General features: G+C 61.5%; 51 protein-coding genes and 3 tRNA genes (1 of these 54 only partly in view). 28 read left to right on the top strand and 26 right to left on the bottom strand.

Annotated elements, in window-relative coordinates:
• Positions 1-185: 185 nt before the first annotated feature.
• A complete protein-coding gene (locus tag V7S54_RS27640) occupies positions 186-1,520 on the bottom strand; it encodes a D-Ala-D-Ala carboxypeptidase family metallohydrolase (RefSeq protein WP_065373741.1) in 1,335 nt (444 codons plus the stop codon).
• A gap of 394 nt (positions 1,521-1,914) precedes the next feature.
• Positions 1,915-2,355 carry a VOC family protein gene (locus V7S54_RS27645; protein WP_065373740.1) on the bottom strand — a complete coding sequence of 147 codons (441 nt, stop codon included), beginning with the start codon at positions 2,353-2,355 and terminating at the stop codon, positions 1,915-1,917.
• Between the two features lie 196 nt (positions 2,356-2,551).
• On the opposite strand from V7S54_RS27645, the gene V7S54_RS27650 reads away from it, so the two are divergent.
• The 3 genes from V7S54_RS27650 (at position 2,552) to V7S54_RS27660 (ending at position 4,443) form a co-directional block, all read left to right on the top strand.
• The gene (locus V7S54_RS27650) at positions 2,552-3,130 is read left to right on the top strand and encodes a cold-shock protein (protein WP_043623636.1); all 579 of its coding nucleotides are present in this window, start codon (positions 2,552-2,554) and stop codon (positions 3,128-3,130) included.
• On the top strand, positions 3,130-3,609 hold the full coding sequence (locus V7S54_RS27655; RefSeq protein WP_065373739.1) for a DUF192 domain-containing protein: 480 nt from the start codon (positions 3,130-3,132) through the stop codon (positions 3,607-3,609). The genes V7S54_RS27650 and V7S54_RS27655 overlap by 1 nt, the downstream gene beginning before the upstream one ends.
• A 186-nt stretch (positions 3,610-3,795) precedes the next feature.
• A complete protein-coding gene (locus V7S54_RS27660) occupies positions 3,796-4,443 on the top strand; it encodes an outer membrane protein (RefSeq protein WP_065373738.1) in 648 nt (215 codons plus the stop codon).
• A 159-nt stretch (positions 4,444-4,602) separates the two neighbouring features.
• Here the strand turns inward: V7S54_RS27660 and V7S54_RS27665 are convergent, their stop codons facing one another.
• Both V7S54_RS27665 and V7S54_RS27670 read right to left on the bottom strand, forming a co-directional pair.
• Positions 4,603-5,244, bottom strand: a complete 642-nt coding sequence (locus tag V7S54_RS27665) for a DUF1062 domain-containing protein (RefSeq protein ID WP_065373737.1) — start codon at positions 5,242-5,244, stop codon at positions 4,603-4,605.
• Positions 5,245-5,711: 467 nt separating this feature from the next.
• Positions 5,712-6,896, bottom strand: coding sequence for a GGDEF domain-containing protein (locus V7S54_RS27670; RefSeq protein ID WP_065373736.1), 1,185 nt, complete (start codon positions 6,894-6,896; stop codon positions 5,712-5,714).
• 235 nt (positions 6,897-7,131) lie between these two features.
• Here V7S54_RS27670 and V7S54_RS27675 point away from each other — a divergent pair.
• From V7S54_RS27675 to V7S54_RS27685, 3 genes are all read left to right on the top strand, one after another.
• A tRNA-Pro gene (locus V7S54_RS27675) sits at positions 7,132-7,208 on the top strand.
• A 252-nt stretch (positions 7,209-7,460) separates the two neighbouring features.
• Positions 7,461-7,766 carry an ETC complex I subunit gene (locus tag V7S54_RS27680; protein ID WP_034791376.1) on the top strand — a complete coding sequence of 102 codons (306 nt, stop codon included), beginning with the start codon at positions 7,461-7,463 and terminating at the stop codon, positions 7,764-7,766.
• 36 nt (positions 7,767-7,802) lie between these two features.
• Positions 7,803-7,879, top strand: a tRNA-Arg gene (locus V7S54_RS27685).
• Between the two features lie 64 nt (positions 7,880-7,943).
• Here V7S54_RS27685 and V7S54_RS27690 read toward each other — a convergent pair.
• Positions 7,944-8,756 (bottom strand): alpha/beta hydrolase, encoded by an 813-nt coding sequence (locus V7S54_RS27690; RefSeq protein ID WP_065373735.1) that lies wholly within the window; start codon positions 8,754-8,756, stop codon positions 7,944-7,946.
• A gap of 228 nt (positions 8,757-8,984) precedes the next feature.
• A complete protein-coding gene (locus tag V7S54_RS27695) occupies positions 8,985-9,200 on the bottom strand; it encodes a hypothetical protein (protein ID WP_141679349.1) in 216 nt (71 codons plus the stop codon).
• Between the two features lie 28 nt (positions 9,201-9,228).
• Between V7S54_RS27695 and V7S54_RS27700 the strand changes: the two genes are divergently transcribed.
• A complete protein-coding gene (locus V7S54_RS27700) occupies positions 9,229-10,209 on the top strand; it encodes a GlxA family transcriptional regulator (RefSeq protein ID WP_065373733.1) in 981 nt (326 codons plus the stop codon).
• Between the two features lie 160 nt (positions 10,210-10,369).
• Here V7S54_RS27700 and V7S54_RS27705 read toward each other — a convergent pair whose 3' ends face one another.
• From V7S54_RS27705 to V7S54_RS27715, 3 genes are all read right to left on the bottom strand, one after another.
• Positions 10,370-10,633 (bottom strand): hypothetical protein, encoded by a 264-nt coding sequence (locus tag V7S54_RS27705; protein ID WP_065373732.1) that lies wholly within the window; start codon positions 10,631-10,633, stop codon positions 10,370-10,372.
• Positions 10,634-10,941: 308 nt separating this feature from the next.
• Positions 10,942-11,196: a YMGG-like glycine zipper-containing protein gene (locus V7S54_RS27710; RefSeq protein ID WP_065373731.1), complete on the bottom strand. Its 255-nt coding sequence runs from the start codon at positions 11,194-11,196 to the stop codon at positions 10,942-10,944.
• 204 nt (positions 11,197-11,400) lie between these two features.
• Positions 11,401-11,643 carry a hypothetical protein gene (locus tag V7S54_RS27715; RefSeq protein ID WP_065373730.1) on the bottom strand — a complete coding sequence of 81 codons (243 nt, stop codon included), beginning with the start codon at positions 11,641-11,643 and terminating at the stop codon, positions 11,401-11,403.
• A 198-nt stretch (positions 11,644-11,841) separates the two neighbouring features.
• Between V7S54_RS27715 and V7S54_RS27720 the strand changes: the two genes are divergently transcribed.
• Entirely contained in the window at positions 11,842-12,171 is a 330-nt protein-coding gene (locus V7S54_RS27720) for a hypothetical protein (protein WP_058328168.1), read from the top strand.
• A 179-nt stretch (positions 12,172-12,350) separates the two neighbouring features.
• Here V7S54_RS27720 and V7S54_RS27725 read toward each other — a convergent pair whose 3' ends face one another.
• Both V7S54_RS27725 and V7S54_RS27730 read right to left on the bottom strand, forming a co-directional pair.
• Positions 12,351-12,854, bottom strand: coding sequence for a hypothetical protein (locus tag V7S54_RS27725; RefSeq protein WP_065373729.1), 504 nt, complete (start codon positions 12,852-12,854; stop codon positions 12,351-12,353).
• Between the two features lie 420 nt (positions 12,855-13,274).
• A tRNA-Lys gene (locus tag V7S54_RS27730) sits at positions 13,275-13,350 on the bottom strand.
• A 191-nt stretch (positions 13,351-13,541) separates the two neighbouring features.
• Between V7S54_RS27730 and V7S54_RS27735 the strand changes: the two genes are divergently transcribed.
• Together V7S54_RS27735 and V7S54_RS27740 are read left to right on the top strand one after the other, a co-directional pair.
• The gene (locus tag V7S54_RS27735) at positions 13,542-14,288 is read left to right on the top strand and encodes a cytochrome c biogenesis CcdA family protein (RefSeq protein ID WP_058322497.1); all 747 of its coding nucleotides are present in this window, start codon (positions 13,542-13,544) and stop codon (positions 14,286-14,288) included.
• 225 nt (positions 14,289-14,513) lie between these two features.
• Positions 14,514-15,476: an AEC family transporter gene (locus tag V7S54_RS27740; protein WP_065373728.1), complete on the top strand. Its 963-nt coding sequence runs from the start codon at positions 14,514-14,516 to the stop codon at positions 15,474-15,476.
• Here V7S54_RS27740 and V7S54_RS27745 read toward each other — a convergent pair.
• Positions 15,444-16,655, bottom strand: coding sequence for a UbiH/UbiF family hydroxylase (locus V7S54_RS27745; RefSeq protein ID WP_065373727.1), 1,212 nt, complete (start codon positions 16,653-16,655; stop codon positions 15,444-15,446). The genes V7S54_RS27740 and V7S54_RS27745 overlap by 33 nt on opposite strands.
• 275 nt (positions 16,656-16,930) lie before the next feature.
• Here V7S54_RS27745 and pcsA point away from each other — a divergent pair, with 275 nt between their 5' ends.
• The 8 genes from pcsA (at position 16,931) to V7S54_RS27785 (ending at position 25,854) form a co-directional block, all read left to right on the top strand.
• Entirely contained in the window at positions 16,931-17,656 is a 726-nt protein-coding gene (pcsA, locus tag V7S54_RS27750; protein ID WP_065373726.1) for a phosphatidylcholine synthase, read from the top strand.
• A 9-nt stretch (positions 17,657-17,665) separates the two neighbouring features.
• Positions 17,666-18,643, top strand: coding sequence for a quinone oxidoreductase family protein (locus tag V7S54_RS27755; protein ID WP_065373725.1), 978 nt, complete (start codon positions 17,666-17,668; stop codon positions 18,641-18,643).
• Between the two features lie 48 nt (positions 18,644-18,691).
• Positions 18,692-20,266: an ABC transporter ATP-binding protein gene (locus V7S54_RS27760; RefSeq protein WP_065373724.1), complete on the top strand. Its 1,575-nt coding sequence runs from the start codon at positions 18,692-18,694 to the stop codon at positions 20,264-20,266.
• Positions 20,256-21,350 carry an ABC transporter permease gene (locus tag V7S54_RS27765; RefSeq protein ID WP_065373723.1) on the top strand — a complete coding sequence of 365 codons (1,095 nt, stop codon included), beginning with the start codon at positions 20,256-20,258 and terminating at the stop codon, positions 21,348-21,350. Before V7S54_RS27760 ends, V7S54_RS27765 begins: the two co-directional genes overlap by 11 nt.
• Positions 21,350-22,270 carry an ABC transporter permease gene (locus V7S54_RS27770; RefSeq protein WP_058328174.1) on the top strand — a complete coding sequence of 307 codons (921 nt, stop codon included), beginning with the start codon at positions 21,350-21,352 and terminating at the stop codon, positions 22,268-22,270. The genes V7S54_RS27765 and V7S54_RS27770 overlap by 1 nt, the downstream gene beginning before the upstream one ends.
• A 48-nt stretch (positions 22,271-22,318) precedes the next feature.
• Positions 22,319-23,389 carry a BMP family ABC transporter substrate-binding protein gene (locus V7S54_RS27775; RefSeq protein ID WP_065373722.1) on the top strand — a complete coding sequence of 357 codons (1,071 nt, stop codon included), beginning with the start codon at positions 22,319-22,321 and terminating at the stop codon, positions 23,387-23,389.
• A gap of 264 nt (positions 23,390-23,653) precedes the next feature.
• On the top strand, positions 23,654-24,397 hold the full coding sequence (locus tag V7S54_RS27780) for a FadR/GntR family transcriptional regulator (RefSeq protein WP_057255908.1): 744 nt from the start codon (positions 23,654-23,656) through the stop codon (positions 24,395-24,397).
• Positions 24,398-24,561: 164 nt separating this feature from the next.
• Positions 24,562-25,854, top strand: a complete 1,293-nt coding sequence (locus V7S54_RS27785; protein ID WP_065373721.1) for a hemolysin family protein — start codon at positions 24,562-24,564, stop codon at positions 25,852-25,854.
• A gap of 317 nt (positions 25,855-26,171) precedes the next feature.
• On the opposite strand, the gene V7S54_RS27790 is transcribed toward V7S54_RS27785, so the two are convergent.
• Genes V7S54_RS27790 through V7S54_RS27810 form a run of 5 tightly spaced genes read right to left on the bottom strand, consistent with a single transcriptional unit; the run spans position 26,172 to position 31,632 of the window.
• Entirely contained in the window at positions 26,172-27,383 is a 1,212-nt protein-coding gene (locus tag V7S54_RS27790; protein ID WP_065373720.1) for a molybdopterin molybdotransferase MoeA, read from the bottom strand.
• A 4-nt stretch (positions 27,384-27,387) separates the two neighbouring features.
• Positions 27,388-27,876, bottom strand: a complete 489-nt coding sequence (gene moaC / locus V7S54_RS27795; protein ID WP_065373719.1) for a cyclic pyranopterin monophosphate synthase MoaC — start codon at positions 27,874-27,876, stop codon at positions 27,388-27,390.
• Positions 27,876-28,691, bottom strand: coding sequence for an indole-3-glycerol phosphate synthase TrpC (gene trpC, locus V7S54_RS27800; RefSeq protein ID WP_065373718.1), 816 nt, complete (start codon positions 28,689-28,691; stop codon positions 27,876-27,878). The genes moaC and trpC overlap by 1 nt, the downstream gene beginning before the upstream one ends.
• A 16-nt stretch (positions 28,692-28,707) precedes the next feature.
• The gene (gene trpD, locus V7S54_RS27805; RefSeq protein ID WP_065373717.1) at positions 28,708-29,721 is read right to left on the bottom strand and encodes an anthranilate phosphoribosyltransferase; all 1,014 of its coding nucleotides are present in this window, start codon (positions 29,719-29,721) and stop codon (positions 28,708-28,710) included.
• 18 nt (positions 29,722-29,739) lie between these two features.
• Positions 29,740-31,632, bottom strand: coding sequence for a peptidylprolyl isomerase (locus tag V7S54_RS27810; protein ID WP_065373716.1), 1,893 nt, complete (start codon positions 31,630-31,632; stop codon positions 29,740-29,742).
• Positions 31,633-31,982: 350 nt separating this feature from the next.
• On the opposite strand from V7S54_RS27810, the gene V7S54_RS27815 reads away from it, so the two are divergent.
• A complete protein-coding gene (locus V7S54_RS27815; protein ID WP_065373715.1) occupies positions 31,983-33,629 on the top strand; it encodes a Na/Pi cotransporter family protein in 1,647 nt (548 codons plus the stop codon).
• 10 nt (positions 33,630-33,639) lie between these two features.
• On the opposite strand, the gene V7S54_RS27820 is transcribed toward V7S54_RS27815, so the two are convergent.
• Positions 33,640-35,406 carry a hypothetical protein gene (locus tag V7S54_RS27820; RefSeq protein WP_065373714.1) on the bottom strand — a complete coding sequence of 589 codons (1,767 nt, stop codon included), beginning with the start codon at positions 35,404-35,406 and terminating at the stop codon, positions 33,640-33,642.
• A gap of 243 nt (positions 35,407-35,649) precedes the next feature.
• On the opposite strand from V7S54_RS27820, the gene glmU reads away from it, so the two are divergent.
• From glmU to V7S54_RS27840, 4 genes are all read left to right on the top strand, one after another.
• Positions 35,650-37,020, top strand: coding sequence for a bifunctional UDP-N-acetylglucosamine diphosphorylase/glucosamine-1-phosphate N-acetyltransferase GlmU (gene glmU / locus V7S54_RS27825; RefSeq protein WP_336409421.1), 1,371 nt, complete (start codon positions 35,650-35,652; stop codon positions 37,018-37,020).
• Between the two features lie 249 nt (positions 37,021-37,269).
• Positions 37,270-39,096, top strand: coding sequence for a glutamine--fructose-6-phosphate transaminase (isomerizing) (gene glmS, locus V7S54_RS27830; RefSeq protein WP_065373712.1), 1,827 nt, complete (start codon positions 37,270-37,272; stop codon positions 39,094-39,096).
• The gene (locus tag V7S54_RS27835) at positions 39,096-39,593 is read left to right on the top strand and encodes a GNAT family N-acetyltransferase (protein WP_065373765.1); all 498 of its coding nucleotides are present in this window, start codon (positions 39,096-39,098) and stop codon (positions 39,591-39,593) included. Before glmS ends, V7S54_RS27835 begins: the two co-directional genes overlap by 1 nt.
• Before the next feature lie 18 nt (positions 39,594-39,611).
• On the top strand, positions 39,612-40,301 hold the full coding sequence (locus V7S54_RS27840; protein WP_065373711.1) for a DUF502 domain-containing protein: 690 nt from the start codon (positions 39,612-39,614) through the stop codon (positions 40,299-40,301).
• A 47-nt stretch (positions 40,302-40,348) separates the two neighbouring features.
• Here the strand turns inward: V7S54_RS27840 and recG are convergent, their stop codons facing one another.
• On the bottom strand, positions 40,349-42,454 hold the full coding sequence (recG, locus tag V7S54_RS27845) for an ATP-dependent DNA helicase RecG (RefSeq protein ID WP_065373710.1): 2,106 nt from the start codon (positions 42,452-42,454) through the stop codon (positions 40,349-40,351).
• A gap of 329 nt (positions 42,455-42,783) precedes the next feature.
• Here recG and V7S54_RS27850 point away from each other — a divergent pair, with 329 nt between their 5' ends.
• Together V7S54_RS27850 and mfd are read left to right on the top strand one after the other, a co-directional pair.
• Complete coding sequence (locus V7S54_RS27850; RefSeq protein WP_065373709.1) at positions 42,784-43,089, top strand: FAD assembly factor SdhE; 306 nt, start codon at positions 42,784-42,786, stop codon at positions 43,087-43,089.
• 7 nt (positions 43,090-43,096) lie between these two features.
• Positions 43,097-46,600 carry a transcription-repair coupling factor gene (gene mfd, locus V7S54_RS27855; protein ID WP_336409425.1) on the top strand — a complete coding sequence of 1,168 codons (3,504 nt, stop codon included), beginning with the start codon at positions 43,097-43,099 and terminating at the stop codon, positions 46,598-46,600.
• A gap of 51 nt (positions 46,601-46,651) precedes the next feature.
• Here the strand turns inward: mfd and V7S54_RS27860 are convergent, their stop codons facing one another.
• Together V7S54_RS27860 and V7S54_RS27865 are read right to left on the bottom strand one after the other, a co-directional pair.
• Entirely contained in the window at positions 46,652-47,314 is a 663-nt protein-coding gene (locus V7S54_RS27860) for a DsbA family oxidoreductase (RefSeq protein WP_065373708.1), read from the bottom strand.
• An 88-nt stretch (positions 47,315-47,402) separates the two neighbouring features.
• Positions 47,403-49,184: an extracellular solute-binding protein gene (locus tag V7S54_RS27865; RefSeq protein WP_065373763.1), complete on the bottom strand. Its 1,782-nt coding sequence runs from the start codon at positions 49,182-49,184 to the stop codon at positions 47,403-47,405.
• A 307-nt stretch (positions 49,185-49,491) separates the two neighbouring features.
• On the opposite strand from V7S54_RS27865, the gene V7S54_RS27870 reads away from it, so the two are divergent.
• Positions 49,492-50,121 carry an invasion associated locus B family protein gene (locus V7S54_RS27870; RefSeq protein ID WP_058322469.1) on the top strand — a complete coding sequence of 210 codons (630 nt, stop codon included), beginning with the start codon at positions 49,492-49,494 and terminating at the stop codon, positions 50,119-50,121.
• Positions 50,122-50,198: 77 nt separating this feature from the next.
• On the opposite strand, the gene hspQ is transcribed toward V7S54_RS27870, so the two are convergent.
• The 3 genes from hspQ to V7S54_RS27885 all read right to left on the bottom strand — a co-directional run bounded on the left by hspQ (position 50,199) and on the right by V7S54_RS27885 (position 52,634).
• Positions 50,199-50,528, bottom strand: coding sequence for a heat shock protein HspQ (gene hspQ, locus V7S54_RS27875; RefSeq protein WP_057255944.1), 330 nt, complete (start codon positions 50,526-50,528; stop codon positions 50,199-50,201).
• 294 nt (positions 50,529-50,822) lie between these two features.
• Positions 50,823-52,232, bottom strand: a complete 1,410-nt coding sequence (gene glnA / locus V7S54_RS27880) for a type I glutamate--ammonia ligase (RefSeq protein WP_057255946.1) — start codon at positions 52,230-52,232, stop codon at positions 50,823-50,825.
• Between the two features lie 63 nt (positions 52,233-52,295).
• Positions 52,296-52,634, bottom strand: a complete 339-nt coding sequence (locus V7S54_RS27885) for a P-II family nitrogen regulator (RefSeq protein WP_003528058.1) — start codon at positions 52,632-52,634, stop codon at positions 52,296-52,298.
• Positions 52,635-52,978: 344 nt separating this feature from the next.
• On the opposite strand from V7S54_RS27885, the gene V7S54_RS27890 reads away from it, so the two are divergent.
• Positions 52,979-54,454 (top strand): bifunctional ADP-dependent NAD(P)H-hydrate dehydratase/NAD(P)H-hydrate epimerase, encoded by a 1,476-nt coding sequence (locus tag V7S54_RS27890; RefSeq protein WP_065373707.1) that lies wholly within the window; start codon positions 52,979-52,981, stop codon positions 54,452-54,454.
• A 75-nt stretch (positions 54,455-54,529) separates the two neighbouring features.
• On the opposite strand, the gene gpt is transcribed toward V7S54_RS27890, so the two are convergent.
• A complete protein-coding gene (gene gpt, locus V7S54_RS27895; RefSeq protein WP_057255950.1) occupies positions 54,530-55,027 on the bottom strand; it encodes a xanthine phosphoribosyltransferase in 498 nt (165 codons plus the stop codon).
• A gap of 174 nt (positions 55,028-55,201) precedes the next feature.
• On the bottom strand, positions 55,202-55,957 hold the full coding sequence (locus tag V7S54_RS27900) for a competence/damage-inducible protein A (RefSeq protein ID WP_065373706.1): 756 nt from the start codon (positions 55,955-55,957) through the stop codon (positions 55,202-55,204).
• Positions 55,958-56,123: 166 nt separating this feature from the next.
• Here V7S54_RS27900 and wrbA point away from each other — a divergent pair, with 166 nt between their 5' ends.
• A protein-coding gene (wrbA, locus tag V7S54_RS27905; RefSeq protein WP_065373705.1) for an NAD(P)H:quinone oxidoreductase type IV crosses the window boundary here: on the top strand, positions 56,124-56,383 show its beginning. 340 nt of this gene lie beyond the right edge of the window; 260 of the gene's 600 nt are visible here — the first part of the coding sequence; it begins with the start codon at positions 56,124-56,126; its stop codon lies off the right edge, out of view.

A 56,383-nucleotide genomic window follows, 5' to 3' on the forward strand; every position in this document is an offset into this window, starting at 1 on the left:
CTCTTCCCAGAATGAAAATCTGGTGTCCTAACCGATAGACGAAGGGCGCACTTGCTGTGTGGGCGCCTTATAGCCAGAGGATTTGAGAACCGCAAGCGGCAATTTTCATATTTCTGTAAAAATTCCACAGTCGCGAGCCGAAGGGTAGATTCCTTAGAATAACCCATGGAAACAAACGGTTGGCTTCAGCCCTTGCCGCGCCGGCAGCGCCAGTTCCAATCCCGCTGCGCGCCGATGTCGATATGGACCGACTCCGTATGGCAATAGGTGCCGACGCCGCCGCGACCGGGAACGCTGCGCAGGAATTCGGCAAGATCCCACTTGCTGACGCCCTGGACCTGGATGTCTGCCGCCTCGCAGCGCGTATGCAGCGACTGCTTGGCGCGGTTGACCTTGATCGGCCTGAGGCCGGAGGTGACCATGACCTGCTTGCCGTAATGCGTTTCCACCTTCTTCAGCATTTGCATGAGCTCAGGCTTGAAGCAGCCGGCATCAACCTTCTCGGTCTGCAGGATCAGTCCGCTCGGGGCCAGTCGTGCCAGGCCCGAAAGAGACGCGACCTGAACCGGCGCGCCATCGTCGTCGTCGCCGAGATGCTCTTCGTGCTCGAAATTATAGAGCGAAGTGAGTTTGACGCCCGGGAGCGTATAGGCGAGGGATGCCGTCTGCGGCTGGCTCGCATTGGTGGTGGTAATCGTCTTCTTTTCCGCCGGTGGCGCAGCGCGCAGTGCTTCCTGCTGTTTTTCCTTGCGTTTCCCGGCAAAGAGCGTTGCGAGTGTCCAGGTTTTCGGCGCTTCCTTGTCGCCGTCGCTTTCCTTTGCCTCCGCGGTCGCCTGCTTCGGTTCCGCGATCGCCACTTCAGTCGCGGCTGGCGTAACCTCGGCATTGGCCACAGCCTGAGGTGCAGCCGATTTTTCGCCGCCGGCGGCCGCCTCGGCGCTGAGCGGTACGGGGACGGCTGCGGGAAGGGCGTCCTGCGCCGGAGTGGGAGCGTAGGCGGCGACTGCCGTGTCTGCCGGCTGAGCGGTGGCCTCGTTCGCGGCGCCCTGTTGCGGCGTCATGATCGGCTGAGGCTGTCGCTGGGTGCCGCTGAACAAACTGTTGGTGGTCGCGTTCATGGCGGGCTGGCCGGCCGGCAGCGGCACAGTTCCATTGGCCTGCGGCTGGGTATTCGGCATGCCCTGCGTCGCCGCTGCCTGTCCGTAGATGCTGGAAGAAGCGGCACGCAGGCCTGTGTTCTGCATCGTCAGGGACTGGGCTTGCCCGGAATCCTGCGTGGTGGCGGCCTGTTGCGCCTGTGGATCGCTGCCGAGCGCGGCCACCTGCGCATCCTGGGCCGTGCCTTGCTCGGCCGATTCGGCCGCCTGGGTCGCGGTCTGCCCCTCAAGGCCCAGCCCGGCGGTAACGTCGTTGTCGGCAACCGCCGACACGCAACCACTGAGTGCCAGGAGTGAAACGGATAAAGCTGCCGCCCGCGCAATGGCAGCGAGCACTGCGCCCTTCGTATCCGGATGTTGCAACGTCCTATCCCCGCTCTCCGTGCATGATCGGCGAATTCGCCTTGCCATGCATTAAGTCTCAGTTCCGAAACATCGCTCAGAACAAACAAACTCATGTTTCTCGCGGCGGTTCGAAAGAACGCCACGGGAAAAGATCAGGCCAAGTACAAAGGGGGTCGCCGCCACGAGACATCGCGGATAGGACCCGGCATCAACGTTTCGCGCGAAAAAATACTCAACCACACGCGATTTGTAAACCGGCGCTAACCTTGAGCCCACATGTTGCACACATGCAATGGCCCGGATCGACCGGGCCTTAGATCATTCATAGCTGCTGCTGATCGGCGACTCGGCCATGCCAGCCGGTGTTAACGGCCGCATAGGAGTATTTTCGCCAGGCAGAATTGCGCGGGGCTTACCATGCGCCGGTATTGGCCATCGAAACCCAGGGCTCCTGCGCCGGACGGTTTTCGCCCTTCTGTAGAATCTCGATCGAAATGCCGTCTGGGGAGCGTACGAAGGCCATATGGCCATCGCGCGGCGGGCGGTTGATGGTCACGCCGTTGTCCATCAGGTGCTGGCAGAAGCCGTAGATGTCGTCGACCTCATAGGCGAGGTGACCGAAATTGCGCCCGCCGGTGTAATCTTCCGTATCCCAGTTGTAGGTGAGTTCGAGGCAGGGAGAGAGCTCTCCGCGCGCGCGGTCGATGTCGCCGGGAGCGGCGAGGAAAACGAGCGTGAAGCGGCCTTTCTCGTTCTCGTAACGGCGGATTTCGGTCAGGCCGAAAAGCGTGCAGTAGAAGTTCAAGGCCTCGTCCAAACTCTTGACGCGAACCATCGTGTGCAGATAGCGCATTGCAATGTCCCTGTTTTGCAGAAGATGGCGTATACTGAGCCGCCAGCAAGCCAGAGGCAAGGCTGCGTCCGCATATTAGATCTCGGCCAAAATATGCCGAGGGTCTTGCGTATCCGCGGCGGGACGATGTTATTCTGGTCAATAAGAATCAGTTAACCGTATCGGTAGTCGCGCGTAAACGAGGGGCTGGGAGAGAATGGCGGATAGGACATCTTCAAAAGACGTCATGCATGGTGACGACTTTGGCAGTGACGCTCTCGACCTCATCGAAATCACGGGCGTGATCAAATGGTTCGACGTCGCCAAGGGCTTCGGGTTCATCGTGCCTGACAACGGCATGCAGGACGTGCTGGTCCACGTGACCTGCCTGAGGCGCGACGGTTACCAGACGGTTCTCGAGGGTGCGCGCGTCGTGGCCCTCATCCAGAAGCGCGATCGCGGCTACCAGGCGTTCCGCATCCTTTCCATGGATCAGTCGACGGCGGTGCACCCGTCTCAGCTTCCACCGGTGCGCACCCATGTGCAGGTGACGCCGACCAGCGGCCTCGAACGCGTCCTGGTCAAGTGGTTCAACCGCACCAAGGGCTTCGGCTTCCTGACGCGCGGCGAGGGGACCGAGGACATCTTTGTCCATATGGAGACCCTGCGGCGCTTCGGCCTCACGGAGCTTCGTCCCGGACAGGTTGTCCTGGTGCGCTTCGGCGATGGCGAAAAGGGCCTGATGGCCGCCGAGATTCATCCGGACGGCCCGTCGCCGACGAGCCGGTCGCACTGATGCTCGCAACACGAAACCTTTCCGGAAAAAGCGCCCTGTTGGCGCTTTTTTTGTTGTTCGCCTTTACCGCGGCAGCTTTGGCGGAGGTCGAGTTCACCACCGACAAGATGCGGCTCGTGACCACCGACAGGAAGGTGCACGAACTGACCGTCGAACTTGCCGTCGATGCCGACCAGCGCGAGCAGGGATTGATGTTCCGCCGATCGATGGCGCCGGATCACGGCATGCTGTTCGATTTCGGTGAAACCCGCCGCGTGATGATGTGGATGAAGAACACCCATCTTCCGCTCGACATGCTGTTCATCGACAACAAGGGCGTGGTGCGGACGATCCGTCAGGACGCCGTCCCATTTTCCGAAGCGATCATTGATTCCGGCGAGCCGGTCGCCTTCGTGCTCGAGCTCAATGCCGGCACCGTCAAACGACTTGATATTCGGGCCGGAGACCGCCTGGAGGGCGCCCGAATCCCGGGTCGATGACCCCGGGCCAGTGGACGATGTTTCGGCAGGCGGTTTCGGTCGCCGCCTTGTAGTTTGAGGATCAGAGCCTAAATCACCTGTATCGAGACGAATCGATCTTTCGATGACGACTGCAAAGCCTTTTGAGCAGGACTTCAACTTAATAAGTTGCTAATGTTTTGCCGAAGACAACAGGAGGCATCTGTGATGATCCGGAATGTGCTTGTTGCCATCGTGGCGGCCGCGGCGTTCACGCAAAACACAATGGCGGCAGACCTGACGCCGGCGCCGGAGCCGGCACCGGTTGTCGAAACGCCGCCGGTTTTCGTATGGACCGGCGGTTATGTCGGCCTTCAGGGCGGCGGCGGCTGGTTGAATGGCGATTTCAGCGCGCCCGGCGCCAGCGGCTCAGAAGATTTCAATGGCGGCCTGCTCGGTGCCTTTGCCGGTTTCAATTATCAGCAGGGTGATTGGGTCTACGGCATCGAGGGCGATGTCAACTATAACTGGAATGACAAGAGCTTCGATGTTGGCGGAACCTCCGCCGAAGTCGGCACCGATGTCTCCGGCGCGATACGCGGGCGTGTCGGCTATGTGCTGAATGACAAAGCGCTGCTCTACGGGGCAGGAGGCTGGGCGGTCACCCGGGGCTTCGTCGATGTGCCCGGAGCCTCGAAGGAGAAAGAGACCTTCAACGGTTGGACGATCGGCGCCGGTGTCGATTACTCGTTCTCCGACAACGTCTTCGGCCGCGCCGAGTATCGCTACAACGACTATGGCGACAAGGACATAGGCGGCGTCAACGTCGATCTCGATCAGCACCAACTCACCATCGGCGTCGGTGTAAAATTCTGACCTACTGCATGTTTCCTTTAATCGTAGCCGGTTAAAGGACAAAAACATGCAGCAATTCAAAGTGCTACAGCGACCTTTGCGCGTCTGACAGGACGCGCGGCGCTGTAGATGCCCCAGTCAAGGAAGCGCCAGCATCTGGCCGGCGCTTCCTTCAATCGTTCATGCAGGCTGCAATATTCTTCCCGCGCGATCGGCGATTTCGCCTCGATCGCCTTCGTCCGAGAGATCGAGAGCCACGCGCAGACCGTCCCGGATGGGCCGTTGTAACGCCTTGCGTGAGCCGGACAGCAGCGTAAGCCGCCCTGCTTCCTCAAGCTGGACGAGCCTGTTGCGCGACAGGCCGAGTTCCGCAGACAGCAGGCGATCGGCGCGCATGCTGACCGCCAACGGCACCTCAAGGACGATCTCAAGACGGGTACAGACGTCCCGCGGTTGAGCGACGACGTGCCTTGTCACATGGCAATCGGCAAATTCTTCGATCCTGTCGGTGCTTCGGCGAAGACCCTCGACGTCGAACGCGACCCGGCGAAACCAGCCCGGGTCGTTGTCCTGAAGCGCATCGAGCGTTTCAGGTGCGATGTCGCGGACATACTGCCGCTCGAAGATCGGGCGATTCCAGGTGTCGTCGCAGTCGGCGCAGCGATAGATCAGCCAGGCATCCAGCCGCCGGCCGTTGGCATTCAGCCGCGTCTTGCCGCTGCATTCGAAGGGGCGCGCGCCGCGGCAACGGCTGCAGGAGAGCCAGGGGCGGGGCGCGGTTTGTGGTTCAATGGTCCACAGGACCGTCAATGTATGAGACATGTCGTCTGGTTCTTCCAATAGGAAGTCCATCAAGACGACGGTTTGAGTACCCGTTCCGGGGACGCGGTCTGGCAGCGTTTGTAGGTGATGGTTCCGCCTGGTGGTGTTGCACCGGGCTTGAGATCGGCAATGCCATTCCGGTCTCGAACCGTCACCTCAACGAACGCGTGAAATATCAAACCGATAACGTCGGGCGCGACGGGGTGAAACTAGCGAGACCGGATTTTACAAAGGCAAAGCGAAACTCCAGGAGAGGCTGCGCGCCCGTTCTACACCGCGGCGTGTGCCGCGCAAAGTGCGGAGTGGTCACGCGCACGCGCCATGGTAGCTTTTTGCTCGGAATAGGTGAAATTTGGCCACAGGCAATTTCGCTCAATAGGCGTAGTATGAGGCATTACACCTCCAATCTGGAGCGGCCTCTGCATTAGGACGGCCGCTTCTTTTTTGGACGGCGTAGCCGTTCCTCCTCAGCCGACGCGGCCGAAACTCAGCTCCATTGACGTTGAAGCAGGTGCAGTCGTTGCGGAAAATGACGTGACGCGGTTGCGACCGCCGCGCTTGGCCTCATAGAGCGCCGCGTCTGCCCTGTTGAACAAGTCCTCCCACGAACCTTCGTCGCCGCCGGCTGCGAGGCCCATGCTGACACTGAGCGCTATGCGTTGCCCGTTGCCTATCACCACGAGTTCTTCGACGGCGTGACGCAGCCGCTCGGCGATGACAAGCGCCTGCGCTTCGCTGGTCTGCGGCAGGTAGAGGCCAAACTCCTCCCCACCAAGGCGGGCAAAACAATCGCCCTTTCTGAGATTCTTCCGCATCAGATCGGCAAAGGCGATCAGCGCCTGGTCGCCGGCTTGGTGGCCATAGCGATCGTTGATGCGCTTGAAGAAGTCCAGATCCATGATGATGAGGCAGTCGCCATGCCAGTTCGATCCGGGCAGTTGCGTGAGAAACCAGCGTCGGTTGCGCGCGCCGGTCAAGGCATCGGTGTCGGCCGAACACCTGAGCTCGGCTTCGGCCCTCTCCTTGACGAGGACGAGCGCAAAAAGGGCGATCGCGAAGTGGCAGATGATCGAGAGGAAGAAGGCGTAGGTGGTGGTGATCGGTATGATGCCCGGCTTCACAAGGCCGATCACCACGGCAAGGCAGAGGCTGGCGCCGACGGCCATGGCCGCCGCAAACAGCGCGCGCACCGGCAGCCGCTCCCTGCTGCGATCGGAGATGACGGCAAGGGCGGCGGCCGCCAGAAATGCAAAGGCGGTGGCATTGAAGACACTGGCGCGGATGTAGTTGACCACATGGAAATGCGTGGCAAGACCGATTGCTGCGCCCGCGGCCGGTATCGAAAGTGCCAGCCAGTCCGCCTTGCGTCGACGGCCAGCGCTCAAGCGGCGCACACCGATCCAGAACAGCGCATAGCCGCCGATCCCGAGCGTGAAGCTCGAAAGCGTCCACAGATAGGCCGGCAGCAGCTGCTGTTCGCCGTAGCCGGCGAGCGTCGACGCAAGAGCCAGGAAGAAGAAGCCGCTCGCGAGAATTCCGAGCCCCTCATCCCGCGGCGACTGCCAACGGGCATAAAGAAAGCAGAACGCGCCGACGAGGAACGACGATTTGTGAAGCAGCAGAACGGTGGCGAGATCGAGTTGGGCGTTCATGGGATGATGCTCGGGCGGGCTTGGGAGGCTGGCGCGGTGCGGTTGTGCACCAGTTGGCTCTAGCCGCAATGGATTTAGCGAATACTAAACTCGAATGACAAACCGACACATTTGTCCCATTTCTGCCAGCCACGGACTGTGGGTGGGACGGATGCAGGTTTTCGTCAGTATGGACGTCAACGAAATTACATGTTGCAGCCCAAGGGCGAAGCGTGTATCTCCGGCGCCGTTGGCACGGAGTGTAGCGCAGTCTGGTAGCGCATCTGGTTTGGGACCAGAGGGTCGGGAGTTCGAATCTCTCCACTCCGACCATCGTAACGCCGAAGGCGGCGTTCCTGACCTCCCTGCGTCTTTTCACTTCGTCAGATATTGCCTTTTGGGCACTTGTTGAACGGCGACGGCACGGCCGTGTCAGCGGAACCCTGCGTCCCGCGCGATCGCCCGCCGAAAAGCCGAATTTATCCGGCCGAAAGTCATTCCGTTTTAAATCATTCTGCGTTATGGGAAGACGGAATGTTGGCGCCCGTGAATGTTGCCAGCGAAAGTATGGAGCCGTTCGAAACCATGTCCGCAAAGATCTATCGTCCAGCAAAGACCGCCATGCAGTCTGGCAAGGCCAAGACGAATCTGTGGGTGCTGGAGTTTGATCAGGAAAAGCCGCGCACCATCGACCCGATCATGGGCTACACCAGCTCCGGCGACATGAAGCAGCAGCTGCGACTGACCTTCGAAAACGCCGAGCAGGCCATCGCTTATGCGGAGCGCAACGGCATCGAATACCGCGTGATCGCGCCGAAGGAAGCGACGCGCAAGAGCGTGTCCTACCCGGACAACTTCCGTTTCAACCGGATGCAGCCCTGGACCCACTAAGTCCTCCGGTCGCATTCGACGGGCAAAGCCCGGGACGGCCCCTTAGCTCAGTTGGATAGAGCACCTGCCTTCTAAGCAGGTTGTCGCAGGTTCGAATCCTGCAGGGGTCGCCAAGTTTCTAACGATCTGTTTCTTCGATAGAGTTTTTGGATCCTGTCACGAGGTGCGTAGGGCGGCCTAGGTGGCGTTCCGCTTCAGCCCCTCCACGAAGTCGATCACCTCGCTTACCGTATTGTCGTTCCAGATGTCGTTGTGGCCGGAGCGCTCGTCGATCTGCATCTGCTTGGGTTCAGGCGCAATGCGATAGAGCGCCTCGCCCGACGACAGCGGAATGCTGTCGTCCAATCGTCCGTGAATGAAAAGCTTTGGTTGCTTGACCGTCGCTATTTTGAGGTCGGAGCGGAAGGGATCCTTGATGAGAAGCGCGACCGGTAGGAACGGATAGCGCGCTTGGGCTTCCGACAGAATCGACAGATATGGGGAGATAAGGATCACGCCGGAGACTGGCCTTTGTGCCGCCGTGTTCACGGCGACGCCGGTGCCGAGCGAGCGACCGAGCACGACGATGCCCCCCTTGGTGCGGTGCGCCAGCCAGTCGAACGCCGCGATGCCGTCGGTCAGCAGACCGTCCTCGCCTGGCGAGCCGGTCGATCCCGGATAGCCGCGATAGGAAATCGCAAGCAATCCAATGTCCCGCGCAGCCAACGCCTGTGCGAGAAATCCATAGTTGTCTGTTCGATCTCCGTTCCCGAAAAAGAGCAGCACACCGGGTTGGTCGGGCTTACCTTGACTATAAAGCCCGTGCAGCGTCTCACCATCCGGAGTTTTGACGGAGACGTTCTCACCCCAACTCGCTGGGTTCGGTGCGGCAGTCGTGGCGGCCCCGGGATAGAGAAGGGTGCGCTGCGAAAAATAGATGAGGCCAAGAAGAAGAATATAAATCAGGACCGCTGAAAGCGGCAAGATCAGCAGAAGTCTTGTGATGCTCATGACGCCACATCCAGTCGTGGGAGAGAACAGGCTACGATAAAATGCAGGTCTTCATAGAAACATGCCGAAAGATATTTGAATTGATTACCACGGATGCAGCGGCGATGCGGATCGTCCGGAAATGTGGACGAATATGTTCGCTCATGTCCGGCTGAAGTTGTAGTTGGTCCGAATTCTACCCCACGCCGTACCGATCCGCGATGTCTGTGCGAAGAGGCCGGACTGAGATCACATATAGTGAATCCGGTCGATGATGTATGCGACGACTGCCTGCGGCCCTTCCTTTTGTGATGGCACATAAAAAAACGGGCCGGTGGATGGCTCCAACCGGCCCGTTCCGGCAAAAGGCGGAAAGGGGAACGTCTCTGCGCGGGGCTGCAGCGCCGCGCGTAGGGAGATCGATACGGACTGATAATGCCCGAACGCCATTTCCGGAATTGACATTTATCGCTCAAAAATTGACATTTCCCGCATGCCTTCCGATGGACGTCCACAATCTGTGATCGAAGTTTCTGTCGTCATCCTGCCGGAGTCGTCGATCATGTCGCTTGCCTCGGTACTGGATCCGATGCGCGCTGCCAACCGCATCTCCGGGCGCGATGTATTTCGCTGGCGGCTGCTCTCGGCGGATGGAAAGCCGGTGACGTTGACCTGCGGCGTGCCGATCGTGGTCGACGGTGCGTTCGCCCAGCCGCTCGCCGGCGATGCGCTGCTGGTGATCGGCGGTTTCAATCTCGACCGGCATGTAGGAAAAAAATTCATCGGGATCCTGCAGGAGTCCTCCCGGCATTTCGACATTGTCGCCGGCATCGAGTCAGGCTGTTGGCTGCTCGGGCGAACCGGTCTGCTCAATGGCCGTAGGGCGACCGCCCACTGGGAAGAACTCGAAGACTTCAGCCAGGCCTTTCCGGCCTTGACCGTGCTTGGCGACCGCTTCGTCGCCGACGGCAAGTTCTGGACATCGGGCGGCGCATCGCCGACCTTCGACATGATGCTGCACTGGATCACGCAGAGGCTGGGTTCGGCGCTGGCGCTCGATGTCGCCAGCATCTTCGTCTACGACCAGACGCACAACGCGACCGACGTTCAGCCGTTCGTTTCGCTCGGGCGGATCGAGACGCGCGATCCGGAACTTGCCGAAGCGATTCGGCTGATGGAACGCACCCTCGAGCGTCCGTTGACGATCGCCGCGCTGACGAAGCGGCTGTCGATTTCACAGCGCAAGCTGGAGTTGCTTTTTGCGCGGGGACTGTCGACCAGTCCCGGCGCCTACTATCTGCGCCTTCGCCTTCAGGTCGCACACCGTCTGGTTCGCGATTCCGGCAGCCCGATTCGCGAGATCGCACTCCGCTGCGGCTTCGACAGCCTGTCGGCTTTCTCGCGTGCCTATAGCCGCGAATACGGCATGAGCCCACTAAAGATGCGTTTGGCGCGGCGAGCGGCTGCGGCTTAGTGTTGGCGAACGCCAAATGCGCCTACTGCATGTTTCCTTTAATCGTCGCCGACTAAAGGACAAAAACATGCAGCAATTCAAAGTGCTACAGCGACCTTTGCGCGGCTGATAAGACGCGCGGCGCTGTAGACATCTCAGATATTCAGATCAGGACTAGGGGTCAGTGGACCGTCTGCGGCGGTTCGTCGGTAAACGCCTGGATGCCGTCTCGCTGGACGGTCGCAATGAACTCCTCAAAGGCCTCGCGATCGGTGGGGAAAGGTTCCTCCCACGTGGTGGAAAAACCTTCCTCATCGATAACCTCAAGGACCCAATCGAGATTCGAGCCCGCTGGCCGATAAATGCGCAATTCGACGACGACGCCGTCGTCACTGAACTGGCCGGAAAATTCTGAATACTCGTACGTCTGCTCTTCGTCAGTCATTTCTGCAGTCTAACACGCTTGATAAAGGACGTCTCATGCTGTTCGGCAGTTCTCGCTGCTCCGGCGTGCAACGATGCTAGTCGTCACCGTCATCTTGTACTTGGCGGCATGTCCCATCCCGATGGCGGCTTGTCGATGGCACCGAGAAGCTGGTGCCGGCATGGCTTGGCCCATCCAAAAACATGGCCCAACCGCCCCAGGCGAGCTGCGCGTGGCGGCTAGGTTGTTGGCGATGGGAAGGCCCCCCTGGCCAGGTTCGAAGCTACGGAGCGTCGAAATTGACACCCCGTCCGCTCCGAATGTTGCTGTTATCGGCAGCGTGCTTCGTACCGACGCCCGTAGCGATCACGATAGATGCAATAGCCGGCGCGCTCTTGCGAACGACCGATCAGGTTGCCTATGACGCCGCCGGCGACAGCGCCGATTGCCGCGCCGCCCCAGCTATCGCTCACGGCGCCCCCGATGATGGCACCGGTGCCAGCGCCGATCACCGTCCCTTTCTCGGTCTGCGTGCAGGACGCAAGCGTACCAATCATTCCAATCGCAATGATAAGCTTTTTCATGCTTTCACCCCTTTGCTACAAATCAACCTGGGAGTTCACCACTCTGCATCCTCAGCGCGAGCTTAAGCATCTACGCAACGCGCGCAATTGTCGATAGTGGTGTTTTGCTGGGAGCAAGGAATCTCTGACGGTCAGGCATCGCTCGCTCGAGGCCCCCAGCCGGCGGTCCACCAACCGGCGGCAGACCTTCTAAGCGCAGAGTAACTATCGCCAGTAGCTTTGCTCGCTGTCGACCGACGATCTGCCCATGACGTAGCCAATCGCAAACGCAAGCAAGCTGACGGCAAGCGTTAGTCCGGCTGCAGTGTACGGGTGATCTGCGGTCCCGACCGCCGCGGCGTTTGCCTCACGGCGCACAGCGTCGGCGGCTGCCTTTGCGACCTTGCGGGCGCCTGTAGGTGGTTCGATGGGTTTTCCAGTGAAGCCCGCTTTCAGATCTTTCGCCACGATGTTTCTCCTTGTGGTGGTCAGGGAAGGAACTGTCGATTCGACGGGAAGTTCCGGAACTGCACGCCAGCGCCGCCGGCATACCGCTCGCGGGGACGGCTCCGATGGTGCCAGGCCACTCGGCCCGTGCGGGGTCCATTGTTCATCGGAGGTTCAGGCTGATAGGCCGACAGTAATCGCCAGATAGGAGGAGTTACGATGAAAAAGCTCTTATCCGCCTTCGCAGCGATTGGCTTGGCTGCGTCTTTCGCGCTGCCGCTAAGCGCCGCTCCGATTTTCGTGCCGAAGCCCGTCCAAGTGCAGACGGACACCGTCGAACTGGTTAAACACCGGAGTCATCGTCATTGGCGCGCGGATCGCCGGTGGGATCGTCGGTGGGATAGGCGGTACGCCTGCGGTTACTATGGCAGGTGCTACCCCCGCCATTACGGTTACTATGGTGGCTACCGTGACCGCGGCTACTATGGCTACCGCGACTATTACCGCTACCAGCGTCGATCCGGCGTTACGGTCTACTTCGATTTTTAGCGGGAATCGCGTGAGGACATTCAGCAGGTCGATGAGGTCGTCGGCTTGCGCTCGGGCATGACCCCCTCATAGTGGCGAGAATGCACAATGTAGGCTGCCAACGCGCCTCACATTATTGCAGATCAGATAGCCTGCTGGTGATCTTGAACTTAAGTCCAGTGTGATATCCCGAAACGGAGCTAGGCATCCGGGCGATATCGAGCGGCGTCGGAATTCTGCTCCCGCCACATGGCGTCGCCGAACAGTGCAGCCTCGTCGCTCAGTCCCTCGCGGAATTGATCGGTGATGTACCGGGCCAGTAAATCGGCGCGTTTTCCATGACGCGGGATACTGCACCAGATGCACACCCGGTCGAACGTCCGTTGAAGCATGTCTAGTTCGTCCGGGGTGATCCGGCTGTTTAGGCCTCCCGCAATCTCCTCCATCGAGACCTCTTGGTTGCCCTGCTGAAGAGTGTCCGCGTTCGGATCCAACGCAGCGGATTTGTAGAATGCGATCATGTGTTTCAGAGCGCCGCTCTCACGAACGCCGCCTTGGTAGCAATTGATAATGCGGCTTGCGATCGCCTCTGCGGCCTCACTACTCCGCGACAGGCCGAGCCCACGCAGGACGTCCTTAAAAATCTGGTCTATCTGGTCGATTTCGTGGGGGAGAAGCATCTTCGAATTGGTCGTCGGAGACATCGCGCGACCTCCTATACTGGGGCGAAAGCGTGATGATCTTCCAGCCGCCGAGGCCCTTATCTACGCCCGGCGATGGGGCGATTATGAGCCGACACTGCGGCAATGCAACTAGACGGAAGTTGCGGGCCTCGGGGTGACCGTCGCCAAAAAGGCGCGCTACGGATTTCTCGTTGTGACAAAGCTAGTGTAGATGTGTGCCAAAGCCGCCGCCGCGCCACATCCAAGTAGCAACTTCCGGGCGCATGCTAGGGTCTCTGGAGCCTACGGCTCTGAAGGCGTTCCGCCCATGTTTTCGTGAGACCATTTTGATACCGGGAAGGGCGGGAAGCGCCTGAAAAAGCCCGGAAAATAAGGGAAAGCATGTTACTGCTGGGGCGCATGAAAAAGGGGCTAGGAATGGCCCTAACCCCTTGAATTCGTTGGTGAGCGCGCAGGGATTCGAACCCTGGACCTACTGATTAAAAGTCAGTTGCTCTACCGGCTGAGCTACGCGCTCCCTGGCCGCGGCTGTGAAGCCCGGCGGAAGTGGGCGGACATATGCACGCGTGTTTCCTGTCGGTCAACCGAAAAATTGCGGGTTTTGTGAAGAAACGGTGCATGGCGCAATGATCGCCAAAAGGTGATTGGTATCATCATGATCCTGCGGCTAAGGAATGGCCCAAATGCCGCATGCCGGAGTTCTTGCCGTTGTCGATCGCCGATATTTCCATCTGGACCGCCATTCTTGCCGGCGCCCTCTCGTTCCTTTCCCCTTGTGTTCTGCCACTCGTGCCGCCCTATCTTTGTTACATGGCGGGCGTTTCGGTCGACCAGTTTCGTAGCGGCGATGCGGCGACGGTCGGAAGCACCCGGCGTGCGGTCCTGCCGGCGGCGCTGTTGTTCACGCTCGGGTTCGCAACCGTCTTTGTGGCCCTGGGGGCAGGGGCCTCGTCGATCGGCATGCTGCTCCGGCAGCATATGGATCTCCTGTCGCGCATCGGCGGCGTGATCATCATCATCATGGGCCTGCATTTCCTCGGCGTTTTCAAGATCGGGCTGCTGGCGCGCGAGGCGCGCTTCCAGGGCGGCGGCAAGCCGGCGACGCTCTCTGGCGCCTATATCATGGGGCTCGCCTTTGCCTTCGGCTGGACGCCGTGCATTGGCCCTGTGCTCGGCACGATCCTCGGCGTTGCCGCTGCGCGCGACACCGTGTCTGACGGCGCCATGCTGCTGGCCGTCTATTCGCTCGGGCTTGCCATTCCGTTCTGGATCGCAGCCGGCTTTTCCGGCGCCTTCATGCGCTTCATGTTGCGCTTCCGCCGTCATCTCGGCCTGGTCGAAAAGCTGATGGGCGGGCTGCTGGTGCTGGCGGGCCTGGCTTTCCTCTTCGGTTTCATCAGTTCCGTCGCCATCTGGTTCCAGACGACCTTCCCGATCCTGATGAAAATCGGCTAGGGCATACCCTCGTATTTCGGAATCACTTTTTCTCAGGGCCGGCCTAATCGTCAGCCCGGTTCATGGGCTAGGCGTGCGAAGGCTACTGTATGGTTCCTTTAATCGTACCCGATTAGAGGACAAAACATGCAGCACTTCAAAGTGCTACAGCGATCTTTGTGCGTCTGATAAGACGCGCGGCGCTGTAGGTGCCGGCGCGGGGAACTGAAAGATGCGAGGGGAAAGATGACGGAAATTGCGGGCCTGGTGCTACCGTTTTTCGGCCTGATCTTTCTCGGCTATCTGACGGCGCGTTTCGTCCAGCATCCGGGCGAGGCAATGGGGTGGCTCAACACCTTCATCATCTATCTCGCTCTGCCGGCGCTGTTCTTCAAGCTCGTCTCACGCACGCCGATCGAACAACTGGCGCGCGCCGACTTTATCCTGACGACGGTCGGGGCGACTTATATGGTGTTTTCGCTGATCTTTCTGATCGGCGTTTATATCAGGCGCAACTCCATTGCCGAGGCGACGATCCAGGGCTTCGGCGCCGCCTATGGCAACATTGGCTACATGGGCCCCGGTCTGGCGCTTCTTGCTTTGGGTGATGCGGCCGCGGTGCCGGTTGCGCTGATCTTCAGCTTCGAGAATGCAGCCCATTTCGCCGTCGCGCCGGCGATGATGGCGATATCAGGCGGCCGGCAGGAAAAACCGCTGGCGCTTGCCGCAAGTGTCGTGCGCAAGATCATCCTGCACCCGTTCATCCTTGCGACGCTCGCTGGCGTCGTCGCCGCCTTCTTCGCGGTGCAGCCGCCGGTGCCGGTTCAGCGGCTCATCGATTATCTCGCGCAGTGTGCAGCACCTTGCGCGCTCTTTGCCATGGGCGTGACACTGGCGCTGCGCCCGATCAAGCGCATTCCCGTCGAGATCGGCTACATCGTCCCGGCCAAGCTGCTGCTGCACCCGCTCGTCATGTTCACGGCCATGAGCTTGACGGGCAACTATGATCCGATCTGGGTGCAGACCGCGGTGCTGCTGGCAGCACTACCGACGGCAACGAACGTCTTCGTCATCGGCCACCAGTATGGCGTATGGCAGGAGCGGGCCTCGGCGACGATCTTGATCACCACGACGCTGTCGGTCGCAACCGTCACCGGCCTGCTTTATCTCATCCGCTCAGGCGCTCTTCCGCCCGATCTTTTCCCGTAGGCTATCCCTAAAGGCGTGAAGCGCGCTGCCGGGGTGAACGCCTTCGCGCATCAGGAGGCTGCGCAGCGGCCCGACGGCGGAAAGCACATGAAGCCCGAGGGCGCGTAGCGCCTGCACCGGCAGGAAGCCGGAAAGCAGCGAGCGGTTGAGCAGGTCGACGCTTGCCGTGCGGCTGACTATGTCGATCCGTCGGCGGCTGTCGAATCGGTCGCCGATGTCGCCGGCAAGCGTTTCTCCCTTGGCCGTACCGATGATATCGACGAGCGTCATCACATCACGCAGGCTGAGGTTGAGGCCTTGGGCGCCGATCGGCGGAAAGGCGTGTGCCGCTTCGCCGAGGAGCACGACACGCCCCTTGCCGAAGCGCTGCGTGGTCATGCCCGAGAGCGGGAAGGATTGCGGCGTGCCCTCGACCGTCACCTTGCCGAGAATCGATTGCATCCGGTCCTCGACCGCGCGGGAGAGTGCAGCAAGGTCCAGCGACAGCGTTTGCGCGGCATCGTCGGGTTTGCGCACCCACACGAGGCTGGAGCGGTTGCCGGGCAGGGGAACCTGGGTGAAGGGGCCGCTTTCGGTGTGGAACTCGGTCGAGATGTTCTGGTGCGGCAGTTCGTGCGCAAAGTTCAAAACGACCGCCGTCTGCGGATAGGACCAGGTGCTGACGGAGATTTTCGCCGCTTCGCGCACCGGTGAGCGGCGACCATCGGCGCCGACGAGCAGATGCGCACTGCATTGGCTGCCGTTTGCCAGCTCGATCGTCGCGACAGTATCCGAAAGGTCGAAGCCGATTGCGGAGGTGGTGATGCGCGTCAGCGTCGCGCTCTCTTCGGCCCGCTGGCGGAGAATGTCGATGAAAGGCGCGTTCGGGATGTTGTAACCAAAGGCGTCGAGCCCGACTTCCGAGGCGCGGAAATTGACCGGCGGCGCACGCAGCAGCCGGTTGGTTCCGTCGAGAATGCGCATGGTCGAGAGCGCTGCCGTCAGCGGCTCGACCTTTTCCCAAAGGTTGAGCTTTTTGAGATACTCGATCGATTGGTCCATCAGCGCCGTGGTGCGTCCGTCGGCGACCGCCGGTTCCGGACCGATCAAGGCGACGTGGTAACCGGCCTCGGCAAGCGCGATGGCCGCGAGCGATCCCGCAAGACCTGCACCGATGATGGCGATATCGTAGTGATCCATGAGGCAACCAACCTTTCACGCACGCTGCGAGGCGTCTTGGCCGAGCCTCGATCATACCTCTAGTCGCGGGCGAGAGCGAAATAAATGGGTAGAATCAGCGCAGAAGCAATTTGCAAGTGTCCACAGGACAATGGGGCTGCAGGAAGCGAGCGAGCTTGAATTTTAGTGGCGATGCGTTGCAAAGGGTGCATATTACGCGCAATGCGCCGCAGAGCGGTTGAGGCGGGCCTCCAGGTCCGTACGGGGAAATAGCTAGGGGTAGGCGGCGTCCGCAGATGAAGTTCTTTAACTACAGACGAGTTCCCTACGCCGAGATCCGCGCCTTTTCCGTGCACATCTTGACCGCCTCGGGATCGTTTCTTGCCTTCCTCGGCGTCGTCGCCGCGGCCGAACATCGCTTCGTCGATATGTTCTGGTGGCTGGGCCTGGCGCTGCTCGTCGATGGTATCGATGGGCCGATCGCCCGCAAGGTCCGCGTCAAGGAAGTGCTGCCCAACTGGTCGGGCGACACGCTCGACAACGTCATCGACTACGTGACCTATGTCTTGCTGCCGGCCTTTGCGCTCTATCAGAGCGGCATGATCGGCGAACCCTGGTCCTTCGTGGCGGCGGGCGCGATCGTGGTTTCGAGCGCGATCTACTATGCCGACATGGGCATGAAGACGGACGAGTATTTCTTCTCGGGCTTTCCCGTCGTCTGGAACATGGTGGTCTTCACACTGTTCGTCATACAGGCGAGCGAGGTGACGGCGTCGGTCGTCGTCTTCGTCTCCGTGGTGCTGACCTTCCTGCCGATCAACTTTCTCCACCCGGTCCGCGTCCAGCGTTTGCGGCCGCTGAACCTCGGCGTCTTCCTGGTCTGGTCGGCGCTGGGTGTCTATGCGCTGCTCCTGCATTTCGCGACGCCGGTTTGGGTAGTCACCGGCTTTGTCGTGACAGGCATCTATCTCTACGTGATTGGCTTCGTGCTGCAGATTTTTCCAAGTCTCGGCCGGAAATAGGAGCAGGCAATGGCACAGGCGATTGTGGTACGCGAACTCGGTGGACCGGAGGTCCTGAAACTCGAAGGCGTCACGCTCTCGCCGCCAGGCCCGGGCGAGGTGCAGATCCGCCAGGTTGCCGTGGGCCTGAACTTCATCGACGTCTATTTCCGCACCGGCCTCTATAAGTCCGCTTCTGGCCTGCCTTTCGTGCCGGGCAAGGAAGGTGCTGGCATCGTGACCGCGGTTGGCGATGGCGTCAGCCTCTTCTCCGTTGGTGATCGCGTCGCCTATGCCTCGGCCGACGGCGCCTATGCCAGTGAGCGTAATGTCGATGCATCACAGCTCGTGAAGGTGCCTGACGGCATCAGCCTCGAGACGGCGGCGGCGATGATGCTGAAGGGCATGACGGCGCAATATCTGCTCAACCAGACCTATCAGGTTGGCCCCGGCACGACGATCCTGTTCCATGCGGCCGCCGGCGGCGTCGGTCTGATCGCTGGCCAGTGGGCAAAGTCGCTTGGCGCAACCGTGATCGGCACCGCGGGCTCGCAGGACAAGATCGATCTGGCGCTGGCGCACGGCTACGACCACGTCATCAACTACCGCACCGACAATTTCGTCGCGCGGGTGAAGGAATTGACCGATGGCCGCGGTGTTGATGTCGTCTACGATTCCGTCGGGCGCGATACCTATCCGGCGTCGCTGGACTGCCTGAAGCCGCGCGGTCTCTGGGTCAGCTTCGGCAATTCGTCCGGTCCGGTGGATGCCTTCAGCATCGGCATTCTGGCGCAGAAGGGATCGCTTTTCGCGACCCGTCCGACACTCTTCGGTTACGTTGCCACGCGGCCTGCGCTGGAAGCGTGTGCAAATTCCCTGTTTGATATTGTGCAAAGCAACAAAGTGCGTATCAATATAAATCAGACTTATCCGCTTGCCGATGCAGGGCGGGCGCATACGGATCTCGAGACAAGAAAAACAAGTGGAACAACACTGCTGATTCCGTGATCGAAGCCTTAAGGCGGACGCGGATCAACAGAGGGGAAAGAGGGCAGCGTGCCTGTTGAGGGAGTAGCGGCGAACGGTCACCTATTGGCTGTGAGCAACCTGACGAAATTGTTTGGCAGCTTCGCGGCCTGCAATGGGATCAATCTGCAGATTGAACAGGGCGAAATCCACGCCCTTCTCGGCGAAAACGGTGCCGGAAAATCGACCCTGGTGAAGATGCTGTTCGGCGTATTGGCGCCGACGGCAGGCGAGATCCTTTGGCAGGGCCAGAGCGTGCGCATCGCCAATCCCGCCGCCGCGCGCAAGCTCGGCATCGGCATGGTTTTCCAGCATTTTTCGCTGTTCGAGGCGCTGACCGTCGCCGAAAACATTGCGCTCTCCATGGATGCGAATATCTCGCTCGCGAAGGTGGCGGAAGAGGCTTCGCGCCTGTCGCATGCCTACGGCTTGCCGCTCGACCCCAAGGCGCATGTGGCCGATCTATCCGTGGGCGAGCGCCAGCGGATCGAGATCGTGCGCGCGCTGCTGCAGAACCCGCGCCTCATCATTCTCGACGAGCCGACTTCGGTTCTGACGCCGCAGGAAGCCGATCGCCTGTTCGAAACGCTCTACAAGCTGAAGGCGGAGGGCCGCTCGGTTCTCTATATCAGCCACCGGCTCGAGGAAGTTCAGCGCATCTGCGACCGCGCGACGGTGCTGCGTCACGGCAAGGTGACCGGCGCCTGCGACCCGAAGGCGGAGACCCCGTCGTCGCTGGCGCGCATGATGGTCGGAAGTGACGTCGCGGCCGTGACGGCCGAAGGCACGAGCGCCAAGGGCCAGGTGCAGCTCGAGGCGCGGCATCTGACGGTTCCGGCCCGCACACCCTTTGCCGTTTCGCTGAAGAACATCTGTCTCAAAGTCCACGCCGGCGAGGTGCTGGCAATCGCCGGTGTCGCCGGCAATGGCCAGGGCGAACTCTTCGATGCGCTGTCGGGCGAGTATCCGGTCGTTGACGAGAATGCCGTGCAGATCCGGCAGAAGCCGGTCGGCAACAGGAACATCAATGCCCGCCGCCTGATGGGCGCGGGCTTCGTGCCAGAAGAGCGCCACGGCCATGCCGCCGTATCGGCGCTGCCGCTCTCGGACAATCTCGTGCTTGCCCGCAGCCGTTCGGACGCCAAGGCATTCCTTGGTGGCGGTTTCCTAAAGATCATCCGCCGGGATGCGGTGACGAGCGCCACGAAGCGCATTTCCGAGGCGATGGATGTGCGCAAGAGCGGCGAAGACCCGCCGGCAGGCTCGCTGTCGGGCGGCAACCTTCAGAAGTTCATCGTCGGCCGTGAGCTTGATCGGCAGCCGAGCGTGCTGGTCGTCAATCAGCCGACCTGGGGTGTCGATGCCGGCGCCGCCAGCCGCATTCGCCAGGCGCTCGTTGACCTTGCCAAGGCGGGCTCGGCTGTTCTCGTCATCAGCCAGGATCTGGACGAGATCTTCGAGGTGGCGACGGAAATCGCCGTCATCAGCGACGGGCGGCTCTCCGATCCCTATCCGGCCAAAGATCTCTCGCGCGAAAAGATCGGCCTGCTGATGGGCGGCATGTACGGCAAGACGGAAGGCACGGAGGCCGCACATGCGCATTGAACTGGAAAAGCGCGCCAAGGTCTCGACGCTGTTCTCGATCCTGTCGCCGTTCATCGCCTTCCTGCTGACGATCGTCTTCGGCGGCATCATGTTCGCGCTACTCGGCAAGAACCCGGTGACGGCGCTCTACAGCTTCTTTGTCGAACCGCTGAGCGAGGTCTGGTCGCTGCACGAACTGGCGATCAAGGCAGCACCCCTGATCCTGATCGGCGTCGGGCTCTCGGTCTGCTTCCGCTCCAATAACTGGAACATCGGTGCCGAGGGCCAGTTCATCATGGGCGCCATTGCCGGCTCGATCCTACCGGTGGTCTTCTATGACTGGCAGTCGCCGCTGGTGCTGCCGCTGATGATGCTGATGGGCATGCTCGGCGGCGCGCTGTTTGCGGCAATTCCCGCCTTCCTCAAGGCGCATATGAACACCAATGAAATCCTGACGAGCCTGATGCTGGTCTATGTCGCTCAGCTCTTTCTCGACTGGCTGGTGCGTGGACCCTGGCGCAACCCGAGTGGCATGAATTTTCCGGAGACGCGCACTTTCACCGTCGATGCGATCCTGCCGGAGATGATCGCCTCGGGACGAACCCATTGGGGCTTCGCTTTCGCCATCATCGCGGCGGTCCTCGTCTGGTTCATGATGCGCTACACGCTGAAGGGCTTCGAGATTTCCGTTCTCGGCCAGTCGGAACGGGCAGGGCGGTTTGCCGGTTTCTCCTCCCGCCGGATGATATGGTTTTCGATGCTGCTCTCCGGCGCCTTGGCTGGGCTGGCCGGCATATCCGAGGTCAGCGGTGCGATCCAGCAGCTGCGCCCGGTGATCTCGCCCGGCTACGGCTTCACGGCGATCATCGTCGCCTTCCTTGGTCGCCTCAATCCGCTCGGCATTGTTGCCGCCGGGCTGGTGCTCGCCTTGACCTATCTCGGCGGTGAAGCGGCGCAGCTTTCGATCGGCGTTTCCGAAAAGGTGACGCGCGTCTTCCAGGGATTGCTGCTCTTCTTCGTGCTCTCCTGCGACACCCTCATCCACTACCGCATCAAACTGGTCTTCGACCGGTTGACCGCGACAAACACCGAGGTGAGCCGCTGATGGGTATTGTCGAAGCGATCCTCTTGAGTGTCATCACCGCCGCGACCCCGCTGGTGCTCGCCGCGATCGGCGAACTGGTGACGGAGCGCTCAGGCGTTCTCAACCTCGGCGTCGAAGGCATGATGATCATGGGAGCGGTTTCCGCCTTCGCGATCACCCAGATTACCGGCTCGCCCTATCTCGGCATGCTCGCAGGTGTTGCCTGCGGCGCGATCTTCTCGCAGCTCTTCGCCTTCCTGACGTTGACGCTCGTGGCAAACCAGGTGGCGACCGGCCTTGCCCTGACGCTGCTCGGGATCGGCGTCTCCGGCATGATGGGCGAGAGTTTCCTCGGCCTTCAGGGCATCAAGCTGCAGCCGATCACGATACCGCTTCTGGCGGACATTCCGGTTATCGGTCCGCTGCTGTTCCGACAGGACATCATCTTCTATCTGTCGATTGCGATTGTCGCCGGCGTGCACTGGTTCCTGTTTCGCAGCCGCGCCGGCCTGAAGCTTCGGGCCGTTGGCGACAGCCATGCCTCAGCGCACGCGCTCGGCGTCGACGTCATTCGCACGCGCTATCTGGCCGTCATGTTCGGCGGCGCATGCGCCGGCCTTGCCGGTGCGCAGCTGTCGCTCGTCTACACGCCGCAATGGGTGGAAAACATGTCGGCGGGACGCGGCTGGATCGCGCTGGCGCTGGTGGTCTTTTCTTCCTGGCGGCCCTGGCGGCTGGTGGCCGGCGGTTACCTCTTCGGTGCGGTCTCGATTAGCCAGCTGCATGCGCAGGCCTTCGGTCTGGGTATTCCCTCACAACTCCTTTCATCGCTTCCCTATGTGGCGACGATCGTCGTACTCATTCTCATTTCGCACAACCGGCGCATGACCTTGATCAATACACCGGCATCGCTCGGCAAACCGTTCGTGCCGGACCGCTGATTTCAAGTATGTCAGACAAACGCTTCTCAAACCGACAGGGGTAAAAAAATGAAGAAACTACTGCTCGCTCTCGCAAGCACCGCGGCGGTGATCGGCTTCGCCACCGGTGCCAGCGCTCAGGAAAAGGCCAAGGTCTGCTTCGTCTACGTCGGTGCCAAGACCGATGGCGGCTGGACCCAGGCGCACGACATCGGTCGCCAGGAGCTGGAAAAGGCGCTCGGCGACAAGATCGAGACGCAGTATCTCGAAAGCGTACCGGAAGGTCCGGATGCAGAGCGCGCGATCGAGCGCCTTGCACGCTCGGGTTGCGGCCTGATCTTCACGACGTCGTTCGGCTTCATGGATGCGACCATCAAGATCGCGCAGAAGTTTCCGAACGTGAAGTTCGAACATGCCACCGGCTACAAGACCGCGCCGAACGTCGCGACCTACAACAGCCGCTTCTATGAAGGCCGCTACATCCAGGGCCAGATTGCCGCCAAGATGTCGCAGAAGGGCGTCGCCGGCTACATCGCCTCCTTCCCAATCCCGGAAGTGGTGATGGGCATCAACTCCTTCGTCATCGGCGCGCGCTCGGTAAACCCTGACTTCAAGATCAAGGTCGTGTGGGCAAACACCTGGTTTGACCCCGGCAAGGAAGCCGACGCCGCCAAGGCGCTGGTTGACCAGGGCGTGGACATCCTGACGCAGCACACCGACACGACGGCTCCGATGCAGGTTGCCGCCGAACGTGGCATCAAGGCGTTCGGCCAGGCTTCCGACATGATCAAGGCTGGCCCGGAGACACAGCTGACGGCCATCGTCGACACCTGGGGCGCCTATTACATCAAGCGCACGCAGGCTTTCCTCGACGGCAAGTGGGAAACGACCTCGAGCTGGGATGGTCTGAAGGACGGCATCCTGACGATGGCGCCCTATACCAACATGCCTGATGACGTGAAGAAGCTGGCCGAGGAAACCGAAGCCAAGATCAAGTCGGGCGAGCTCAAGCCATTCACCGGCCCGCTGAAGAAGCAGGACGGCAGCGAATGGCTCGCAGCCGGTGCAACGTCCGATGACGGCACCTTGCTCGGCATGAACTTCTACGTCGAGGGCGTCGACGACCAGCTGCCGAAGTAAGCGGCTGCACAGAAGTGAAGTTGGGCAAACCCCGCCGCCTGGCGGGGTTTGTTCGTTTCAGAATGGGGTATGGCAAGCCTGTGCGGCTACGATCGGACATCGTTTGCCAGCGCCGATTTCGCTTGTCTTTCCGGGGGCTTTCCGGAATCGGTCGATCAAACTACACTCGTTTGCGCAAGTTTAGGCAAACGGTCGGCGGCGCTTCGCAGCACCGATATCCGTGTGTCGGCAAAGTCAGGCAGGGGAGTGCCTGGAGGAGATGGATTGAACAGGAGTTTGCTGGAAACCGTTGTGTCCGGCTCGCGCAAGCGTACGAGCCATGCGCATGTCGTCGATCAACTTGGAAAGGCGATCATATCCGGCGAGTTTCCTGTCGGCTCGATCCTTCCAGGAGATCCGGAGCTCGCCGCGCGCTTCAAGGTGTCGAGAACAGTACTGCGCGAGTCCATGAAGACACTGGCCGCCAAGGGGCTGGTCGTGCCCCGTGCCCGCATCGGCACGCGCGTAACGCCGCGCAACGACTGGAACCTGTTCGACAGCGATATCCTGACCTGGCATTTCGAGTGCGGCGTCGATGAAGATTTTCTCTACCACCTGAGTGAAGTGCGCCTCGCCTTCGAGCCGCATGCAGCAGCCCTGGCCGCGCGAAACGCCTCGGAAGCGGAAATCAGCCGTATGATGCGGCTCGCCGTTGCCATGGGCGAAGAGGGACACACGGCAGAGAGCCTTGCCGTGGCGGATCTGAAATTTCACCTCGCGGTCGCCGAAGCCTCCGGAAACCCGTTCATGCGGACGGTCGGCGGGCTGATTGAAGCGGCGCTGGTTGGCGTCTTCAAGCTGAGCTCGCCTGTCGCCGAAAGGGGCGGCATAGACGAGGTCGCCCGTAACCATATCCGCATCGTTGAGGAAATCGGCCGGCGCGACGAAGTCGGCGCCCGGCTCGCGATGGAGAATGTCATCAAGATCGGTCGCGAGCGGGTCCGCAGCGCCTTGCATAACCGCGCCTGACTTCGGTTTCTCCGGGATTGTTCGATATTCCCTATTGGTGATCTCCAATGTTCAGCAGATCGCATAGATTTCAATGCTTGCGCTTGCTCAGATCGCCCGCTGGCCTTATCTGGTGATTGGTCGTTCCCAGCGGAGCGGCTTTCGTCAACGGTGATCTGGAGACCATGTCCGAGTTTTTTGTCATTTTCGTCTTGCTTTTGATCAATGCATTTTTTGCTCTCTCGGAAATGGCAATCGTCTCGGCAAGCAAGCCCATGCTTCGCCAGATGGCAAAACAGGGAAACGCCCGCGCCGAGGTTGCGCTGCGGCTGGCGGAAGATCCGGGCAAGTTCCTATCCACGGTTCAGGTCGGCATTACGCTGGTCGGCACGCTGGCCGGCGCCTACGGCGGTGCGACCATCGCTGCCAAGATCGCACCGACCCTCGATGAAATCGCCTGGATTCATCCCTACGGAAACACGGTCGCCGTCGCGCTCGTCGTGACCCTGATTACGTTCCTTTCGGTCGTGATCGGCGAGCTTATCCCGAAGCAACTGGCACTGAAGAATTCCGAAGCGCTGGCGATGTTCGTCGCGCGCCCGATGCATCTTCTGTCGCGAATCGCGGCTCCGGTCGTCTATCTGTTCGAAACGGCCGCATCGGTCGCCATGCGCCTTCTCGGCATGCGCCCGGATGATCCGGACCATGTGACGGAGGAGGAAGTGCACGCGATCATGGCCGAGGGTGTCGAAAGCGGCGCGATCGAGAAGTCGGAGCACGAGATGCTCCGCCGCATCATCCGGCTCGGCGACCGCAACGTGAAGTCGATTATGACCCACCGGACCGAGGTGAGCTTCATCGACGTCAACGACAGCCTGGAGACGGTGGGCCGCAAGATCGGCCAATTCAACCATTCCCGTTATCCGGTGGTCGATGGACCGAGCGGCGATGTGCTTGGCGCCGTACTGGCGAAGGAGGTCCTGAACGCCCCGACCTCCAGTCCGTTCGACGTGCGCAAATATATCCGGGAGATTCACACCTTGCCGGAAACCGCGTCCTGCCTGAAGGCACTCGACGCCTTCAAGTCGTCGAGCATCAACATGGCAATGATCGTCGACGAATATGGAAGCACCGAGGGTATCATCACCATTGCCGATATCCTGGAAGCAATCGTCGGCGTGTTGCCGTCGAACTACGACGACATCGAACACGCGCTGATCCGTGTACGTGAGGATGGCAGCTACCTCGTCGACGGCCGCACGCCGATCGACGAAATTCATCTGACGATCGGCATCGAAGGCATCGATGCCGACGGTAACTTCGAGACGATCGCCGGCTTCCTGGTGCAGCAGCTGCGCAAGACGCCGGAGGAGGGCGATATCGCCATCGCTCACGGCTACCGGTTCGAGGTGATCGACATGGATGCACGCCGGATCGACAAGATCCTGGTCAGCCGAAGCGACGAAGCGGCCAACTGATACAGTCCATGAAACGTGTCGAGGGGGCCGGGGACGCAGTTGCTCTCGGCGTGAGGCGGTAGCGTCGCTATGGACTGCCTCACCCCGCCGCAAATGCAAAAGGCCGGGCTAAACCCGACCTTTTTTCCAGATCACCGCGGGTCCGCTAGTACATCCGTAGTCGGAGGTCCTCGGCGATGATCAAGTAGCTTCCTTGTACAGAGCTATGATGTCGGCGCCATGACACCAGCCACGGCTCCGTAGCAGAAATGAGTCCGTCCAATATCGGCGACGCTTCGCCCGCAGTCCGCGGATGCCAGCAGAATTGATGGAGCGGTTCAGCGAAGCCTGAGGATGTCGCAGGATGCGCCCTCGGGTGCTTCTGCAGCGTGCGGCCGGCGCACGATGAGGCAGTCGGACTGGGCAAAGGCTTTCATCATCGACGAGTCCTGCCGCGAGAACGGATGGGCAATAAGGTCACCATCCTCACCCTTAGTGAGCCGCGCGCGCACGTAGTCCTGCCTGACGTCGTTGGCTGGCAGCGGGCTCGCAAGCCGGGCGGTCGCGATACGCGCGCGGGACGGCAGTCGTGCGAGCTTGCGTGTCAGCGGCTCCAGGAACAGCAGCGCGCAAACGAGGCTCGATACCGGATTGCCGGGGAGGCCGAGCACGGTCGTACCTCCAAGCTTGCCCACCATCAGCGGCTTTCCCGGCCGCATGGCGATGCGCCAGAAGTCGAGCGTCATGCCGCAGGAAAGTAGCGTTGCCTGAACCAGGTCATGGTCGCCGACCGACGCGCCGCCGAGCGTGACAATCACGTCGACATCGGCGGCCTGAGCCCGCGCGATCTGGTCGGCGATTGCCTGCTGGTCGTCAGCGACAATGCCAAGATCGATGATCTCCGCGCCATTGTCGCGCGCGATTGCCCCGACGCCGAAGCTGTTCGAGGCGATGATCTGGTCCGGCCCCGGCTTGCTCCCTGGAGGCAGAAGCTCGTCGCCGGTCGCAAGGATTGCGATCTTCGGCCGCTTGAAAACGGGGAGACTCGCGTGGTTCATGCCGGCGGCCAGTGTCAGCCGCCCGGCATCGAGTACGTCGCCAGCGGATAGCGTCTTTTCGTCCCGAGCGAAGTCCTGTCCGGCCAAGCGGATATGGCGGCCCTTGCCGGGCACGAACTTGGTGCGGATCCGGTGTTCCGGCCGGCGCTCGGTATCTTCCTGGATGATCACCGTATCGGCACCGGCGGGCAGGGGTGCTCCAGTGAAGATGCGGACGGCCTCTCCGGGCCCCACCTCTCCCATGAAGCCATGGCCGGCAGCCGATTGGCCGATCACAATAAGTTCCGCGCCAACGGTCTCGATATCCTGATGGCGAACCGCATAACCGTCCATCGCCGAATTGTCGAAGGCGGGATGGGTGACGAGTGCCGAGATATCCTCGGCAAGGACGCGGCCGACAGCGTCGTGAAGATCGACACGCTCTGTCAGTGGTCTCGGGGTTGCGTTGCCAAGAATTCGGTCGAGCGCATCTTCGACGGACAGCAGCGACATGACCTCAGTTCCCTTCGCGCCGAAAGTCGCCGGACCGACCGCCGGACTTGCTGACCACCCGGATCCCGCCGATCTCCATTTCGCGGTCGGCGGCCTTCGCCATATCGTAGATGGTAAGACACGCGACGCTCACAGCCGTCAACGCTTCCATCTCGACGCCCGTACGGCCGGTGAGTTTGGCGAGTGCCTCGACCCGGAGCCCGGGAAGCGTGGGGTCGGGCGTGATGTCGACGGCAACCTTCGTCAGCATCAGCGGGTGGCAGAGCGGGATGAGATTGGCGGTCTGCTTGGCGGCCATGATGCCGGCGAGCCGCGCCGTGCCGATGACGTCGCCCTTCTTCGCATCGCCTTCGAGAATGAGCGTCAGCGTTTCCGCCTTCATGCGCACATGGCCCTCGGCGACCGCAATGCGCACCGTCTCGGCCTTGTCGCCGACATCCACCATGTTCGCTTCGCCGCTGCCACCAAGATGCGTGAGCGTCGGCTTACCCATCACTCGGCCGCCAACGTGTTTGCAGCGCCGGTCAGCAGGGTACGCGTGGCCGCTTCCACATCGCTCTTGCGCATCAGGCTTTCGCCGACGAGGAAGGTGGTGATGCCGCTCTTTTCCAGGCGCTGGCAATCCTCATGGGTGAAGATGCCGCTTTCGCCGACCAGCAGCCGGTCGGAAGGGACCATGCCTGCTAGCTGCTCCGAGACGGCGAGGTCGACCTCGAAGGTGCGCAAATTGCGGTTGTTGATGCCGACGAGGGGGGAGGCGAGCTTGAGCGCCCGTTCCATTTCCTCGGCGTCGTGCACTTCGATCAGCACATCCATACCAAGCTCGAAGGCCGCATCTTCAAGCCGGCGGGCGTCGTCGTCGCTGAGCGAAGCCATGATCAGCAGGATGCAGTCCGCGCCCCAGGCCCGGGCCTCGAACACCTGGTAGCTGTCGAACATGAAGTCCTTGCGCAGTGCCGGCAGGCCGCTGGCCGCACGTGCGGCTTCCAGGAAGGCCGGTGCACCTTGAAAGCTCGGCGCATCCGTGAGTACCGAGAGACAGGCGGCACCACCCGCTTCGTAGGCCCTGGCAAGCGCCGGCGGGTCGAAGTCCGGGCGAATGAGCCCCTTGGATGGGCTTGCCTTCTTGATCTCCGCGATCAGCCCGAATGTGCCGGCAGCCCTGCGCGCGGTGAGCGCGGCGTGAAAACCGCGCGGCGCAGACTGTTCGGCGATACGCGCCTTGAGTTCGGAAAGCGGCGTCTGTGCTTTCGCGGCTGCGATCTCGTCGCGCTTGTAGGCTTCGATCTTGCGCAGGATATCCGTCATCGTTGCCGATCCTTCCTCAAGCCGCGTTCGAAACGCTGATCAGGCGCTGCAGCGCCATCTTGGCGCCGCCGCTCGAAAGCGACTGGCGGGCGATTGCCATACCCTCGCCGAGGTCTTTCGCCCGTCCGGCTATCATCAGCGATGCGGCTGCATTGGCAAGGGAAATGTCCCGGTACGGGTTCTCAGCGCCATCGAGCACGGCCTGGAGCGCAACGGCATTGTGCGCGCCGTCGCCACCCTTCAGTACATCGAGCGTCACCGTCGGAAGGCCGAAATCGGCCGGCGTCAGCGTGAAAGTCGAGATCTTGCCGTCTTCGAGGGCAGCGACCTGCGTCGTCCCGGTCGTGGTGATCTCGTCGAGGCCTTCGCCGTGAACGACCCAGACATTTTTGGAACCGAGATCGCGCAGCACCTCCGCGAGCGGCTGCACCCACTGCGGCGCATAGACGCCGACCAGCTGTCGCTTGACGCCCGCCGGATTGGAGAGCGGGCCGAGCAGGTTGAAGATCGTGCGCGTGCCAAGCTCCACCCGCGTTGGGCCGACGTGGCGCATTGCCGAATGATGCTGCTGTGCGAACATGAAGCCGACGCCCGCCTCGCGAATGCACTGCGAGATAGCTTCGGGACCAATGTCGAGCTTGACGCCGAGGCACGAGAGCGCGTCGGCGGTGCCCGACTTCGAGCTCAGCGCGCGGTTGCCGTGCTTGGCGACGGGTACGCCGGCGCCGGCGACGATGAGCGAAGCGAGCGTCGAGATGTTGTAGGTGCCGGCGCCGTCGCCGCCGGTTCCGACGATATCGATGGCATCATCTGGTGCATCGACCGGCAGCATGCGGGCACGCATGGCGCCGACCGCGCCGACGATCTCATCGACCGTTTCGCCGCGCACGCGCAGCGCCATCAGGAAGCCACCGATCTGCGATGGCGTCGCGGCCCCCGACATGATGATTTCGAAAGCGGCACGCGCGTCTTCGCGGTTCAGCGCCTCACGGGCGGCCACCTTGGCGACGAATGGCTTCAGATCACTCATCGTTTGTTTCCTCGAAGCCTATCGTTGCGCAATTGCGGTTTCGCCGAGCGTCTGGTTGATCGTCACGCCATAGGCGGCCTGCAGCGTGGCGACCATTTGATCGACAATATCTGCACCGCTGACGCTGGCCAAAGCCTCGATCTGACGGCTATCGTCCTGCAGGGCATCCGTCGGGCCGCCATCCTCGACCGCCGTCACCTGCAAGAGCACCTGTCCCTCGCCACCGATGCCGGCAGCGTTGGTGACAAAACCGTTCGGGCCCGAGAAGGCAGCGACGACAGCCGCCGGGCTAAGGGCGGCGTCCGAAGTGGAGCGCATCAGGCCGGACTTCGTTTCGACGGCGAGGCCGAGTTCATTGGCAATGTCGGCAAGCTTTGCGCCCTGCGCGAGACGCTGCTTCAGCTCACCGGCCTTCTTGGCAAGTGCTGCGCGCTGCTGTTCGGCCATCCAGTCGGCGCCGACTTCGTCGCGAGCCTCGTCCAGCGTGCGATCACGCGCAGGGGTAACTTCATCGAGGTCGAACCAGACATAGCCGTCGCGGCCGACATTCACCGGCAGGGTTTCTGCGCCGACGTCCGCTTTGAAGACTTCCTGCAGGAGGGCTGCCTGCTCCGGCAGACCGGCAACGTCGTCGCCGTTCTTGTCCTTGCCGGTTGCATCGATCGCATCGATGGTCACCAGCTTCAGCTTGAGCTGGTCGGCCACTTCCTTGATCGGAGCCCCGGAAGCGCGCTCGTCCTCGATCTTGTCGTGGAGGCGCATGACTTCTTCGCTCGCCGTGGAAAGCGCGATGTCCTTGCGCAGCTCTTCCTTGACTTCGTCGAAGCTGCGCACCGCTTCCGGCCGGATATTCGTCACGCGGAGAATGACCGGGCCGAAGGCGCCGTCGACCACCGGAGATACGCCGCCGTCTGCGGCAACCGCGAAGGCCGCCTCGGCGACCTTGGCATCAGGCACGCGATCCCTAGAGAATTCGCCGAGAAGAACGTCCGCCGAGGTCTTGCCTTCGGCCTTCACCAGATCGTCGAAGCTCGTGCCGGAGGAGAGCTTCGCCGCTGCGGCGTCAGCCGCTGCACGCGAGGGGAAGGTAAGCTGCTCGATGGTCCGCGTCGCAACGGTGCGGAAGCTGTCCTTACGCCGGTCATACTCGGTGCGCATCTCATCTTCCGTGACGGCTGCGGTGTCGGCGACGTCGACCGGCTCGAGCTTTACATAGCTGACCTTGCGGTATTCGGGGGCGCGGTAGTTTGCCTTGCGGCTATCGTACCAGGGCGTCAGCACGTCGTCGCCCGGTGCCTTCACAGCGTCGATATTGGCGTTCGAGAGCAGCAGGTAGTCGACCGTCCGCTTTTCGTGGCGGTAGGCGCCGATCGCGTCGGTCAGCACCTTGGGAGCGGCATAGCCGTCCGAGAGTGCATCGACGATCTGCGAACGGATCGCGGTCTGGCTCTGGCTGTTGATGTAGTCCTGTTCGCGCAGGCCGGCGTTGCGCAGAACGCTGGAGAACGTCAGACGATCGAACTGGCCGTTGACGCTGTGGAACGCCGGATCGTCGGCGATCAGCTTGGCCAGCCGGTCCTGCGACAGGCCGAGGTTCATGTCGTCTGCAAGCTGGTCGAGAGCAGCACCGGCGACGACCTGCGAATAGACCCGTTGTTCGATGCCGAAGGCGCGTGCCTGTTGCGGCGTCAGCCGCGTGCCGAGTTGGCGGGAGGCCTGAGCCAGCATGGTTTCATAGGTGAGCCGGAACTCCGGCGCCTTGACCTTGACGTCGCCGACGACCACCACCGCATCCGATTGGTTCGTCATCGTCAGAGATGAGCCGCCCCACACCATGAACGACAGCACGAGAATGACTAGCAGGCCTTTGACAACCCAGGTCTGGGCGGCAGTTCTCAGGAATTCGAGCATGGGGGCAGAAACCTCGTTGCAATGCGGCGGCCATTGGCCAAACGAATTCGTTCCTTAAAACAAACGAAACAGGAAATGAAGGGTCGTTTGCCGCAAATTGCGCGCACTCACGGGATCGTTGGTCGATCCCGATCGCCCGGTTTTCAGTGCTTGCCACCGGCGCATAGCAGCGCGCGCGTGAAATCGCCGGTCCGCCCGCCAACCCATCGGGCGCGCGCGGTACAATCCATGTCGGATTCGTTAGCCGGCAATCGAAAATTATCTGTCAGATTGTGTCGAATACGCCTTGGAACTGTGGTTCTGTTGCAAGGTAAGGGGCGATTCTGAAGACCCCCGCAGGAAGGCATGCCATGCAGTCGACAATCGTGATGGTCAATCTTTTTGGAGCAGTCGCACTGCTGCTCTTCGGCCTGTCGCTCGTCAAGGATGGCGTGACACGCGCCTTCGGTGCGCGCTTGCGCGCCGGTCTTGCGCAAGGAACCAATGGGGCCGTGCGCTCTTTCGCGACCGGACTTGTCGCGACGCTGGCCCTGCAGAGCTCGACGGCCACCGCGTTGATGACCGCTTCCTTCGTGGAGAAGGGGCTCGTGCGCTCGCGCATGGCGCAGATCGTGCTTCTCGGCGCCAATGTCGGGACAGCCATGACCGCCTGGATCGTCGCGACCGGCATCGAGTGGCTGTCGCCGCTCGTGATCCTCGTCGGCGTGGTTCTGCACCGTGCCAGCCGCTCGAACGCCCGCCAGGGTCTCGGGGCGGCCCTTGTCGGCATCGGCCTCATGCTGCTGTCGTTGCATCTGCTGGGCTCGGCGACCGAGCCGATGCGCGATTCTCCGGCGCTTGCGGCGTTCCTTGGCATGCTCGACAGCGCCTGGCCCGTCGCGCTCATCATATCTGCCGGGCTTGCCTTCGCTTCGTCTTCCAGCCTGGCGGTCGTCATGCTGGTCCTGTCGCTTTCGTCCGCGGGCATTCTCACGGTGGGGCTGACGGTGGCGCTGGTGCTTGGCGCGAATCTGGGAGGAGCGATCCCGCCGGTCATGGCGACGCTGGCTTCTGCCCCGTCCGCGCGGCGCGTCACCCTCGGCAATCTCGTCATTCGTGCGGTTGGCTGTTTGATCGCGCTGCCGCTGACCAGCATGAGCGTCGAGTTCCTGCAGAGCCTGCCGCTGCCGCGCCAGAACCTGCCCGTCGATATCCACCTTGCCTTCAATCTCGCCGTCGCGATCCTCGCCTGGCCTTTTGCCGGTCTATTGTCGCAACTGATGGTCCGCTTCATTCCCGATACGGAGACGGAAGAGAGCGGGCCGCGCTATCTCGATGAAAACGCCCTTCATACGCCGGTCATGGCGCTTTCCGGAGCGACCCGGGAGGTGCTGCGCGTGGGCGACCTGGTCGAGATGATGCTGATGCGCGCAGCCAATGCCTTCGAGAACAACGATCTCTCCGGTATTCGCGACATCGCCAAGTTCGAAAAACAGGTCGACCAGCTACAACAGGAAGTGAAGATCTTCCTGTCTCGGCTCGGGCGCGATGGCTTGAGCCAGGAAGACGGCCGGCGCTCGATCGTCATTATCGACTACGCCATCAATCTCGAGCATATGGGCGACATCATCGAGAAGGGGCTTTGCGAGGAGATCGCCAAGAAGGTCAACAACGGTCTGAAGTTCTCGGAGGAGGGCTATCAGGAGCTGAAAAGCCTGTTCAATCTTACGATCGACAATCTTCGCGTCGCCCAATCCATCTTCGTCAGCCGCAATGCCGATCTCGCCCGCCAGCTCATCGAGGTGAAGGTGAGCGTTCGCCACATGGAGAAGCGCTCGGCCGAGCGGCACATCGAGCGCCTGCGCGACGGGCTGGTTCAAAGCCTGCAGACCAGTTCGCTGCATCTCGACATGCTGCGCGATCTCAAGCGCGTCAACGCGCATATCGCGTCCGTCGCCTATCCGATCCTGGAGGAGAGCGGGCTGTTGACCGAAAGCCGTCTCCGGCCCGAAGCCTGATCGTCAGATTTCAAGAGCCGCCAGCGGCAGGCGCCGCGGCCTTTAGTTCGTTGCGGATGAAGGCGTCATAGCATTTCGTCAGCACCACTCGGGTGTGGCCCGGTTCAAGGCTCGGCTGATAGAGCGAAAGCAGCATGCGGTTTACGTTGGTGACCGGACAAGTCGGCACGAGCGCGATGTCGAGTGAGCGGATGGCGGCGCGGACATTTTCGTCCGGCGGAGGGACTGCGCGGAACGGATCGGCACCGATGGCGACATGTTCCGGGGCGCGGCGATCCATCAGCCACGGAAACGGATTGGTGAAATCGATGTTGAGGATCGTCTCGAAACGCACGCCGTTTGCCGCTTCATAGGTATGCATCGCATCGATGGCTTCATCCACATTCGTCAGCCAGCCGGCCTGGAAGTCGAAATCGCTGTAAAGCAGGAAAGACGGCAGTTCGCCGGCATCCGCCAAGGCGTCGAATGTGGGGCGATGCGCCGCATAGATATCGCGCAGGCGCTCCGCGCGCACTGCGAGAATCGGCCGGAGATTGACTGCCCCCATCGTTTTGAGGTTTCGGCTCTCGAGCGGCACATTGTTGACGGCGCCGATCCAGGCGCGAGCGCTCTTTTGAACAATGGCGGTGACCGGCGGCAGGGCGGCCGCCAGGGCAAGAATGGCCACAGTGATCGCACGTGGCTTGGGCGCGGCACCGCTGACCTCGTCGACAACGACCTTGAGCAGCAAAGGCAGCAGAAAGATAAAGGCCTGGCTGCCGGTGTTCTGGCTTTCGAAAAGAATGCCGGCGAAAGCGAAGGCAGCCAACCAAAGGAACGATTGGTCGAAGACGTCCGCGAGTGCCGATGCAGAGGGGGAGCCGCCAAGCTGTCGCAGGGACCGCGCAAAGGATCGAAGGTGCACCACGAAGAGCACCAGCGCGAGCAGTCCGGCCGGAATCAGCAGGCCGGCATTGAGCGACGCTGCCTGCAGCAGGCGCGGCAACAGGCTGCCGTCATTGACGGCCAGCAGCGCAAGGATGTCGTCGATATAGGCAGACACCGCGCCCATCGAAATCTCGACCACGCCCAGCACGGCGAAGAACAGCAACGCTGCGGCTATCGCTGATTTGAAGGGGATACGGCCTGCGGCAAATGCCATCAGGCAAAGAACCGTGCCGGCGACAACGCCTGTGATCTTCACGAAGAAGAGAGCTGCCATCGCCGCCGCAACGACGAACACGAGAATACGTCGGTCGCGAACATGAACCAATACCGCTGCCAGCACGTAGAGGAGCTGGCAGACCTGCCGGTTGTAAATACCAAAGCCGTCGGAACCGGGGTAAGGGTAGAAATCGCCGGTGTTGAACGGTAGGCCCGAGAAGACCAGGAACGGCAGCAGGGTCGCATAGGCAAGGAGCGCCGAGCGCTTTTGCATGTCGAAGACGACGAGCGCCATCATCGGCCCGGTGACGACAAGCAGACACCAACTCGCGATCAGCAATGGTTGGCCGTCGGGGAAGATGGCCTGCAGACCAGCGAAAAGGTAGTAGCCAAGCGCGCCGACGGGCGTGAAGAAGTCGACTGACGGCACTTGCCCGTCTCGTATGCGGTCGGCGGCATCGAGATAGAGATAGTGATCCCAGAACATCGGGCCGATCGGTTGCGGGATCGTGATGGAGAGCAGGAACGCGAGCACGCCGAGGGTGACGACAAGCAGGAACAACGGTGAGCGGAGAAAGGTAAGGGCCACGCTCGCCTGTCGTGCCTGTACATCCAGTTCGGTGCGGCTATGCATTTGCGGTTTCGTTCCCCTGGGGAGCGATGCACCCGCACTGCTTGCTGACACAGGCTCCGCGCCTTCTTATGCCATCATCCGGTTTTAAGCCGGTTAATGCGACGTGATTGTGCGAATTATGCTTCTCGCAATATCTTAGAGATACCACAGCGCCGAATCGTGCGTGTTTTGTACATAAGGCGATTTCGATTTAAGAAATTGTGCAGGAGGCGTTGGCCTCGGAAAGACCAAGGAGACTGTTGTATGGAACGGACGTGCCTGGCCATCATTCTGGCTGCGGGTGAAAGCACGCGGATGAAATCGTCCATGTCGAAGGTGCTGCATCCGGTCGCTGGCCGGCCAATGATCGCCCATGTCGTCCAGGCGCTGGCAAGCGCTTCGATTTCCGATATCGCCCTGGTGGTCGGTCGTGATGCGGAATCGGTCTCGGCGGCGGCCGATGTCGGCGGCGTGTCGGTCTCTTCCTACCTGCAGAAGGAACGGCTGGGCACGGGTCATGCAGTGCTGGCCGCCCGTGACGCCATAGCGAAAGGCTATGACGATATTCTCGTCGTCTTCGGTGATACGCCGCTGATCACGCCGGAGCCGCTGAAGGCCGCCCGTGATGGCCTTGCCGCCGGCAACGACGTGGTGGTGATCGGCTTCGAGGCGGCGGATCCGAGCGGGTATGGACGTCTGATCGTCAAGGACGGTGCCTTGCTCGCCATCCGCGAACACAAGGATGCGACCGAAGAAGAGCGCCGCATCACCTATTGCAACGGCGGACTGATGGCGATCGGCGGCCGCAAGGCGCTCGATCTGCTCGGGCGCATCGGAAACGCCAACGTCAAGGGCGAATATTACCTGACGGATCTCGTGGAGATCGTGCGCGAGATCGGCGGACGGGCGATCGCCGTCGAGGCGCCCGAGGAGGAACTGACCGGCTGCAACACACGCGCCGAACTCGCCTTCATCGAACGGCTCTGGCAGCAGCGGCGGCGCCACGAGCTGATGTTGTCGGGCGTATCGATGATTGCGCCGGAAACGGTGTTCCTCGCCTGGGATACCGTGCTTGAGCAGGATGTACTGATCGAGCCGAATGTCGTCTTCGGTCCCGGCGCGCGCGTCGAGAGCGGCGCGATCATCCACGCTTTCTCGCATGTCGAGGGCGCGACGGTGCGGGCAGGGGCGACAGTTGGCCCCTTTGCCCGACTGCGCCCGGGCGCCGATCTCGGCGAAAAGTCGAAGGTCGGCAATTTCTGCGAGGTCAAGAAGGCGGAGATCGGCGCTGGCGCCAAGGTCAACCACCTGACCTATATCGGCGACGCCTTCGTTGGTGCGGGTTCCAACATCGGGGCCGGTACCATCACCTGCAACTATGATGGCGTGAACAAGCATGAGACCCGGATCGGCGAAAATGCCTTCATCGGGTCGAACTCGTCGTTGGTCGCACCGGTGACGATCGGTGATGGGGCTTTGGTTGCCTCGGGCAGCGTGATTACCGAGGACGTTCCGGCAGATGCCGTTGCCTTCGGCCGCGCGCGCCAGGAGATCAAGCCGGGTCGGGCGCGCCTGCTGCGCGAGCGCTACCAGGCTGTGAAGGCGGCCAAGAAAGCCGCGAAAACGGCCGAGTAGATCTACAGCGCCGCGCGCCTTATCGGATGCGCAAAGGTCGCTGTAGGGTTTTGATTGCTGCAGGTTTTCTTGATTGAATCGGCTGCGATTCAAGGAAGCCTGCAGAGCGTTAAATACTGAAACCGAAAGTGAAATCGGGGCGGATTGCCTCGCCCGACAAATGCTTTACCAAGGCAGCGCAACGGGCGGGACATCCGCCCTCATCGGCTGACGCGCCACGACGGGCGCCGGGAAAAATCGGAGACGACTATGTGCGGTATTGTTGGCATCGTTGGCAATCAGCCGGTATCGGAGCGTCTGGTCGATGCGCTGAAGCGCCTCGAATACCGCGGCTACGATTCCGCCGGCGTCGCGACCATCAATGGCGGAGCGTTGGAGCGCCGGCGCGCCGAGGGCAAGCTCGTCAATCTCGAGATCCGACTTCGCGAAGAGCCGCTCGCCGGCACGATCGGCATTGCCCATACCCGTTGGGCAACGCACGGCGCGCCGACCGAGCGCAACGCGCACCCGCACTTCACCGACGGCGTCGCCGTCGTCCACAACGGCATCATCGAGAACTTTGCCGAACTGAAGGACGAACTGATCGCCGCTGGCGCCACGTTCGCGACGGACACCGACACCGAGGTCGTGGCACATCTGCTCTCCAGGTTCCGCCGCGAGGGCCTTGGCCGGCGTGAGGCGATGCATGCGATGCTGAAACGGGTCACCGGCGCCTATGCGCTCGCCGTGCTCTTTGAGGACGACCCGTCGACGATCATGGCGGCGCGCAACGGTCCGCCGCTGGCGATCGGCCACGGCAAGGGCGAGATGTTCCTCGGCTCCGACGCGATCGCGCTTGCGCCCTTCACCAACGAGATCACCTATCTGATCGACGGCGACTGGGCGGTGATCGGCGTAAACGGCGTGCATATCTTCGATCTCGCCGGCAATGCCGTCGATCGGCCGCGGCAGATCTCGTCGGCTGCCGCCTATATGATCGACAAGGGCAACCACCGGCACTTCATGGAAAAGGAGATCTATGAGCAGCCGGAGGTGATCGCGCACGCGCTCAGCCACTACATCGACTTTGCCGACAACCGCATCAAGGCACTCGCCGGCACGATCGATTTTGCCACGGTTCCAAGCCTGGCGATCTCCGCCTGCGGCACCGCCTATCTCGCCGGCCTCGTCGGCAAATACTGGTTCGAGCGTTATGCCCGCCTGCCGGTGGAAATCGACGTCGCTTCCGAGTTCCGCTATCGCGAAATCCCGTTGTCGCCGCAGTCGGCAGCACTGTTCATCTCGCAGTCGGGCGAAACCGCCGACACGCTTGCCTCGCTGCGCTACTGCAAGGAGCTGGGCTTAAAGATCGGCGCCGTCGTCAATACCCGTGAATCGACGATCGCACGCGAGTCCGATGCCGTGTTCCCGATCCTCGCCGGTCCGGAGATCGGTGTGGCCTCCACCAAGGCCTTCACCTGCCAGCTTGCGGTGCTGGCGTCGCTGGCGATCGGCGCCGGCCGTGCCCGCGGCACGGTCAGTGCAGACGAGGAGCAGGTGCTGGTTCGCTGCCTCTCGGAAATGCCGCGCATCATGGGCCAGGTGCTGAACGCCATCCAGGCGCAGATCGAGCAATTGTCGCACCAGCTCGCCAAGTGCGACGATGTGCTCTATCTCGGCCGCGGCACCAGCTTCCCGCTGGCGATGGAAGGCGCGCTGAAGCTCAAGGAGATCTCCTATATCCACGCCGAAGGTTATGCCGCCGGCGAGCTGAAGCATGGACCGATCGCGTTGATCGACGAAAACATGCCGGTCATCGTCATTGCGCCGCATGACCGCTTCTATGAGAAGACGGTTTCCAACATGCAGGAAGTGGCCGCGCGCGGCGGCCGGATCATCCTGATCACCGACGAGAAGGGGGCTGCCGCCTCGAAGCTCGAAACGATGGCGACGATCGTGCTGCCGAACGTCGACGAGATCATCGCGCCGATGATCTTTTCGCTGCCAATCCAGTTGCTTGCCTACCACACGGCGGTGTTCATGGGCACCGACGTCGACCAGCCCCGCAACCTCGCCAAATCGGTGACCGTAGAGTGATCTACGTCCGGCATGAGCGCCCAGGAGATGAGAAGGGGATCCGCGAGGTAACCGCGGCCGCCTTCGAAGGGCATCCGCACAGTGATCAGAGCGAGCCCCTCATCATCGAACGCCTGCGCGAAGCCGGGGCGCTGAGCATGTCGTTGGTTGCCGAGATGAACGACGAGATTGTCGGGCATGTCGCCTTCTCGCCCGTCACTCTGACGCCGGCAGAATCCGGCTGGTTCGGGCTTGGGCCAGTGTCGGTCAAGCCGGACGTTCAGGCACAGGGCATCGGCAGGCAATTGATCCGCGAGGGGCTCGAATGGCTGCGTGCGGAGGGCGCTTCCGGCTGCGTCGTCGTCGGCGATCCTGCCTATTATCAAAAGTTCGGTTTCCGCAACGAATCGGCTCTTGTATTCCCCGGTTGTGCGCCGCAATATTTCATGGCGCTGGCTCTTTCCGGCGCGATGGCGGCGGGCACGGTCGCCTATCATCCGGCCTTCGGGGTGGAGTGAGGTTAAGACGGAAGAAGCATGACGGAACACTCAAAACGCGGCTATATCGGCACCCGGCTGCGCAACTACTTCCTGACCGGCCTGATCATCTGCGCACCGGTGGCGATCACCGTTTGGCTCGTGCGCACGTTTATCGATTGGGCCGACGGTTGGGTGAAGCCGTATCTGCCGAATTTCTATAATCCGGACACCTATTCGCCCGTCGCCATTCCCGGCTTCGGGTTGCTCATCGCCATTTTCGTGATCACGTTCGTCGGCTTCATGACCGCAAACCTCGTCGGTCGGTCGATCGTGAACTTGGCCGAATCCCTCGTCAACCGCACACCGCTTGTCCGCACGATCTACAAATCCACCAAGCAGATTTTCCAGACGGTTCTGCAGGAGCAGTCGTCGTCCTTCAAGAAGGCCGGGTTGATCGAATATCCGAGCCCCGGCCTTTGGTCGCTCGTGTTCATCGCGACGGATGTGAAAGGCGAAATCGCAGCCAAGTTCGACGAGCGCGGCATGGATATGGTGGCGGTCTTTCTGCCGCCGACCCCGATCCCGACGGCCGGGTTCCTGCTATTTATCCCACGCGACAAGATCATCCCGCTCGAGATGAGTGCGGAAGACGCCGCCAAGCTGTTGATTTCCGGCGGTCTCGTGACGCCCGACTATAAGCCGCTTGCCAATGCACCGCTGAAAATCAACCAGCAGAAGACCGCCTGACATCGAGGCACACTTCGGGACGGAAACCGGCTCACGCTTTATCGCCTCTAGCCGGCGCGCAAGAAGCGGATCGCCTCGTCGCGTCGGTAGAGATAGAGCAGCGTCCGGAGTGCTTCGCCGCGTTCCGATGTCAGATCCGGGTCGCGCTCGATCACATAGGCGGCGTCCTTCCGCGCGATTTCCAACAGGTCGCCATGGGCTTCCAGGCTGGCGATGCGGAAGCCCGGCGTGCCCGACTGGCGCGTTCCGAGCAACTCGCCTTCGCCGCGCAGCTTCAGGTCTTCCTCCGCGATCAGGAAGCCGTCTTCGCTGTCGCGCAGGATCGAAAGCCGCGATCGGCCATTTTCGCTGAGCGGTCCCTTGTAGAGCAGGATGCAGGTCGAAGCCTCATCGCCCCGGCCGACGCGGCCGCGCAACTGATGAAGCTGGGCAAGGCCGAAGCGTTCCGCATGTTCGATCACCATGATCGTCGCATCGGGCACGTCGACGCCGACTTCCACGACGGTGGTGGCGACCAGCAAGCGGATCTCGCCGTTCTTGAAGGCGAGCATGACGCCATCTTTCTCCGCCCCATTCATGCGACCGTGTACGAGGCCGACAGTGTTGCCGAAGCGTTTGGCGAGGCCTTCGTACCTCTCTTCCGCCGACATGACGTCGACTGCCTCCGACTCCTCGACAAGCGGGCAGATCCAGTAGGCCTTCTTGCCTTCGCGAAGCGCTGCGTCCAACCGATCGACGATATCGCCGGTACGTTCCGTCGGGATCGTCACGGTCTGGATCGGCTTCCGCCCGGCAGGTTTCTCGGTCAGCTTCGAGACATCCATGTCGCCAAAGGCCGCGAGTACCAGCGTGCGCGGGATCGGCGTTGCCGTCATGACGAGCATATGCGGCGAGATTCCCTTGGCGGTCAGGCGCAGGCGCTGGTGCACGCCGAAACGATGCTGCTCGTCCACCACCGCCAGCGTCAGCTCCTTGTAGTTCACCGTATCCTGGAAAAGTGCGTGCGTGCCGATCACCATCCGCGTCTCGCCGGATGCGATGCGATCGAGAATGGCATCGCGTTCCTTGCCCTTGGTGCGGCCGGTCAGGACGTCAATCGTGATACCGGCCGGAGCGGCCATCCTGGCAAGGGTTGCATGGTGTTGCCGGGCGAGGATTTCGGTCGGTGCCATCAGCACGGCCTGGCCGCCGGATTCGACCGCTGCGAGCATCGCCATCAACGCCACCATCGTCTTGCCGGAGCCGACGTCGCCCTGCAGCAGCCGCAGCATGCGTTCGTTGCCTGCCATGTCCTTGAGGATATCGGCAATAGCCGTGGACTGGCTCGCCGTCAGCGAAAAGGGAAGGGCGTCGATGACCGGCCGGGAGAGAGCGCCGGTGGCGTGAACCGGAATACCCGCGACCTTGCGCAGACGTTGTCGGACCAGTGCCAATGACAGTTGCCCGGCAAGAAATTCGTCATAGGCCAGGCGGCGGCGCGCGGGTGCCTGGGGATCGATATCCGTTGCATCCCGGGGATCATGCAGCGCTCGGAAACTCTCGGCCGCACTGGCAAAGCCCTGCTTGGCGAGCAGCGCATCGTCCCCCCATTCCGGCATTTCCGGGACGCGCGCGACGGCCGCCTCGATCGACTTGCGCAATGTCCGGGGCGAAAGTCCGGCGGTCAGACCATAGACCGGTTCGACCAGCGGCAGGTTTTCCGCCTCGCTTGCGCGGACCGCGTAGTCCGGATGGACCATCGAAGGCCGGCCGTTGAACCAGTCGACCTTGCCGCTGACGATCACCGTCTCATCCACCGGCAGCGATTTCTCCAGCCAATTGCCCTTGACCCGGAAGTAGGTGAGCGCCAGTTCGCCGGTTTCGTCATGCAGGAAGACGCGATAGGGAAGATTGGGTTTCCCGCGCGGCGGCGGCTGGTGCCGATCGACCCGGCCGGTAATGGTGACGATCACCCCTTGCGGCGCATGGGCAATGCCGGGCTGCTGGCGACGGTCGATCAGCGAATGCGGCGCGTGGAAGACAAGATCGACGACACGGCAATCCTCGATCGTTTCACGACCGAGCAGCTTGGCATAGAGCTCGCCGATCTTCGGGCCGATGCCGGGAAGCGTGTCGAGCGGTGAGAAGAGCGGGTCGAGCAGGGCGGGACGCATGGTGATGAAATTGCGATGATAAATCGGGCTTTGGCAAGGCTGACAATCACCAATTCAGAGTTTATAGAGCCCATTGACGACAAACCGTAGCCTAGAGCGTCCCGCTTTCAAGTGGTATCACTGAAGGCGACAAGGTGCTCTGGAATCAAAGCGCTAGAGCGTCCTTCGCGTGTTCGTCCGAATGCGCGGCGCTCTCCTGCATGTTTCCCTTCTCCCTAAATCCAATCCGGTTTAGGGGCAAAAGCATGCAGCAATCTAAAGTGCTACAGCGACGTTCGTGCGCCTTGGAAGACGCGCGGCGCAGTAGCGGGCGGCAGGAAGGAATTTCCATGACTGGCATCTCACGCACCAGCGCCGATCTCGATCCGCGGCGACGGCGAATCCTGTTCCGCGCCTGGCATCGCGGCATCCGCGAGATGGACCTGATCCTCGGGCAGTTTGCAGAGGCCGAGCTTTCGGCGCTTTCCGAAGTGGAGCTAGATGAACTCGAGACGATCATGCGCGAAGAGGACAATGATCTCGTCAGGTGGATCACTGGAGAACAGCCGGTGCCCGCTCGCTATCAGACGCCGATGTTCGAGCGCATTGCCGCCTATCGTCCGGATTTCGACAAGCTTCCCGAAGGGATGAAATAGACCGATGATGCTGGTTGGCCTTGATCCGAAGAAGATTGTCGAAGCACAGCGGGAGATCACGATCGGCCCGGTTCCATCAGGCGCCGAGGCACTGGTTCTGGCCGAGCTCGCGCGCGCGGGCCAGCCGGTCGCCTATATTCTCTCGGATGGTCAACGGATCGCGGATCTTGAGCAGGTTCTCGGTTTCGTGGCGCCGGATATTCCGGTGCTGACACTACCCGGCTGGGACTGCCTTCCCTATGACCGCGTGTCGCCAAGCGCCGACACGTCAGCGCGGCGTCTCGCGGCGCTCAGTGCTCTGATCGCGCACAAGAAGAAGCCGCATGCGGCGATCGTGCTGGTGACGGTCAATGCTGCCCTGCAGAAGATCTCGCCGCAGGATGTGATCGAGAGCCTGGCGTTTTCGGCCCGCCCCGGCAACCAGGTGCGCATGGATGACATCGCCACCCGGCTTGAGCGCAACGGCTTCGAGCGCGTTGCGACTGTGCGCGAAGTGGGCGAATATGCGGTGCGCGGCGGCATCCTCGATGTCTTCGTGCCCGGCAGCGGCGAGCCTCTGCGCCTCGACTTCTTCGGCGATACTCTGGAGACCATCCGCTGCTTCGATCCCGCAAGCCAGCGCACGACCGGCCAGGTCCGCTCCCTCGATCTCAACCCGATGAGCGAGGTATCGCTGACGCCGGAGACGATCAGCCATTTCCGCAAGCAGTATCTATCGCTTTTCGGCGCGACGACCCGCGACGATGCGCTCTACCAGGCCGTCTCCGAAGGGCGGCGTTATGCCGGCATGGAGCACTGGCTGCCGCTCTTTTATGACGGGCTGGAAACGGTCTTCGATTATCTCCATGGTTTCCGCATTGTCACCGATCATCTGGCGCGCGAAGCCGCGGCCGAACGCTCGAAGCTTATCCTCGACTACTACGATGCCCGCCTGGCATCGGCCTCTCCCGGCAAGTCGCAGACGACCCAGGGGACGCCCTATAAGCCGGCTCCGCCGGAACTGCTCTATCTGAATTCGCAGGGCTTCAATGCTGCACTGACCTCGCGCGACGCCATTCGTCTGTCGCCGTTCAGCGAGCATGAAGGCGAAGCCCGGCAGGTGATATCGGTCGACGCGCGCCAGGGCATGCGCTGGGCGAAGTCGGCCGGCGAGGGGGAGACGGACAGCGAACGCGTCAACGTCTTCGACCAGGCGGTCAAGTACATTGCCGAGCGGCGCTCGAAGGGCGCCAAGGTGGTCATTTCGGGCTGGAGCGAGGGATCGCTGGACCGTCTGTTGCAGGTGCTTGCCGAGCACGGCCTCGGCAACATCAAGCCGATCAAGGCGCTTGCCGAGGTCAAGAGCCTGAAGCCGGGCGAGGCGGGATCGACCGTCCTCAGTATCGAGGCCGGTTTCGAGACAGGCGATCTCGTTGTTATCGGCGAACAGGATATCCTGGGCGACCGCATGGTACGCCGTTCGAGGCGCCGCAAGCGCGGGGCCGACTTCATCGCCGAAGTCGCGGGTCTCGACGAGGGCAGTTACGTCGTGCATGCCGAACACGGCATTGGCCGGTTTGTCGGGCTGCGCACTATCGAAGCCGTCGGCGCACCGCATGATTGCCTCGAGCTCGTCTATGCCGACAATGCCAAGCTGTTCCTGCCGGTCGAAAACATCGAGCTTCTGTCGCGCTATGGAGCAGAAGGGACTGATGCGATCCTCGACAAGCTTGGTGGCGTTGCCTGGCAGGCACGCAAGGCCAAGCTCAAGAAGCGGCTGCTGGACATGGCAGGCGGCCTCATCCGTATCGCCGCCGAACGCCACACGCGTCGGGCACCGGTTCTTGCCGCTCAGGATGGCGTCTATGACGAGTTCGCAGCGCGCTTCCCCTATGACGAGACCGAGGACCAGCTGAACTCTATCGAGGCGGTGCGCGACGATCTCGGCAGCGGCCGTCCGATGGACCGCCTCGTCTGCGGCGACGTCGGCTTCGGCAAGACGGAAGTCGCGCTGCGTGCCGCCTTCATCGCGGCCATGAATGGTGTACAGGTTGCCGTCGTCGTGCCGACGACGCTGCTGGCGCGCCAGCATTTCAAGACCTTCTCCGAGCGTTTCCGCGGTCTGCCGATCCGCATCCAGCAGGCATCCCGTCTCGTTGGATCGAAGGAATTGGCGTTGACCAAGAAGGAGGTGGCCGACGGAAAGACCGACGTCGTCGTCGGCACCCACGCGCTGCTTGGCACTTCGGTCAATTTCGCCAATCTCGGCCTTCTGATCATCGACGAAGAGCAGCATTTTGGCGTCAAGCACAAGGAGCGGCTGAAGGAGCTGAAGTCGGATGTCCACGTGCTGACGCTTTCGGCGACCCCGATCCCGCGCACGCTGCAACTGGCGCTGACCGGCGTGCGCGAACTGTCGCTGATCACGACGCCGCCGGTCGACCGCATGGCGGTGCGCACCTTCATTTCGCCCTTCGATGCGCTGGTGATCCGTGAAACGCTGATGCGCGAGCACTATCGCGGCGGCCAGAGCTTCTATGTCTGCCCGCGCCTGAGCGATCTCTCGGAGATCCATGACTTCCTGAAATCCGACGTTCCGGAATTGAAGGTAGCGGTCGCGCACGGCCAGATGCCGGCGACCGAGCTCGAAGACATCATGAACGCCTTCTACGACGGGCGTTACGACGTGCTGCTTTCGACGACGATCGTCGAATCCGGTCTCGACGTCCCGACGGCCAATACGCTGATCGTGCACCGCGCCGACATGTTCGGCCTCGCCCAGCTCTACCAGCTGCGCGGTCGTGTCGGCCGCTCGAAGGTGCGTGCCTTCGCGCTTTTCACGCTGCCGGTCAACAAGACGCTGACGGGACCTGCCGAACGACGGCTGAAGGTGCTGCAGTCGCTCGACACGCTCGGTGCCGGCTTCCAGCTGGCGAGCCACGACCTCGATATCCGCGGCGCCGGCAACCTGCTTGGCGAGGAACAGTCGGGCCATATCAAGGAGGTCGGCTTCGAGCTTTACCAGCAGATGCTGGAAGAGGCGGTCGCCGAGCTCAAGGGTGAAGAAGAAATCCACGATACCGGCTGGTCGCCGCAGATCTCGGTCGGAACCCCGGTCATGATCCCGGAACACTACGTGCCGGATCTGCACCTGAGGCTCGGTCTCTATCGCCGCCTCGGCGAACTGACGGATCTGAAGGAAATCGACGGCTTCGGCGCCGAGATGATCGACCGCTTCGGGCCGCTGCCGATCGAGGTCCAGCACCTGCTGAAGATCGTCTATATCAAGTCGCTGTGCCGTACGGCGAATGTCGAGAAGCTCGATGCCGGGCCGAAGGGTGTCGTCGTGCAGTTCCGCAACAAGGAGTTCCCGAACCCGGCGGCACTCGTCGGCTACATCGCCAAACAGGGCACGCTGGCGAAGATCCGGCCGGACCACAGCATCTTCTTCCAAAGGGAGTTGGCAACGCCGGAGAAGCGTCTTTCGGGCGCTGCGATGGTGATGACGCAGCTCGCCGGGTTGGCGAAATAGCCTATGCAGGCAGGGAGCGCTGCCGCGTGATGCGGCAGCGTCTGCGGTGGATCAGTTCGGCTTGCCGCTTGCCTTCATCTCGGCGATTTCGCGCAGCGCATTCGTCAACACGTCGACGGATTGCGCTCCCATCACGGCATATTGCCCGTCGAGGATGAAGCAGGGGACGCCGGTCACGCCCATCTCGCGGGCCATGCCGACCTCTTCCTTGACCGCGTCCCTATCGGCGTCGGAGGTCAGCAATGCCGCGATGACGGGACGGTCGAGGCCGGCCTTGTCGGCGATATCCAGCAGCACGGCGTGATCGCCGACATTGCGGCCCTCCTCGAAGTTCGCCTTGAACAGCATGCCGACGACGGCCGTCTGCGCTGCCTCGCCGTTTGTCGCAGCCCAGCGGACCAGCCGGTGCGCGTCGAGCGTGTTCGGGCTGATCTTCACGGCGTCAAAGTCGAAGGCGATGCCCTCGGCGTTTCCGAGTTCGCGCAGCATGTCATGGGCGCGATCGACCGCCGCCTGGCCGCCGAGCTTCGCTGCCAAATGCTGCTTGTGGTCGACGCCCTCCGGCGGCAGGTCGGGGTTGAGCTGGTAGGGACGCCAGTTGACGGTGACGAGCACGTCCGGGACGTTGGCGATCGCCTGATCCAGCCTTGCCTTGCCGAGATAGCACCAGGGGCAGACGACGTCCGAGACGATATCGATGCTGACGGTTTGCATGGTGCGGGTGCCTTTCCTTGTTTGGTATGTCGGCGAGATAAGCCGGTTTTATCCGGCTTTCAATGCGTTACCAAAAGGGAACCAACCTCTATTGCGCGTTTTGATCCCACCAGGCCGGAAGCTGATAGCCATAAAGCGGCAACACATCGGGACGGCCGATATGCTTGCGCCGGGCAACCCACTGTGCGTCCAGATGATAGAGCGGAACCAGATAGGAATTGTTGATCAGCAGCCGGTCGTGGGCGCGCACGGCAGCCGTGAAATCCTCGGTCGTGCGGGCCTGGAGAATGTTGTTGATCATGCGGTCGACATCCTTGTCGGCAACGCCGGCAAAGTTGTCGCTGCCCTGCCGATCCCGCGACTGGGAGGACCAGCGCCCGGCCTGTTCGATGCCGGGTGACAACGTCGACGGGAAGGACTTGATGATCACGTCATAGTCGAAGGACTGGCTGCGCTGCTGGTATTGCGAATCGTCGACTGTGCGCACCGACACCTGGATGCCCAGCGGCGCGAGGAAGCGCTGGTAGGCGAGGGCGATTTTTTCCTGGCCCGCGTTCTGGCTCATGATCTCGAAGGCGAGCGGTGCGCCCTTGGCGTCCACCATCTTGCCGTCCTTGATCTGGAAGCCCGCCTCCCGCATCAGCGAGACGGCGACGCGCAGCACGTTGCGATCACGTCCGGAAGCGTCGGTTACCGGCAGCCGGTAGGTGCCGTCGAGGATTGCCGGATTGATGCGATCGCGCGCATCGCCGATGAGGCCGAGTTCGCGGTCGTCTGCCGGTGCGCCGAGAAAACTCAGCGTCGAGTTCTGCCAATAGCTCTGGGTGCGCGTGTAGGCGCCATCGAAGAGGTTCTTGTTGACCCACTCGAAGTCGAACACCAGCGCCAGACCCTGGCGGAGCTTGAGGTTGTCGAACATCGGCTTGCGGGTATTGAACACGATGCCGAGCATGCCCGAGGGGGTTTTCGGCTTGAAGGTCTCCTTGACGACGTCACCGCTACGGACAGCCGGGAAATCGTAGCCACGTGCCCACTTGGTGGCGCTGCCCTCCGGATAGATGTCGATCTCGCCCTTCTTGAACGCCTCGAACAGCGAATTTTCCTGGAGGAAGTATTCGACCGAGATTTCGTCGTAGTTATCCTGGCCGACCTTCGACGGCAGGTCCTTCGCCCAGTAATCCGGGTTTCTCTTGTAGACGATGCGCTCGCCGGGCTTCACTTCGGCGACGTGATAGGGGCCGGAGCCGAGCGGCGGCTTCAAGCTCGTCTGCTCGAAGGTTGCGACGTCGATGGCGTGTTTCGGCAGGACCGGCGAGAGGCCGAGCAGCAGAGGAAGCTCGCGGTCGGCTTCTTCGGTAAAGGTGAAGCGAACGCTGCGGTCGCCCACCTTCTCCATCTTCGCCACTTTGGCCAGACGGTTGCTGAAGGGGACGCGTCCCTTGTCGCGCATCAGTTCGAAGCTGAAGATCACGTCTTCAGCGGTGACCGGCTGCCCATCGGCCCAGCGGGCATTGGGGTTGAGGTTGAACTGGATGAAGGTCCGGTCGTCATCCCATTCAACCGATTCGGCGAGCAGGCCGTACATGGTGAAGGCTTCGTCGCGCGAGCGCTGCATCAGCGATTCGTAGACGAGGTTGCCGTATTCCGGGTCCCACATGCCGCGCGCTGTCGTGCGCATGCTTTTCAGAATGAAGGGATTGAGGCTGTCGAAGCTGCCGACAACGCCGTAGGCGATCTTCCCGCCCTTCTTCACGTTCGGATTGACGTAACGGAAGTTCTTGAAATCGGCCGGCAGCGCCGGCTCGCCGTGCATGGCAATGGCATGCACGGGCGCGGCTGCCGCACCATTGCCGAACGAAGTGACGGTCATGAGCAAAGCCAGACCGGAAAGAAATGCACGCAAAGTCACCTCCCGTGAAGGGGTATCAACAGGCCGATTCCCTGAACGTTACCAATGGTGACCGATGAATCCAACCGATCAGCCGCCCAAATTCCGCCCAGTAGCAAGTCAAAAAATGACAGGAAACACTGGATAATCGAAGCGAGCCAATGTAACAGGTGTTTCCGGAAACGGGGTCATGCATTTGCCTTATTTGGCCAACAGGACAACGGCGGCTGACGATACTCACCTGCGGAACGAACTGTTCCGTTACCGGATTTCAGGAGACGGAATCACAATGATCTTCAAGTCGAATTTTACCAAACGCTCGGGTATGGCAGCGCTGGCGCTCTCTGTAGCTGCTGCGGGCGTACCGAGTGTTGCATCCGCTCAGCAGGCGGGTGGCAAGCCGCCGCAGGGCTGGTTCAAGATCTGCACCAAGCAGGAAGACAATGACGTCTGCATCGTCCAGAACCTCCTGACCGCCAACAACGGCCAGCTCGTAACCGCTGTCGGCCTCATCACCGTAAGCGGCAAGGTCAACCGCAAGGTCCTGCAGGTTTCCGTACCGTCCGCACGCCTCATCCCGACGGGTGTCCAGATGCAGATCGACGGCGGCAAGCCGGTCAAGCTCGACTACGCAATCTGCATGCCGGACAAGTGCGTCGCCGAAGCGCCGCTGTCCGACCAGCTGATCGCCAGCCTGAAGAAGGGCAATGAGGTGGTCTTCACCTCGGTCAACTTCCAGCGCGCTCCGAACCCGATCAAGATGGCCCTCACGGGCTTCACCGGTATCTTCGACGGCGAGCCGATCGAGCAGTCGCAGCTTGAAGAGCGTCAGCGCCTTCTGCAGGAAGAAATGCAGAAGAAGGCGGAAGACGCCCGCAAGAAGCTCGAAGAAGCCCAGAAGGCTGCCAAGAAGAACTAAGCGATCTCTCGCTATCCCTAAAAGAAACGCCCGGACCTAGCGTCCGGGCGTTTTTTATTTGTCCGGGGCGAAAAGCCCTAGTGACGGAAAGCCGCCTTGGGCCTGTAGTGGCCGACGCCATCCTTGTCGAACAGGGCATCGACTTGTGCGTGGCGCATCGGCCGGTCGCTGTCGTCGAACTCCAGGTTCTGCTCGGAAACGTAGGCGACATACTCGCTGTCGTCGTTTTCGGCGAACAGATGGTAGAAGGGTTGATCCTTGCTCGGGCGGATCTCCTGCGGAATGGCGTTCCACCATTCTTCGGTGTTGGCGTATTCCGGATCGACGTCGAAAATGACGCCTCGGAACGGGAAAATCCGATGGCGAACCACCTGTCCGATCTCGAATTTGGCGTTTCTTTGTTTCATGACGCAACACATCCTTTCAGGAGATTATCTGGGTTGGCGAACCCAAAACATCAATAGGGATCTCCCTTCCGCCCGGCGTTGGACAATTGCGCTAGCTGTCCGGATAGACGCGCAAAAGTTGCCGTCTACATAATATCACACAATTCGGCAAAGCGTGCCGCCCACCCAGAGGTGCAGCGTTTCCATGAGCGCGAGCATCAGTCGAAAAAGAAAAGCCGGCGACCTCGATCGAGGCGCCGGCCTTCTGCATGGGTTGCTTAGCCGGACGCGATGTTGCTGCCGGCCTGCACGGTCTTAGACCGAGTAGTACATGTCGTACTCGACCGGATGCGGCGTCATTTCGAAGCGCATTACCTCCTGCATCTTCAGTTCGATGAAGGAGTCGATCTGGTCGTCGTCGAACACGCCGCCGGCCGTCAGGTACTTGCGGTCCTTGTCGAGGCTTTCGAGCGCTTCGCGCAGCGAGCCGCAAACCGTCGGGATCTTCTTCAGTTCCTTCGGCGGCAGGTCGTAGAGGTCCTTGTCCATGGCCTTGCCCGGATGCAGCTTGTTCTTGATGCCGTCGAGGCCGGCCATCAGCATGGCTGCAAAGGCGAGGTAGGGGTTCGCGGTCGGGTCCGGGAAGCGGACTTCAACGCGCTTGGCCTTCGGGTTGGTGCCGAACGGGATGCGGCAGGAAGCCGAGCGGTTGCGTGCCGAATAGGCGAGCAGAACCGGTGCTTCGTAGCCCGGGACGAGACGCTTGTAGGAGTTCGTCGACGGGTTGGTGAAGGCATTCAGCGACTTGGCGTGCTTGATGATGCCGCCGATGAAGTAGAGGCAGGTTTCCGACAGGCCGGCATATTCGTCGCCTGCGAAGGTCGGCTTGCCGTCCTTCCAGATCGACAGATGCACGTGCATGCCCGAACCGTTGTCGCCGAAGATCGGCTTCGGCATGAAGGTTGCCGTCTTGCCGTAGGCGTTGGCGACCTGGTGCACGACGTACTTGTAGATCTGCATCTTGTCGGCGTTGCGCACCAGCGCGTCGAACTTGACGCCGAGCTCGTGCTGGGCGGCGGCCACTTCGTGGTGATGCTTTTCGACCGTTACGCCCATTTCGGACAGAACCGTCAGCATTTCCGAGCGCATGTCCTGGCAGCTGTCGATCGGCGGAACCGGGAAATAGCCACCCTTGACGCGCGGGCGGTGGCCGAGGTTGCCGGTCTCATAGTCGGTGTCGTCGTTCGACGGCAGTTCCGAGGAGTCGAGCTTGAAGCCGGTGTTGTACGGATCGGCCTTGTACTTGACGTCGTCGAAGACGAAGAATTCGGCTTCCGGGCCGACGAAGACGGTGTCGCCGATACCCGATGCCTTGAGGTAGGCTTCCGCCTTCTTGGCCGTGCCGCGCGGGTCGCGGTTATAGGATTCGCCCGAAACCGGATCGAGAATGTCGCAGATGATGACCATCGTCGACTGCGCGAAGAACGGGTCCATATGCGCTGTTTCCGGATCGGGCATCAGCACCATGTCGGACTCGTTGATGGCCTTCCAGCCGCCAATCGAGGAGCCGTCGAACATGACGCCATCGGCGAACATGTCTTCGTCGACGCAGACCACATCCATCGTTACGTGCTGCAGCTTGCCCTTGGGATCGGTAAAGCGCAGGTCGACGAACTTGACGTCGTTGTCCTTGATTTGCTTCAGAATATCGCTTGCAGTCGTCATTTGCCGTTATTCCCTGTGTGAGATGACGAGGTTTGAAAAAACCGGGCCGGACGGCCCGTGATATCAGATGGCGTCGAGGCCGGTTTCGCCCGTGCGAATTCGGATGACTTCTTCCACATTGGAAACGAAAATCTTTCCGTCACCAATGCGGCCGGTTTGCGCGGCATTGCGGATCGCCTCGATGACGGCCTCCGCGTTTTCGTCCGCCAGCACGACTTCGACCTTAACCTTCGGCAGGAAGTCCACCACGTATTCGGCGCCGCGATACAGCTCCGTGTGACCCTTCTGCCGCCCGAAGCCCTTGGCTTCCGTGACGGTGATGCCCTGCAGGCCGACTTCCTGAAGGGCTTCCTTCACTTCGTCGAGCTTGAAGGGCTTAATGATCGCTTCGATCTTTTTCATGAGAAAATGTCTCTCCGCTTCTCCCTTTAAAGCAGGATCATGCCCGCTCGCCCTGAATATGCACGTTGCATGCCAGTTTTTCTGCGAAAATCTGTCAAAACGACAAAAAATCTACTGCCGAGACGCGGATCGCTGGGTTTCCATGCCATTTCCTGGCTGGGATCTGCCTAATTTTTATGATTTTCGATCGAAAGTTGCCCGGCATCGGTCGATGCTTTCAGTCTCCAATAGGGTGACGCACGTTATTTGAGCAACAAATATGTGCAAATGCATAATTATGGGGCAAATGGCGCGCTGGGTGTGAGGCCTTGCGTCATGCCGCCGGGCGTGGATAAGTCTGCGACATGCGCTCCGAACTTCAGCACTTGTTGATCACGTCCACGGAAATGACGGCAATCGATCAGTCAGCCGCCCAATCCGGCATCGAAAGCTTCACGCTGATGCGCAATGCCGGCCTGGCCGTGACCGCTGCGGCCCTGCGATACTTCCCCGGTGCTCACCGTTTCGTCGTCCTCTGTGGGCCGGGCAACAACGGCGGCGATGGTTACGTCGCGGCACGCGGTCTTGCGGAAAGTGGGGCGGATATCGCGGTTTTTGCACTCGGCAATCCCGCGGCACTTCAAGGCGACGCCGCACGCGCACGGTCGGAATGGAATGGGCCGGTCGCGTCGCTTGACGCAATCGAACTTCGGGCCGGCGATGTCGTCATCGATGCGCTGTTCGGGGCCGGGCTCTCGCGCGATCTCTCGGGTGACGTCGTTCAGCTCATTGAACGGGTCAACGCGAGCGGGCTACCGGTCATTGCGGTCGATCTGCCGAGCGGCATCGATGGGCGGACCGGTGAAGTCCGTGGCGCCGCTTTCGCAGCCCGCCACACGGTAACCTTCATAGCGCCGAAGCCGGGCCACTGGCTTTTGCCCGGTCGATCCCTGTGCGGAACGCTCGACGTCTTCGATATCGGAATCCCGTCGCGCATCGTGCTGGCCGAGGCCGGCCCGCTGCGTCTGAACTCGCCGGCGGTCTGGTCAGGCTGGGGTGGAGATCTCGCGTCGTCAATGCACAAGTTCAGGCGTGGTCACCTCGTCGTCTTCTCAGGCGACCGGCAAGCAACGGGGGCAGCGCGCCTGGCAGCCACGGCCGGTCTCGCGGCCGGCGCCGGATTGGTCACGGTGGCAACGGGAAAGGCTGCGCTCGGCATCAATGCGTCGCAACTGACCGCCGTGATGGTCAAGGAAGTGGAAGGTAAGCGAGACCTGACGAAATGGCTGCAGGATCGTCGCTTGGGCAGCTTCGTCCTCGGGCCTGGTTTCGGTGTCGGCAAGAAGGCGAGGGATTTTGCGCTTGCTTTGTGCGATCGGTCGCTGGTGCTCGACGCAGACGGGATCACGTCGTTTCAGGCGAACCGCGAGGACCTCTTTGCCGCGCTTGCAAGAGGTGGGGGGCAGATGGTCATGACGCCGCACGAGGGCGAGTTCGCCCGCCTCTTTCCCGAAATTGCCGGCGACGGCGCACTCTCCAAGATCGAAAAGGCGCAGAAGGCGGCTCGCGAGAGCCATGCGGTCATCGTCTACAAGGGAGCAGACACGGTGATCGCAGCACCCGACGGTCGGGCCGTGGTCAACAACAATGCGCCAGCATGGCTGGCAACGGCCGGTTCGGGAGACGTTCTCGCCGGCATCACCGGCGCACATCTTGCTCAAGGGATGCCGGCCTTCGAGGCAGCGGCGGCCGCCGTCTGGCGACATGGTGCGGCCGGCAGCCAGGCCGGGCGGGGGCTCACCGCCGAAACATTGGTTGGCGCCATTCCGCCAATGGCATGAGGCTGGAAACGCAACGCCTCAAGCAGCCGGACTTCTTGGAAGGGACCGCTCGCGGCGCTTTTGCCTACCCGGCGCTTAGCCGCGGGTGCCCTTGGCGATCGGCTCCTGATAGGTGAAGCCCATGTCCCAGGGGAAGTAGATCCAGGTGTCCTGGCTCACTTCGGTAACGAAGGTATCGACCATCGGCCGGCCCTTCGGCTTGGCGTAGACGGCGGCAAAATGCGCCTTCGGCAACATGGCGCGCACTTCCGCGGCGGTCTTGCCAGTGTCGGTCAGGTCGTCGACGATCAGCACGCCTTCGCCGCCGTTCTCGGCGATTTCGGGCGCGATGCCCTTCAGCACCTTCATCTGACCCTGCGTGTCATAGTCATGGTAAGACGCGATGCAGACAGTCTCGATCATACGGATATTGAGCTCGCGGCAGATGATCGCCGCAGGAACAAGACCCCCACGCGTGATGCAGACCATGGCGCGCCATTCCTGGCCGTTGTCGGCGAGGCGCCACGCAAGCGCGCGCGCGTCACGGTGGAACTGGTCCCAGGAGACGGGAAAGGCTTTATCGGGCAGCGACATCAGTGGGCTCCGGCTTGTCTGTACTTGGTAAAGACGAAGCGTCCGGCAGATCGGGCAGGCGGGAACGCGTCATCCTGATTTGCCGACATGCAATAACGGCAATAGCGGTCAAAGTGCAAGGCTCTACAGCGCCGCGCGTCCTTTAAGATGCGCCAAGCGCGCTATGCAGGGCCGTCAGGCTTTCGCGCGTGCTTCGGTGATTGCCTGGATCATCGCCTGCACGTCGGCTTCGGCCGCAGCCAGCGCCTGCGGATCGCGGGCACGCACGACAATATCGGTCGAGAAGTTCTTGCCGTCGAACTTGGGGTAGGAGCCAATGCTCGTCTCCGGATGGTTCTTCTGCACCTCCGTCAGCGGACTGCCGATATCACCTTCGCCGAATGGCGAACGCACGGTGTGCGAGAGGAGGGGCGAACCGACCTGAAGGCCGGGCAGCAAGGCGTCGAGCATGGCCTGAAACACCTGCGGCACACCGGCCATGACATGCACGTTGCCGATCGCGAAGCCCGGCGCGGTTGAGACGGGGTTCGGGATATGGCGTGCGCCAAGCGGCATGCGCGCCATGCGCTTGCGCGCATCGGTGAACTCCATGCCGCGGCGTTCGTACATCGCGCCGAGCAGGGCCATCGCCTCGGGCTCGTAGACGCACTCGACGCCGAAAGCGCGCGACACTGCGTCGGCGGTGATGTCGTCATGGGTGGGGCCGATGCCGCCCGACGTGAAGACGTAATCGTAGCGGCTGCGTACGGCATTGATCGCTTCGACAATGGCGGTTTCGTCATCGGCGACGATCCGCACTTCGCGCAGATCAATGCCCACCATGGTCATCATGTCGGCGAGATGGCCGATGTTCTTGTCCTTGGTGCGACCCGACAGAAGTTCATCGCCGATGGCGACCATCGCGGCGGTGACGATTTTAGTGCTGCTCATCGGTGATCCCTATTTATGTAAGCTGATCGTTTAACAGTAATTGTTTATTGTTCGACGGACGAGAACAGTCTGTTTCCCGGACAGCTCCTGGCAAGCGGCCGCATTTTGATAAATCTTCCCGGCAGCGGTGATCAAGTGGGATCGCTTGAATCCAAAGGAGCATTTTATGGCCAAGGTTCTTGTTCTCTATTATTCGGCATACGGACACGTCGAAACGATGGCCTATGCGGTGGCCGAAGGCGCAAAATCGACCGGCGCAGAAGTGGACGTCAAGCGCGTTCCCGAACTCGTGTCGGAAGAAGTCGCCAAGGCTTCGTACTACAAGCTGGACCAGGCAGCGCCGATCGCCACTGTCGAAGAACTTGCGCAGTATGACGCAATCATCTTTGGCGCAGGCACGCGCTACGGCACCGTCGCTTCGCAGAT

This window comes from Ensifer sp. CCNWLY38 (genome assembly GCF_037120565.1).
Taxonomy (GTDB): domain Bacteria; phylum Pseudomonadota; class Alphaproteobacteria; order Rhizobiales; family Rhizobiaceae; genus Ensifer; species Ensifer adhaerens_H.

Excerpts from the sequence above, each read along its gene's own strand:
- V7S54_RS27645 (WP_065373740.1), bottom strand. The coding sequence starts at position 2,355 with ATGCGCTATCTGCACACGATGGTTCGCGTCAAGAGTTTGGACGAGGCC.
- V7S54_RS27650 (WP_043623636.1), top strand. The coding sequence starts at position 2,552 with ATGGCGGATAGGACATCTTCAAAAGACGTCATGCATGGTGACGACTTT.
- V7S54_RS27655 (WP_065373739.1), top strand. The coding sequence starts at position 3,130 with ATGCTCGCAACACGAAACCTTTCCGGAAAAAGCGCCCTGTTGGCGCTT.
- V7S54_RS27660 (WP_065373738.1), top strand. The coding sequence starts at position 3,796 with ATGATCCGGAATGTGCTTGTTGCCATCGTGGCGGCCGCGGCGTTCACG.
- V7S54_RS27665 (WP_065373737.1), bottom strand. The coding sequence starts at position 5,244 with ATGTCTCATACATTGACGGTCCTGTGGACCATTGAACCACAAACCGCG.
- V7S54_RS27670 (WP_065373736.1), bottom strand. The coding sequence starts at position 6,896 with ATGAACGCCCAACTCGATCTCGCCACCGTTCTGCTGCTTCACAAATCG.
- V7S54_RS27680 (WP_034791376.1), top strand. The coding sequence starts at position 7,461 with ATGTCCGCAAAGATCTATCGTCCAGCAAAGACCGCCATGCAGTCTGGC.
- V7S54_RS27690 (WP_065373735.1), bottom strand. The coding sequence starts at position 8,756 with ATGAGCATCACAAGACTTCTGCTGATCTTGCCGCTTTCAGCGGTCCTG.
- V7S54_RS27695 (WP_141679349.1), bottom strand. The coding sequence starts at position 9,200 with ATGTCAATTCCGGAAATGGCGTTCGGGCATTATCAGTCCGTATCGATC.
- V7S54_RS27700 (WP_065373733.1), top strand. The coding sequence starts at position 9,229 with ATGCCTTCCGATGGACGTCCACAATCTGTGATCGAAGTTTCTGTCGTC.
- V7S54_RS27705 (WP_065373732.1), bottom strand. The coding sequence starts at position 10,633 with ATGACTGACGAAGAGCAGACGTACGAGTATTCAGAATTTTCCGGCCAG.
- V7S54_RS27710 (WP_065373731.1), bottom strand. The coding sequence starts at position 11,196 with ATGAAAAAGCTTATCATTGCGATTGGAATGATTGGTACGCTTGCGTCC.
- V7S54_RS27720 (WP_058328168.1), top strand. The coding sequence starts at position 11,842 with ATGAAAAAGCTCTTATCCGCCTTCGCAGCGATTGGCTTGGCTGCGTCT.
- V7S54_RS27725 (WP_065373729.1), bottom strand. The coding sequence starts at position 12,854 with ATGTCTCCGACGACCAATTCGAAGATGCTTCTCCCCCACGAAATCGAC.
- V7S54_RS27740 (WP_065373728.1), top strand. The coding sequence starts at position 14,514 with ATGACGGAAATTGCGGGCCTGGTGCTACCGTTTTTCGGCCTGATCTTT.
- V7S54_RS27745 (WP_065373727.1), bottom strand. The coding sequence starts at position 16,655 with ATGGATCACTACGATATCGCCATCATCGGTGCAGGTCTTGCGGGATCG.
- pcsA (WP_065373726.1), top strand. The coding sequence starts at position 16,931 with ATGAAGTTCTTTAACTACAGACGAGTTCCCTACGCCGAGATCCGCGCC.
- V7S54_RS27755 (WP_065373725.1), top strand. The coding sequence starts at position 17,666 with ATGGCACAGGCGATTGTGGTACGCGAACTCGGTGGACCGGAGGTCCTG.
- V7S54_RS27765 (WP_065373723.1), top strand. The coding sequence starts at position 20,256 with ATGCGCATTGAACTGGAAAAGCGCGCCAAGGTCTCGACGCTGTTCTCG.
- V7S54_RS27770 (WP_058328174.1), top strand. The coding sequence starts at position 21,350 with ATGGGTATTGTCGAAGCGATCCTCTTGAGTGTCATCACCGCCGCGACC.
- V7S54_RS27775 (WP_065373722.1), top strand. The coding sequence starts at position 22,319 with ATGAAGAAACTACTGCTCGCTCTCGCAAGCACCGCGGCGGTGATCGGC.
- V7S54_RS27785 (WP_065373721.1), top strand. The coding sequence starts at position 24,562 with ATGTCCGAGTTTTTTGTCATTTTCGTCTTGCTTTTGATCAATGCATTT.
- V7S54_RS27790 (WP_065373720.1), bottom strand. The coding sequence starts at position 27,383 with ATGTCGCTGCTGTCCGTCGAAGATGCGCTCGACCGAATTCTTGGCAAC.
- moaC (WP_065373719.1), bottom strand. The coding sequence starts at position 27,876 with ATGGGTAAGCCGACGCTCACGCATCTTGGTGGCAGCGGCGAAGCGAAC.
- trpC (WP_065373718.1), bottom strand. The coding sequence starts at position 28,691 with ATGACGGATATCCTGCGCAAGATCGAAGCCTACAAGCGCGACGAGATC.
- trpD (WP_065373717.1), bottom strand. The coding sequence starts at position 29,721 with ATGAGTGATCTGAAGCCATTCGTCGCCAAGGTGGCCGCCCGTGAGGCG.
- V7S54_RS27810 (WP_065373716.1), bottom strand. The coding sequence starts at position 31,632 with ATGCTCGAATTCCTGAGAACTGCCGCCCAGACCTGGGTTGTCAAAGGC.
- V7S54_RS27815 (WP_065373715.1), top strand. The coding sequence starts at position 31,983 with ATGCAGTCGACAATCGTGATGGTCAATCTTTTTGGAGCAGTCGCACTG.
- V7S54_RS27820 (WP_065373714.1), bottom strand. The coding sequence starts at position 35,406 with ATGCATAGCCGCACCGAACTGGATGTACAGGCACGACAGGCGAGCGTG.
- glmU (WP_336409421.1), top strand. The coding sequence starts at position 35,650 with ATGGAACGGACGTGCCTGGCCATCATTCTGGCTGCGGGTGAAAGCACG.
- glmS (WP_065373712.1), top strand. The coding sequence starts at position 37,270 with ATGTGCGGTATTGTTGGCATCGTTGGCAATCAGCCGGTATCGGAGCGT.
- V7S54_RS27840 (WP_065373711.1), top strand. The coding sequence starts at position 39,612 with ATGACGGAACACTCAAAACGCGGCTATATCGGCACCCGGCTGCGCAAC.
- recG (WP_065373710.1), bottom strand. The coding sequence starts at position 42,454 with ATGCGTCCCGCCCTGCTCGACCCGCTCTTCTCACCGCTCGACACGCTT.
- V7S54_RS27850 (WP_065373709.1), top strand. The coding sequence starts at position 42,784 with ATGACTGGCATCTCACGCACCAGCGCCGATCTCGATCCGCGGCGACGG.
- mfd (WP_336409425.1), top strand. The coding sequence starts at position 43,097 with ATGCTGGTTGGCCTTGATCCGAAGAAGATTGTCGAAGCACAGCGGGAG.
- V7S54_RS27860 (WP_065373708.1), bottom strand. The coding sequence starts at position 47,314 with ATGCAAACCGTCAGCATCGATATCGTCTCGGACGTCGTCTGCCCCTGG.
- V7S54_RS27865 (WP_065373763.1), bottom strand. The coding sequence starts at position 49,184 with ATGACCGTCACTTCGTTCGGCAATGGTGCGGCAGCCGCGCCCGTGCAT.
- V7S54_RS27870 (WP_058322469.1), top strand. The coding sequence starts at position 49,492 with ATGATCTTCAAGTCGAATTTTACCAAACGCTCGGGTATGGCAGCGCTG.
- hspQ (WP_057255944.1), bottom strand. The coding sequence starts at position 50,528 with ATGAAACAAAGAAACGCCAAATTCGAGATCGGACAGGTGGTTCGCCAT.
- glnA (WP_057255946.1), bottom strand. The coding sequence starts at position 52,232 with ATGACGACTGCAAGCGATATTCTGAAGCAAATCAAGGACAACGACGTC.
- V7S54_RS27885 (WP_003528058.1), bottom strand. The coding sequence starts at position 52,634 with ATGAAAAAGATCGAAGCGATCATTAAGCCCTTCAAGCTCGACGAAGTG.
- V7S54_RS27890 (WP_065373707.1), top strand. The coding sequence starts at position 52,979 with ATGCGCTCCGAACTTCAGCACTTGTTGATCACGTCCACGGAAATGACG.
- gpt (WP_057255950.1), bottom strand. The coding sequence starts at position 55,027 with ATGTCGCTGCCCGATAAAGCCTTTCCCGTCTCCTGGGACCAGTTCCAC.
- V7S54_RS27900 (WP_065373706.1), bottom strand. The coding sequence starts at position 55,957 with ATGAGCAGCACTAAAATCGTCACCGCCGCGATGGTCGCCATCGGCGAT.